Here is a 57,671-nt window from a genome sequence, read left to right on the forward strand (position 1 = left end):
AGGAAGTAGCCGCTCGGCAGCCTGAACTCGCCCTGCCGGTGCGCCAGCGCGTACGCCTGCCAGCGCTGCGCGTCCGGGGTGATGTCGAGGGTCAGCGGGACGGGCACGAGCACCCCGCCGGGAGAGACGTGGTCGCGCCACGCGCCGGAGGTGATGAACGCGGGTACCGGTTGCCGGTCGACGGTCAGCAGCGGCATCGGCGTCAGCGGGAGCAGTGCGGCGGCGAAGCCGGCGATCCACGCCGTGGTGACCGCCCGGGACCGCCCGCCACCCGCCGTGGCGGGGGCGTCCAGGGCGGGGGCGTCCGCGCCGGTGTCGACGGCCGGCTGGCGCCCGGTGAGCCGGTCGACGGTGAGGGCGAGCAGTACGGCGAAGATCGGCGCGACCGCCAGCGCCAGCCGGCTGGGCAGCGCGGCGTCGAACAGCGGTACGTCGTCCAGCAGCGCGTACGGCAGCGGGATCCCGGTGACCGTACCCATGATCTTGAGCTTGGGGCCGAGCGACAGCACGGCGAACACCCCGCCGGTGACCGCGAGGGCCCGCAGGGTGGCCCGCCGTCCGGGGTCGGCCCGCCGCCACAGCGTGACGAGGCAGACGACGGCCAGGACCAGCAGGCCGGCGCCGAGGAACGAGTTCTCCTCGGTCGGGTTGGCGGCCAGTTCGGTGTCGAGGCCGAGCACGCCGGCCAGCGACCGGATCGGGTACGCCGCGTACCCGGCGAGGTCCTCGGCGTGGATGACCGCGTCGTACCCGGTGCCGTGGAAGCGCTGCGGCCCCGCGAAGTGCAGCCACAGCGGATAGGCGAGCAGGGCCGCGGACGTCACGGCGGTGACGGCGAGCCCGCGCAGCAGGGGCGGCAGCGCGGCGCGGGCCTCGGCGCGCACGGCCCGCGACAGTGCCCAGGTGCCGAGGAAGATCCCGCAGGCGATGGCGGTGAAGAAGAGGGCCTCGGCGGCGATGGAGAAGCCGGCGGCGACCAGCAGGCCGAGGACGACACCGTTGCGCAGCCAGCGGCCGGGCTGGCGCAGCCGCAGCACCTGCCACACGATGAGCGGCACCAGCCAGCCGGCGGTCCAGTTGAGGTGCCCGTTGGCGTGCGACACCAGGCCGGGGGCGAAGCCGGCGAGCAGGCCGCCGACGGCCGCCGCGAGCCGGGACCGGACCAGGTGCCGGGAGAGCACCCAGTACCAGGCGAAGGCGCTGGCGGCCAGGTTGCCGGTGAGCACCGTGACGTAGGCGGCCGTCGCGCCGAACAACCACGTCACCGGGGCGAAAAGGATCGCGATCACGGTGATCGAGGTGTTCATCCCGAGGTTGACGCCGTACGGGACGTTGAGCAGGTCGGCGAAGAGCGGGTCCTGGCCGTGGGTGAGGGCGTACGGGCCGTAGGCGAGCAGCCATTCGAAGAACGTCTGGTCGCTGGTGCTCGCGGCGAGTGACCGCCGGCCGAGGTCGGTCCACAGGCCGCTGGTCACGAACGCGGCCAGGCCGATCGCGACGGCGGCGAAGAGCAGGTCGGCCCGCAGCCCGGCACGGCGGCCGGCGGCCGGGGCGGTCTGGTCGGGGGCCGGGCGGGCGGTGTCGTCCGGCTGGGGCGCGGTGACCGGGGTGGGAGCGATCGGCACGGGCCGCAGGTTACCAAGAAGCGCCCGACACGCCCGGTTCGTGGGTAACCTTGACCGCGTTATTGGAAATGACTATCAATTCAATTGACCGTGTATCAACGTTCCGGGAGACCCGTACCTGTGAAGATCTCGTTCGTCGGCAAGGGCGGCAGCGGCAAGACCACGCTCGCCGGCCTCTTCGCCCGCCACCTCGCCGCCCTGCCGGCCCCGCTGCTCGCCATCGACGCCGACATCAACCAGCACCTCGCCGTGGCGCTGGGCGCCAGCGACGAGGAGGCCGTCATGCTGCCCGCGCTCGGCGACCACCTCGCCGACATCAAGGAGCACCTGCGCGGCGACAACCCCCGGATCAGTTCCGCCGCCACCATGGTCAAGACCACCCCGCCCGGCGGCGGCTCCCGGCTGCTGACCGTCGCCGGCCCCAACCCCGTCTACGACGCCCTGGTGCGCGAGGTCGGCGGCGTACGCCTCGCGGTCACCGGACCGTTCGCCACCGCCGACCTCGGCGTCGCCTGCTACCACTCCAAGGTCGGCGCGGTCGAGCTGATGCTCAACCACCTCGTCGACGGCCCCGGCGAGTACGTCGTGGTCGACATGACCGCCGGCGCCGACTCGTTCGCCTCCGGCCTGTTCACCCGCTTCGACGCCACGTTCCTGGTCTGCGAGCCCACCGTGCGCAGCGTCGGCGTCTACCGGCAGTACGTCGGCCACGCCCGCGACTTCGGCGTACGCGTGCACGTGGTCGGCAACAAGGTCGACGACGAGTCCGACGTGGCGTTCCTGCGCGAACACGTCGGCGACGACCTGCTCACCTGGATCGGCCGCTCCGCCTACGTCAAGGCGGCCGAGCGCGGCGAGGTGCGCCCCGTCGACGCGCTCGAACCGGCGAACCGGCGGGCCCTGGAGGTGCTGCGGGAGACCGCCGACGCGGCCCCCAAGGACTGGGCCACCTACACCCGGCAGGCGGTGGAGTTCCACCTGCGCAACGCCAACGCCTGGGCCAACGACAAGGTCGGCGAGGACCTCGCCCGGCAGGTCGACCCGGCCTTCGTGCTCGGACCCGACCCGCTGGTCCGGGCCGCCCGCTGAACTGTCCCCGTCCGCTGGGTCTTTCCTGCCCGCTGGCCGTCCCCGGCCGCTGAACCGTCGCCGGCCGCCGGACCCGGCGCCGGCCCGTTTTCCGTCAGAAGAAGGAGTTCCCATGTCCCTCGACGTACCCGCCGCCCTGCTCTCGCGGGCCGCCACCGGTGAGGTCGACGACGCCGAGTTCGTCGACTGCGTACGCCACTCGCTGCCGTACGCGTGGACGGTGGTGTCCGACGTGGCCGCCCGCGCGACGGCCGGCACCGCCGACTTCGCCGACCACGCGGTGCCGCCGCCCGGCGAGGCCGAGCGCGGCCAGTTGCTGCGGGCGCTGGCCAGCGACGCGATCCGCGGTGGGCTGGAGCGCCACTTCGGGGTCCGGCTCGCGTTCCAGAACTGCCACCGGGTCGCCGCGTTCCGGCCGGCGGCGGTCGGCGGTGAGGTGTACCGGCGGTTCGTCTCGCCGGTCGGCCAGATCCGCAACCAGTCGCCGGAACTGCGCGACTGCTGACCGTTGCCACCGCCCGCGGACCCCGGTGCCCGCGGGCGGTCGGCCGGCGGCCCGGGGTCGCGTCCAGGCCGCCGGGCCGGCGCCCACACAGTGGTGCCGGTAAATGTGTGATCGTCGGCTATGTCATTTTTCTGACATCGACCCGTAACTTCCTGGCAATCGGGAGTGACTCAGCCCACAGTCGATTGTCAGGAGGCCGTCGTGCGCCGTCCCGCCACCGCGCCACCCCACCGGCTCGCCCGCGCCCTCACCGTCGCGCTGGTCGCCGCCGCGACCGTGCTCGCCGTCGCGACGCCGGCCCGGGCCGCCACCCTCACCCAGATCACCGGGTTCGGCTCCAACCCGGGCAACCTGTCCATGTACGCCTACCGGCCCGACGGCCTGCCCACCGGCGCGCCGCTCGTCGTCGCCCTGCACGGCTGCACCCAGAACGCCGCCGCCTACCACGCCAACTCCGGCTGGCAGAAGTACGCCGACCAGTGGGGCTTCGCCGTCGTCTACCCGCAGACCACCTCGGCCAACGCCGCCAACGCCTGCTTCAACTGGTTCCTGACCGGCGACACCGCGCGTGGCCAGGGCGAACCGCTGTCCATCAAGCAGATGGTCGACCACGCGGTCGCCAACTTCGGCAGCGACCGGGCCCGCGTCCACGTCACCGGGCTGTCCGCCGGCGGCGCGATGGCCGCCACGATGCTCGCCACCTACCCCGACGTGTTCGCGGCCGGCTCCGTCGTCGCCGGCATCCCGTACCGCTGCGCGACCTCCCAGGTCAACGCGTACACCTGCATGTACACCGCGGTCGCCAAGACCCCGCGCCAGTGGGGCGACCTGGTCCGCGCCGCCCATCCCGGCCACACCGGCGCCCGGCCGAAGGTCGCGATCTGGCACGGCCAGTCCGACGCCGTCGTCGTACCGGCCAACGGCACCGCGCTGCGCGACCAGTTCACCGACGTGCTCGGCGTACCGCAGACCCCGACCAGCACGGCCACGCTGCCCGCCGGCACCACCCTGGAAACGTACGGCGCCGACCAGGTGCGCCTCTACAAGGTCGCGGGGATGGGGCACGGCACCCCGGTCGACCCGGGCAGCGGCGCCGACCAGTGCGGCACCGCCGGGGCGTACTTCCTCGACACGATCTGCTCCGCGTACCGGGACGCGCTCTTCTTCGGCCTCGACGGCGGCGGGGGACCCGGCGGACCCGGCAACCCCGGCGCCCCGGCCGCGCCGACCGGACTCAGGGTCACCGGCACCACCGCCGCCTCGGTGTCCCTGGGCTGGACCGCGGTGGCCGGCGCCACCGGCTACCACGTCTACCGGGGCGGCACCCGGGTGACGGCGAGCCCCATCTCGGCTTCCACCTACGTCGACTCCGGCCTGGCGGCGGCCACCACCTACACGTACGCGGTCAGCGCGCTCAACGCCGGCTGCGAGGGCGCCCGCTCCGCGCCGGTGTCGGCCACCACCGGCGGTACGGCCCCGGTCTGCGTCACCGCCAGCAACTACGCGCACGTCCAGGCCGGCCGTGCCTACCACTCCGGCGGGTACGCGTACGCCCTCGGCTCCGCCCAGCGGATGGGCCTCTACAACACCTTCCACACCACCGCCCTGAAGCAGACCGCCCCCCAGACCTGGGTAATCGGCTGCTGACCCCCATGATCCGCGTGATCAGGGACCAAGTCGCGTGTGTCGTCGGCGCGGCGCGGTCAATATCCCCTGATCACGCGGATCATGGCTCGGGGAACGCGGCCCGCATCGCCTCCGGCAGCGTCCGGTGGCGGAACTCGAAGCCGGCGCCGGACAGCACCCCCGGCAACACCCGGGCACTGCTCAGCGCCTCGGTCGCGAACTCGCCCAGCACGATCCGCAGCCCGAACGCGGGAATCGGCAGGATCGCCGGCCGGTGCAGCTGGGCGGCGAAGACGTCGGTGAACTCCGCGTTGGTCACCGGTGCCGGGCCGACCAGGTTGACCGGGCCGGCGAGATCGTCACGGTCGAGCAGGAACGAGACCGCCCACAGCCAGTCGTGGAGCGAGATCCACGGCACCCACTGCCGGCCGCTGCCGAACCGGCCCCCGATACCCGCCTTGAACGGCAGCAACTGCGGCTTGATGAAACCGCCGTCGCGGTGCAGCGGATAGCCGGTACGCAGCCGGACCACCCGTACCCCGGCATTCTCCGCCGGGCCGGTGGCCGCCTCCCAGACCCGGCACACGTCGGCCAGGTAGCCCTCACCGGCCGGCGCGTCCTCCTCGACCCGCTCGTCGCCGGTGTCGCCGTACCAGCCGACGGCCGAGGCGTTGAGCAGCACCCTCGGGCGGTCGGTGGCCGGCAGGGCGGCGACCGCCCGGCTCAGCGTCGAGGTGGTGTCGACCCGGCTGGACCGGATCAGAGACTTGTACGCGTCGGTCCAGCGCCGGTCACCGACGCCGGCGCCGGCCAGGTTGACCACCGCGTCGACACCGGCGAGTACGGCCCGGTCGAGTTCCCCGGCCGACGGGTTCCAGCGGACCTCGCCCGGTCCGCGCGGCTCCCGGCGGACGAGCCGGAGCATCTCGTGCCCCTCGTCGGTGAGGTGCGCGACCAGCCGGCTGCCCAGGAAGCCGGACGAGCCGGCGATCAGAATCCGCATGCGTCCATCTTCGCGGAAACCCTAGATCCGCGTGATCAGGGAGTACGTCGAGCGTGTCATCGGCGCGTCGTGCCCGTATCTCCCTGATCACCGGGATCTTGGGAGCGTGTCGTGCGCCGACGGTGGTGAGGCGCGCCGGGGCGATGCGGACCGGGGCGGTGCGCCGGGGTGGTGCGGGTTAGGGCGGGCGGGGGCGAGTGCACCAGGGGCGGTGTGGAGTAGGGGTGGTGTGGAGCAGGGGTGGTGTGGAGCAGGCATGTGGGGCGCGCCGGGGGCGGCGGTGCGGGGCCAAGGCGAAGCACGGGCGGTACGGGAGCCGGGGCCAATCGCGGGCGGTGCACTGGTCGAGCGGCGGTCGAAGGCTCGCCGCTGGGGCTGATCCGCTGGGGCTGGCCGGGGCTGGCGGACGGCTGGCCTGTGTGCCGACCGATCACCGGCGTTCCCGTGGACTTCGTGGGGCGGCGACTCGGGAGGAGGGATGACCGGTGAACCCCACAGCGAATTCGATGTGGATACGCCGAATTCGCTGTGGACCGCGACAGCGGCATCCCGTCGACCATGGCGGAGCGGGCCGTTGGCCTTCCGCTGGGCGCCGAGCCGGCCGTTGAGTTTCCGCCCGGAGCCGAGCCGGCCACCGGCGTTGATCGTCTGCTGTTCAGGCACTCGACACGCCGTACCAGGAGCGCCTGAACAGCAGACGATCACGGCGCCGTCCCGCCGCAGGGCGCCGTCATCCCAGTGGCTTCCACGCAAGATCCGCGTGATCAGGGAGTTTGCACTCCGGCACGCCGACGACACGCTCGACGTACTCCCTGATCATGCGGATCTTGGTGGGGAAAAGGGTGGGGCGGGCCAGCATCGCTGGCCCGCCCCACCCTTGGACAAGACGCTTAGGCCAGGCCCAGTTCGGACTCGAAGTTGCCGGCCTCCAGCCGCTCCTTGATCGCGCTGAGGAAGCGGGCGGCGTCGGCGCCGTCGACCAGCCGGTGGTCGTACGACAGGGCCAGGTAGATCATCGAGCGCGGCACGATCAGCTCGCCCAGGTCGGGGTCGTCGACCACGACCGCCCGCTTCACGACCGCGCCGGTGCCGAGGATGGCGGCCTGCGGCGACGGCACGATCGGGGTGTCGAACAGGGCGCCCCGGCTGCCGGTGTTGGTCAGCGTGAAGGTGGCGCCGGAGAGCTCGTCAGGCCCGATCTTGTTGCTGCGGGTGCGCTCGGCGACATCGGCGACCCGACGCGCCAGGCCGGCCAGGTTGAGGTCACCGGCGTCGCGGATCACCGGGACCAGCAGGCCCTTCTCGGTGTCGACCGCGATGCCCAGGTGCTCGCCGTCCGGGTAGGTGATCGTCCCGGCGTCGAGGTCGAGCCGCGCGTTGACCACCGGGTACGTCCGCAGCGCCTCGATCGCGGCGAGGGCGAAGAACGGCAGGAAGGACAGCTTGACGCCGTTCTTCTGCTGGAAGTCGTTCTTGGCCTGCTGGCGCAGCTTGGCGATCTTGGTCACGTCGACCTCGACCACCGTGGTGAGCTGTGCCGACGTCTGGAGCGACTCGAACATCCGCTTGGCGATCACCGCGCGGGTCCGGCTGATCTTCTCCGTACGGCCGCGCAGCGGGCTCGGCTCGGCCTTCGGCGCCGGCTTCGCGGCGGCGGCGGCCGGCTTGGCCTCGGCCGGGGCGGGAGCCGGCTGGGCGGCGGCCGCCTTGGCCTTCTCGGCCGCGTCGAGCACGTCCTGCTTACGGATCCGGCCACCGACCCCGGTGCCGGACAGCGACGCCAGGTCGACGCCGTGCTCGGCGGCGAGCTTGCGGACCAGCGGGGTCACGTAGCCACCCTCGGCGGCACCGTTCGCCTGTGCCGGGGCAGCCTGTGCCGGCGCCGGAGCGGCCGGCTTCGGCGGCGCGGGCTGGGCGGCCTGCTCGGCCTTTGCCGGCTCCGCCGCCTTCTCCGCCTCCGGGGCGGGCGAGGCGTACGACGCACCCGCGGTCGGCTCCTCCGGCTGCGCGGCCGGCGCGCCGCCGGACGGTTCGCCGCCGGACGGGGCGGCACCGGCCGCACCGATCACGGCCAGCTCCGCGCCGACGTCGGCCGTCTCGTCCTGCGGAACCTTGATCTCCAGCAGCGTGCCCGCCGCCGGCGACGGGATCTCGGTGTCGACCTTGTCGGTCGAGACCTCGAGCAGCGGCTCGTCGGCCTCGATCTGCTCGCCGACCTCCTTCAGCCAGCGGGTCACGGTGCCCTCGGTGACGCTCTCACCGAGCGCCGGCATCCGGACGACCGTGGTCTCCCCGCCGGCCTGCGCGGCCGGCTTCTCCTCGGCGGCCGGCGCCGGCGCCGGCTTCTCCGCCTCGGTCGACGGCTGCTCGGCGGCCGGCTCCTCGGCGGCCGGCTCCTCGGCCTTCGGCTCCTGCGCGGCCGGCTGCTCCCCGGCACCGCCGGCCTCGTCCTCGCCGGCGATCACCGCGAGTTCGCTGCCGACCTCGGCGGTCTCGTCCTCGCTCACCACGATCCGGCTGAGCACGCCCGCCGCGGGGGACGGGATCTCGGTGTCGACCTTGTCGGTCGAGACCTCAAGCAGCGGCTCGTCGACCTCGACCCGGTCGCCCTCCTGCTTGAGCCAGCGGGTGACGGTGCCTTCGGTGACGCTCTCTCCCAGCCGGGGCATGGTGACCGATACCGGCATCTCTCAAGACTCCTTTGTGGCCTGGTGCGAAGGTCGCCCGGCCTGGCTGGCCGGGCGCGGGATGACGATGGTCAGGCGTGCGCGTGCAGGGGCTTGCCGGCCAGGGCGAGATGTGCCTCGCCGAGCGCCTCGCCCTGCGTGGGATGGGCGTGCACGAGCTGTGCCACCTCGGCCGGGTAGGCCTCCCAGTTGAAGATGAGCTGGGCCTCGCCGATCAGTTCGCCGACCCGCGCGCCCACCATGTGTACGCCGACGACCGGGCCGTCCTCGACCCGTACGAGCTTGACGAAGCCCGCGGTCTTGAGGATCTGGCTCTTGCCGTTGCCGCCGAGGTTGTAGTTGTAGGTCTTGACCTTGTCGGCCCCGTACTTCTCCTTGGCCTTGGCCTCGGTGAGGCCGACCGACGCCAGCTCCGGGTCGGAGTAGGTGACCCGCGGGATGCCGTCCTCGTCGATGACCGCCGGGTTCAGGCCGGCGATCTCCTCGGCGACGAAGATGCCCTGCTGGAAGCCGCGGTGGGCGAGCTGGAGACCGGGCACGATGTCGCCGACGGCGAAGATGTTGCCGACCCCGGTGCGCAGCCGCTCGTCGGTCAGCACGAACCCGCGGTCGAGGCGGACGCCCTGCTCCTCGTAGCCGAGGTTGGCGGTCGTCGGGCCGCGGCCGACCGCGACCAGCAGCAGTTCGGCCTCCAGGACCTCGCCGCCGGCGATGGTGACCTTGACACCGCTGTCGGTGTGCTCGACCTTCTCGAACGGCTTGCCGACCTTGAAGCCGATGCCGCGCTTGCGGAAGGCCCGCTCCAGCGCCTTCGACGACTCCTCGTCCTCGGCGGCCACCAGGCGGGGCAGCGCCTCGACGACGGTCACGTCGACGCCGAACGACTTCCAGGCGCTGGCGAACTCGACGCCGATGACGCCGCCGCCCAGCACGATCGCCGACGCCGGAACCCGGTCGAGTTCGAGGGCGTGCTCGCTGGTGATGACCCGCTGGCCGTCGATCTCCAACCCGGGGATCGTGCGGGAGTAGGAGCCGGTGGCCAGGATGATGTTGCGGCCGGTGTAGCGGGCGCCGTCGACCTCGATGGTGTCCGGCCCGACCAGCTTGCCGGCACCGGAGACCAGGGTGATCTTCTTGGAGCCGTTCACCAGGCCCTGCAGGCCCTTGAAGAGCCGGGAGACGACGCCGTTCTTGTAGGCGTTGACGCCGGCCATGTCGACACCGATCAGCTCCGCCTTGACGCCGAACTGCTCGGACTCGCGGGTCTGGTCGGCGACCTCACCGGCGTGCAGGAGGGCCTTGGTCGGGATGCAGCCACGGTGCAGGCAGGTGCCGCCGAGCTTGTCCTTCTCGATCAGCGCGACCGTCAGGTCAAGCTGCGCGGCCCGCAGTGCGGCCGCGTAACCGCCGCTGCCGCCGCCGAGAATGACGACGTCGAAGGTTCCGCCGTTCGGCTCACTCACAATTTACTCCCAGGTCGCGTCGCTGCTACGAGGGTCATCCGTGTAAACGGGCAGACTCGCCTCGGTCATCTTGTCACCTGCGCTGGCAGGTCGGGTAACGAGGTGCCCAAGGACACGTCGCGGGGACGTACGCTTGCCCGTGTCGTCACGCACGGCCGAAGTGAACCACACGGCGGGCGTTCGACGGGTGACGTACGCGACAGCCCTGGGGAGGAGATGTCGGGTGGCCTGGTTTCGGCGCAAGCGGGCGAGCGGTGGCGCGGGCGATCGGCCGACGACACGCGAGGACGTCTCCCACCTGGAGGAGTTCGTCCGGTCGAGGCGCGGGGTCGAGGCGTTCATCGAACCCCGTACGGTGATGACCGAGACCACCGTGATGTTGATCGCCTACGACGGCGAGTGGACCCGGCGCCGGATCGAGAGCCCCGAGGCGGCCCGCCGGCTCGCCCACAAGCTGGCGATCCCGATCTACGACGTCCGCCTGGTCGGCTATCCACAGCGGATGCGTGACTTCAACGAGCGCCGCAAGCGGCGCCCCGACGGCTGACCCGCGCACGGTACGGCCCCGCCGTCGGTGGCGACGACGGGGCCGGGTGATCCGCGTCAGCCGTTGGCGGCGATGTCGTCGATCAGTTCGAGCAGGGTACGCACCGGCACCCCGGTCCCGCCCTTGGTCCAGTAGCCGGTCGGCTCGCCCGCGTGGTAGGACGGCCCCGCGATGTCGATGTGCGCCCACGACACGTCGTCGGTCACGAACTCGCGCAGGAACACGCCGCCCTGAAGCATGTGGCCGGCCCGGTCCATCCCCGCGTTGACCTGCGAGATGTCCGCGACGTCGGAGTCCATGCCCTTGCGTACGTCGTCCGGCAGCGGCATCGGCCAGGCCGGCTCGCCGACCGCGTCACCGGCGGTGCGGACCCGCTCGCACAGCTCCGGGGTGCCCATGACCCCGGCCACCCGCTTGCCCAGCGCCACCACCTGGCCGCCGGTCAGCGTCGACGCCTCCAGCAGGTAGTCGGCGCCGTCCTCGCACGCGCGGGCCATCGCGTCGCCGAGGACCATCCGCCCCTCGGCGTCGGTGTTGAGCACCTCGACCCGCTTGCCGTTGTACATCGTCACCACGTCGCCGGGCCGGTAGGCGGTGCCGGACGGCATGTTCTCCGCCATCGGCAGGTAGGCGGTCACCGCCACCGCCGGGCGCAGCGCCGCCACGGCCAGCATCGTCGCGGCCACCGCCGCCGCACCGGCCATGTCGGACTTCATCTCCCACATGCCCTGGGCCGGCTTGATCGACACACCGCCGGTGTCGAAGGTGATGCCCTTGCCGACCAGCGCCACCCGCCGCGTCGCCCCGGCCTCCGGCGCCACGTCCGGGTCGTACGACAGCTTCACCAGTCGCGGCGGCGCCTCCGAGCCCTGGCCGACCGCGACGATGCCGCCGTAGCCGCCCTGCGCCAGCGCCTGCTCGTCGAGCACCTCGACGGTCAGCCCGGCCGCACCGGCGGCGGCCGCGACCTCGTCGGCGAACGTCGGCGGCCGCAGCTCGTTGGGGGCGGTGTTGACCCAGTCGCGGCTGCGCGCCACCGCGGCGGTGACCGCGAGCGCCCGCTCCACCTCGCCGAGCGCCACCCCGTCGGCGGCGTCGGGCACGTGCACGAGCACCGACCCGACCGGGTCCCGCCGGCCCGGCTGCGGCTTGGTCTTGTAGCCGGCGAACCGGTAGCCGCCGAGCAGCGCACCCTCGGTCACCGCGCGCAGCGCGGGCGGGGCGTCCTCGTCGTCGGGCAGCGGCAGCGCCAGCGCCACCGTGCCCGCGCCGGCCAGGGCCCGTACGGCCGCGCCGGCGGCCCGCCGCAGCGTCTCCGGTGCCGGCGCCGCGCCGCTCGGCTCGGCGCCGAGGCCGACGGCCGCGACCAGCGGAGCCGTCACCGTACCCAGGGTCGCCAGCTTGGTCACCTCACCCGGGGCACCGGTCGCCCCCAGCAGCGCGAGGGTCTCGGTGAGCCGGCCGTCGAACGCCACGGCGATGCTCTCGGCACCGGTGGCGAGCAGCAGCGCGCCGGCCGGCCCGTCCTCCGGCTCGGTCCGGCTGTGCAGGCCGATGACGATCGCGTCGACGGCGAGCTCGGCGGGATCCGTGTCGACCAGGCTGAGGGTGGTGCTGTTGGGCGATGTCACTCGGCGTCTCCGGCGGCCTGGCCGCCCGCATCGTGTGCGGCGCGGCGATGAACGTCTCCGGCGCAACCTACCCGTCTCCCGCCGGTCATGTCCCGGTACCCGTACGTCCGAACGCCGACGCACCGCCGCGACCCAGGTCAGCGGTGCGCCGCCGCCGGGACGGGCACCGCACCCCAGGCGGGCGCCGGGTAGGTTGCCCACCATGACCGACGACTCGACCGGCGCCACCACCCCCGGCGCCCCGCCGCGCCGCTCACCCCTGCACGACCGGCACACCGCGCTCGGCGCCAAGTTCGCCGCCTTCGGCGGCTGGGAGATGCCCCTGGAGTACGCCGGCGGCGGCGTGCTGAAGGAGCACGCGGCCGTACGGGAGGCGGTCGGGGTCTTCGACGTGTCGCACCTGGGCAAGGTACGGATCACCGGGCCGGGGGCGGCCGACTTCGTCAACGCCGGCCTGACCAACGACCTGCGCCGGATCGGGCCCGGCCGGGCGCAGTACACGCTGTGCTGCGACGCGGCGACCGGTGGCGTGGTCGACGACATCATCGCCTACCTGCACGCCGACGACCACGTCTTCCTCGTCCCCAACGCGGCCAACACCGCCGAGGTCGTCCGCCGGCTGGTCGCCGCCGCCCCGCCCACGCTGACCGTCACCGACGAGCACCTCGACCACGCCGTCCTCGCCGTGCAGGGGCCGCGGTCGGCCGACCTGCTGGCCGCCCTCGACCTGCCGACCGGGCACGACTACATGAGCTTCGCGGCGGCGACGCTGGCCGGGGCGGATCTCACCGTGTGCCGCACCGGCTACACCGGCGAGCACGGCTACGAACTGGTGGTGCCGGTCGGTGCCGCGGTCGCGGTGTGGGACGCGCTGTTCGACGCCGGTGCGTCGTACGACGTCCGGGCCTGCGGGCTCGGTGCCCGCGACACGCTGCGGACCGAGATGGGGTATCCGCTGCACGGCCAGGACCTCTCGTTGTCGATCACGCCGGTGCAGGCCCGGTCGGGCTGGGCGGTCGGCTGGGACAAGCCGGCGTTCTGGGGCCGGGACGCGCTGGTCGCCGAGAAGGCGGCGGGGCCGCGCCGGACCCTGTGGGGCCTGCTCGCGCTCGACCGGGGCATCCCGCGCCCGCACATGGCGGTGCACGCCGGTGACACGGTCGTCGGTGAGGTGACCAGCGGTACGTTCTCGCCGACCCGCCGGGTCGGGATCGGGCTCGCGCTGCTCGACACCGCCGCCGGGCTGGCCGAGGGCGACACGGTAGAGGTCGACGTACGCGGCCGGCGGTCGGCGATGCGGGTGGTGCGTCCGCCGTTCGTCGAGCCGTCGGTGCGCTAGCCGGCCCGCGTCCCCGCGGCGCGGGGGACCTCAGCCGAGCACCAGGCCGGCGTACGCCACCGTGGTGCCGGCCTCGACCGCCGCGCCGAGCACGTCACCGGTCACCCCACCGAGCCGGCGTACGGCGTGGGCGACCAGCAGCACCGCGACGGCCAGGGCGGCCAGCACGGCGGCCGGCCCCTGCCACGGGCGGGCGGGCACCGCGGCGACGGCGGCGAGCACGACGGCCGCCGTCGCGACGGCCAGCGCCGGCCGGCCGACGGTGCCGGCGACCAGCGCGCCCATCCCGTCCGGGCGGGCCGCCGGCACGCCCCGGCGGCAGGCCCAGGTCACCGCCAGCCGGCCGGTCGCGGTCGCCACGACCACGGCGGCCAGGGCCGCGCCCGGCGACCGCCGGGCCAGCTCCGCCAGCGCGGCGGCCTGCACCAGGAGTACGAGCACCAGCGCGGCGACGCCGAACGGGCCGACGTCCGGCTTCTTCATGATCTCCAGGGCGCCGGCCCGGTCCCGGTACGACCCCAGCCCGTCGACGGTGTCGGCCAGCCCGTCGAGGTGCAGGCCCCGGGTGAGCAGGGCGCCCAGCGCGACCACGACCGCGCCGGCGAGCAGGGCCGGGGCGGCGGCCGCCGACAGCCCGACCAGGGCCCCGCCGAGTACGACGCCGAGCAGGGCGCCGACGGCGGGTGCCACGGCCATCGCGACGCCGGCCGCGGCCCGGTCGATCCGGCCGGCCGGCACCGGCAGCACCGTGAACGTGGTGACGGCGAGCCGGATCCCGGCCCCGAGCCGCCCGTCAGCCACCGTGCGCGGGCTCCCCGGCGGTCCCGGCCCCCGACGGGGCGGCGTCGTGCCGGCCGTCGGCCTGGCCCACCGGCCGGGTGGCCTGGTCGTCCGACCGCCGCGGGGAGTCGGCGGGCGCCGCCGGGCCGTCGGCGGGCGCCGACGGCCCGGGGCCGGCCGGCTCCGGCTCGACGAACTCCCGCTCGTCGTCGTCCTGGCGCGGTTCCGGGCCGGGGGCGGTGGACCCGCCGTCGTCGTCGCCGGTGACCGGCCCGGCCGGCCGGTCCTGCGCGGGCGGGGCGGAATCGGTGTCCTCGACCGGCGGCGGCGCGGCGACGTCCTCGACCGGCGGGCTGTCGGCCGCGTCCGCCGGTCCGGCGGCCCCGGGGCGGGGCGGCAGCGTGCCGGCGAGGGTGAGCGCGGAGCGCAGCAGCGGGAGCGCGGCCAGCGCGTTCGCGCCCTCGCCGAGATCGAGCCGCAGGTCGAGCAGCGGGGTGAGGCCGAGTACGTCGGCGGCGAGCCGCACCGCCGGGTGCCGGCCGTGGTCGGCCAGCAGGCACCAGTGCCGGGCCTGGCCGGCGAGATCCCGGCTGACCAGCGCCGCCGCCACCCCGATCGGACCGTCGAGGACCACCGGCGTACGCCGCGCGGTGGCGCCGAGCAGCACGCCGGTGGCGATCGCGACGTCGCCGCCGCCGACGTCGGCGAGCATGTCCTTGGCACCCCGGGCGCCGCCGCGGACGCGGCGCAGCGCGTCGCGGACGGCCGCGCACCGCGCCATCCAGGCGTCGTCGTCGACCTGCCCGCCGGCGGTGATCACGCGGGGAAGCACGGCCGCCGGTTCGGCACCCGTGGTGACCGCCAGCACCGCCGCCGCGGCGGCGTCCGTGCCGGTGCCGCAGGAGCCGAGTACGAGCACGTCGACCCCGGCGTCGGCGGCCTCCTCGGCGAGCCGCCAGCCGTACCGCAGAGCGGTCTCGACCGCGTCGGCCGGCAGGGCCGGCCCGTCCTCGATCGGCGCGGCGGCGGGCGCCTCGACGACCTGCAGGCCGGCACCGAGTTCGGCGGCCAGCCCGGCGAGCGGGCCGAGGCCGGCCCGGGCCTGGTCGGCGCGGCGCCGCGACTCGTCCGGCCGTACGCCGGCGGCGCTGCCCCCGGCGTGGTCGCCGTGCAGCAGCAGCACGCGCACCGAGCGCCAGGGCCGGGGTACGGCGACGCCCTGGGTGGCCGCCGCGAACTTCACGACGTGTTCGAGGTTGCCGAGGCCGGTGCCGGGCAGGTCGAGTTCGGCGAGCCGGTCGAGTGCCTGCGGGCCGGCGTACTCGTCGGGCATCGGCAGTTCCATGCCGGGCTGGATGACCAGCCCGGTCGAGGCCACCGGCAGCGTCATCGTCGGCGCGGTCCAGGCGTCGGCGGGCAGCGGGGGAGCACTGTCGTCCGGCGGGGGCGGCGGCGTCAGCACCTCGGGGGAGACCGCCGCCGGCCGCGCGGCACCGCCGGCCGGCACCTTGTCGAGGGCGAGGCCGTTCGCGGCGCCGGTCCCGGCCGGAGTGGTCGGCGTCGTGGCCGTCGTCGCCGGAGCCGTGGGCGTCGCGGCCGGTGCCGCCGGCGTGGTGGCGGACGAGGCGGTGGCGGGCGTTGCGGTGGCGGGCGTCTTCAGCCAGGTCGGCTGGCCGGCGACGACCAGCGCGACCGCGTCGCTGACCGCCGCGACGGCCTGGTTGGTCGACCCGAGCGCGTCGGCGAACGCCCGCCCGATCGGGTTCGCCGGCACCAGCGACAGCCCCACCTCCGGGCTCACCAACACCAACCGGGCCGCGCAGTCGCGTACCGCGACCGCCAGTTCGTCGATGGTGGCCCGGTCGTCGGCCGGCTGGTGGACCGGGTCCAGCAGCACCGTCACCCAGCCGCCCAGGTCGTCGACGAGCAGCGTCTCGCCGGCCGGCGCGCTGCCCAGCACCCGGGCCAGCTCGGACGGGTTGCCGGCGACCTCCTCGGTCGTCCAGGACCGGGGCCGCCGCTCGTGGTGCGCCCGGATCCGGGCCGTCCACTCCGGGTCGTCGCGCAGCTCGGGCGCCGTGGCCACATAGCGGACCACCGGCGCGTCGGCGACCAGGGACTCGGCGAACTCGGACTTGCCGGACCGGATCCCGCCGAGCACGAGAACCGTGTGCAACCCGTCAACGGACATGCCCCGTACCTTAAGGCCGGAACCTGGGCCGGTGATCCCCGGACCGGCCGACGGACGTGACCGGTGCCACCGGGGCGGCGACGCCGCCCCGGGCTGACCGACGTACCCGCCGACTAGGCTGGCTGGGGCCGTCCTGGACGGACGTGAATCGGCGAGGGGAGACACGAGATGCCGTGGAGCTGGCGGTACGAGGGTACGGACGGCCAGTCGGCGGACGGGCCGGCCGAGACGTTCGGCAGCCAGGCCGACGCCGAGTCGTGGATCGGCCAGACCTGGTCCGACCTCGCCGCGGGCGGCGTCACCTCGGTCACGCTCGTCGAGGACGACCGGGTCGAATACCGGATGAGCCTGCAGCCGGCCGCCGAGTAGCGGCGGTGAGCCACGACCAGCCGGGTCGCGCGGGCTTCGTGCTCGGCGTGCCACGAGAGGCGTTCCGGCCCAGCCCGATCTTCCTGGCGCTGGTGGCGCTCTTCGTCACCAGCGGGGTGCTGGCCTGGAACGGGTTCGGCAACGTACGGCTCGACGTCTTCCTCTTCGTCGTGTCCGGCTGGCTCGTCTCGCTCTGCCTGCACGAATACGCGCACGCGATCGTCGCGTTCCGGGCCGGCGACACCGGCGTCGCGCACCGCGGCTACCTGACCCTGAACCCGCTGAAGTACAGCCATCCGGTGCTGTCCATCGTGCTGCCGGTCGTCGTCGTGCTGCTCGGCGGCATCGGTCTGCCCGGCGGCGCCGTCTGGGTCGACCGGCACCACATCCCGGGCCGGCTGAAGCACAGTCTGGTCAGCCTCGCCGGCCCGGCGACCAACGTCGTCTTCGCACTGGCGCTGGTCGTGCCGTTCGCCGTCGGCGTCGACGTCGGCGCCCGGCTGGAGTTCTGGGCCGGGGTGGCGCTGCTGGCGTTCCTCCAGCTCACCGCGAGCGTGCTCAACCTGATGCCGGTGCCGGGCCTCGACGGCGGCAACATCCTGCAGCCGTGGCTGTCGCCGAAGTGGCGGCGCGGCTACGACATCATGGCGCCGTTCGGGTTCCTGCTGCTGTTCGGTCTGCTGTGGAACCCGACGGTCAACGCCTGGTTCTTCGGCGGCGTCTTCGCCGTCGGCGACCTCATCGGCCTGCCCCAGGCGCTCTACGCCGAGGGTCTGCGCCTGATCCGTTTCTGGTCCTGACCAGGGCCGGACGGCCCGGGGCCGGTGCGGGCATCCCGCGTGGGATGCCCGCACCCGACCGTCGTCAGGGCCGCTGCGCCGGGCTGGTGGTCAGCTTCGGGTTGCGCTCGACGATCGGGTCGATGACGTCGTCGATCGCCTTGAGCAGGTCGGCGTCGAGCTTGACCCCGGCCGCCTTGACGTTGTCCACCACCTGCTCGGGCCGCGAAGCCCCGATGATGGCCGACGACACGTTCGGGTTCTGCAACACCCAGGCGACGGCGAGCTGGGCCATGCTCAGCCCGGCCTGATCGGCCAGCGGCCGCAGCCGCTGCACCGTCGAGAGCACCTCGTCGGTCATGAACCGGGCGATGAACCCGGACCCGGACTTCTCGTCGGTGGCCCGCGAACCCGCCGGCGGCGGCTGGCCCGGCTGGTACTTGCCGGTCAGCACGCCCTGCGCGATCGGCGACCAGACGATCTGGCCGATACCCAGCTCCTCGCTGGTCGGGACGACCTCGGCCTCGATGACCCGCCACAGCATCGAGTACTGCGGCTGGCTGGAGACCAGGTGGATCTTCAGCTCGCGGGCCAGCGCGTGCGCCCGCCGGATCTCGTCGGCGGTCCACTCCGAGACGCCGATGTAGTGCGCCTTGCCGGAGTGCACGACGTCGGCGAACGCCTCCATCGTCTCTTCCAGCGGGGTCGAGTGGTCGAAGCGGTGCGCCTGGTAGAGGTCGACGTAGTCGGTCTCCAGCCGGCGCAGCGAGCCGTTGATCGATTCCATGATGTGCTTGCGGGACAGGCCACGGTCGTTGCGGCCCGGACCGGTCGGCCAGTAGACCTTCGTGAAGATCTCCAGACCCTCCCGGCGCTCACCGCGCAGCGCCCGGCCCAGCACCGCCTCGGCGCGGGTGCCGGCGTAGACGTCGGCGGTGTCGAAGGTCGTGATGCCGGCGTCGAGGGCGGCCCGTACGCAGGCCAGGGCGGCTTCCTCCTCGACCTGCGAACCGTGGGTGATCCAGTTACCGTACGAGATCTCGCTGACCAGCATGCCGGAGCGACCAAGGTGTCGGAATTCCATGCCCCGACCCTAGCCCCTGGTCAACCGGGGTCAGAGCACCGGCTTGGTGTCCGCCAGCAGGCGGTCGATCTCGTCCATCACGTCGCCACGGCTGGCGTGCACCGGGTCGATCAGCGGATCGCCGCGCCGGTCCAGGGCACCCCACCGGCCGTTGCCGCCGGCGACCAGGAACGCGACCGGGTGGATGACCAGCGCCGGATGCGCCGGCGGGACGATCGTCCGCCCGGTCCGGTCGACCACACCCTTGCGCCCGTCCGCCTCGACGATCGCCAGCCCCTCGTCGGTGAACCCGTCGACGTAGCGGCCGTCGGTCAGCGCGGTGACGAACGCCGCGTACCGGGTCGGCACCACCACCCGCCCGGTCCGGTCGACGGCACCCCACCCGCCCCGGCGTACGGCGGCGACACCCCGCCGGAACGGCCGTACGTCGTCGAACCCGGCGGCGATCACCACCTCGTTCGCCTTGTCGATCGCGATCCAGCCACCGGTGCCGTCCCGTGACACCCAGGCCAGCCCGTCGGCGAACGAACCGACGCCCAGATAACCGGCGGACGCGTCGACCAGCAGTTCACCCGACTCGTCGATCAGCTCCCAGGTGTCCGCCTCCGGCCGGCGTACCCAGGCCACCCCGTCCCGGAACGGCTGCGCGTCGGCGTAGCTCGGCGCCACCGTCAGCGTGCCGTCCGGATCGGCGTACCCCCACCGCTGGACCTCGTCGCTGAACGTCGGCACCGGCGGCCGGTGCACCTGGAGGATCTCGTCCCGGCCGCGCGGGTACGGCCCCCAGCCCTTCTCGGCCACCCGGGCGAAGACCGCGTCCAGCGCCAGCTCGGTACGCGCCATCAGATCCGGATCCTTGACCTTGCGCAGGTCGAGCGCGCGCTCGAAGTGGTTGCACGCCTCGATGTAGCGCCCCTGGTCGTAGCAGGACCGGCCGGCGTGCTCGTGCATCGTCGCGCGCAACCGGTCGGGCAGCTCCGACGAGTTGGCCTCCTCGAAGAGCCGGTCGGCCTCGGCGAAGTCACCACGCCACTGGTGCACGTGGGCCAGCCGGGCCTGCGCGATCGCGATCCGGCGCAACTGCCCGGTCGCCTCGGCGTGGCCGAGAGCGAGCCTGCCGTCGGCGAGTGCCTTGCCGAGGTCGCCGAGGATCCGCGAGACGACGGCGCGCAGGCTCAGCAGCCGGGCCCGGGAGGCGTTGTCGGTCGCCGCCTCGACCTTCTCGGTGAGCCGGTCCCGGATGGCCCGCAACTCGTCCGGATCCTCGACCAGTTCCCGCAACGTCTCGTGGTGGAACCGCCACCGGTACGTCGCCAGCACCTGCTCCGGGTCGGCGCCCCGCGACTCGCGGGCCCGGTCCCGTGCGGCCGGCGCGGGCCCGGCCGGTTCCGGAGAGTCGGGTGTGACGACCGGCGCCAGCATCGTCGGCGCGCGCAGCGCGGTCGCCGCCCCGGCGGCCGCCGCCGGGGCGGGCAGCACGGTGTCCGGGCTGGCCTCGACGGTGCCCCGGTCCGGCGGGTCGGACACCGGCCGGTCGGCTGGTGGTTCGGGGCGGCCCTGACCGGCCGGCGGTGCGGAGACCGGTGCCGGACCGGTGCCGTCCGGCTCCGGTCGCGGGTCGGCACCGTTCAGCGCCGGTACGGACCGCGTCGCCGACGGCTCCGGAGTGTCTTGTGTGGACGGTGTGTCCACCGGTGGGACGGGCCGCGGGGCGGTCTCCGGCGCCGGGGCGGGCGGCGTGTGGTCGGGCCCGACCACGGCGGTGTCGGACCGGACCGGTTCGCTGTCGTCCGGCGGGGCCGGTTCGGTGCCGTCGGGCCGGGTCGGTTCGGGTCTGCGGCTCGCCGGGGCGGTGTCGTCGGTCGACCCCGCCACGTCTTCCGCCTCGTGGCCGTCCGCCGCCCCGTCGCCGTCCGTCGGCCGGGTGCCGACCATCGGTACGTCGCCGTCAGCCGCCGCGTCATGGTCCGCCGCCACGTCGTCGTCCGCCGGGTCGGTGTCGTCCGTCGGCCGTGTCGTGCCGGCCCCGGTGGGGAACGGGGCGACCGGTGACGCCGCCGGCCCGTCCTCGGGTGGCGGACCCGCCGGTGTCGGGCCACCGATCAGCTCGGTGGCGTCGTTCCCCGGCCCGGTGTGCATCGGTTTGGTCGCGTCGTTTTGCGGGGTGCGCAGCAGTTCGGTGGCGTCGTCTGGTGGTGCCCCGTGGAGCAGTTCGGTGGCGTCGTCTGGTGGGCCGGTGTGGATCGGGGTGGTGACATCTTCTGGCGGCGCGGCTTCGTCCGGTGGGGTGGCGCGGTCCGATTGCCGGGGCTGGTCGGGCTGGGCCGTGGCCGGGATGTCGGCGTCCCGACCGCTTGTCGGCCGGGTGTCGTCCGGATCGTCGTTGTCTGCCGGGTCGGCGCTGTCCTCGGCGGCACCGACCGTGCCGCCCGCCGGTGGCCGGGACGGCCCGGTCGACGGCTCGGGACCGGTGGGTGCCGAGGCCGGGTGGGGAGCAGCCGGGGTCGACTTGTCCGGTCCGCCCTCCGGCAGCCGAAGGCCATCGTCCGAAGTAGACGGATCCGGCGTCGGCACCAGGCGGTCGACATTGGACGGTGGCACTTCGGTGGAGGTGGTGTCGGGCTGCGCGAGCGCGGCCCGGGCGGTGGACGCCATCTCCCCGGCCGGGCCGGCGGAAGCCGCGTCGGCCGGACCGCCCGGCGTGGCGGGGGCCTTGCCGGCCGGACTTCCCGGGCTGGCGGGAGCGTTGTCGGCCTGGCCGAACCACGGATTGGCCTCCGCCTCAACCGCCCGCGCCTCGGCGCCGGCCGGCTTGGTACCAGCCGGCATGGCGCCAGCCGGTGTGGTACCGGCCGACATGGCGTCAGCCGGCGGCGCGCCGCTGGTCGGGGCGTCCTTGGTGGGCGTGGGCGGCTGTTCGGCCGGGTCGCGGCCAGACCCGGTGGTCGTGGCCGGGGCGGGAGGCGCCACGGGCACGAACTCGATCCTCAGGCGGGGAACCGGAGGGCCGGACACCGGACGTGTCGGCCGTTCGTCCGTTCCGTCCCGGTGGATGGGGCGGGTCGGCGGCTCCTGGCCCGCGCCGGTCGGCCAGGACCGGTCGCCGGCCAGGCCGGTGGCCCGGTCCGCCGCGGTGGGGCCCGACTCCCGCCCCGCAGGGAGCCGCTGTTCGTCCCGACCGGGAGCGGGGGACCGCTGTTCGTCCCGGGCCGGCGGCGGGGTGCGGTGGTCGTCATGGCGGGCCGGCGCCGGGCGTTGTTCATCGCGCGCCGGTGCCGGGGTGTGGTCGTCGTCGACCGGTGGCGGGGCAGTGGGCCGGGGCGCGGACGGCGCCGGGGCGCCGCGATCCGGCTGGAAACCGTCACGGGGGATCGGCCGCCGGATGCGCCGCGGCAGCTCGTCCGCCGGCCCGGCGGGCGACGTGGGCCGGCCGGCGAGGTCGGCGTCGGTCGGGGGTACGCGGCGGGCGGCGTCGGTCGGGGGCACGTCGCGGGCGGCGTCGGGTTGCTCCGGCAGCGGGGGCCGGACCCGGCCGTACGGCTCGTCGAGGGGACCGGCACCGCCGCTGACGGGTGCGGGGCGGCCGGGGCCGCGCCGCGGGTCGTGGTCCCGCTCCGGCTCGTCGGCCTCCCGGCCGAAGGGGTACGGCAGGTCGCGGTCGGGCTGGCGGACCGGCCGGCCGGGCTGACGGTGCCGGTCGGAGTCCCAGCCGTCGGGGCCGGGGTGTGGCGGGCCGCTTGCGGTCGGGCGACGGTGGTCCGGCTCGACCTGGCGGTGGTCCGGCTCGGCCGGACGGCGGTCGTCGGGCCGGGACGGGATGTCGGCGGGCGGTGGTCCGTCCCGGTGCGGCCGCGGCTCCCCGTAGAGGCGGGGGCCGCCGGCCGGGGGACTGACCGGCCCGGTGGCGTAGGGGTCCCGGTCGCGCGGGTGGCGTGGTTCGGGTTCGGGTGGGCGGGGGGTGGCGCCGCGACCGTCCCAGGAGTCGCGCCCGCGGCGGTCGCCGTGGAGGCCGTCCCATCCGTCCCGGCGGTTGTCGGGGTGCCGTGGTCCCTGCCATCCGTCCCGGCCGTCGCCGTGCGGTGCCCGCCGGCCGTCCGACTCGCGCCGGTCGGAGCCGTGCCGGTCGAGGTCACGCCGGTCGGGGCCGTGCCGTTCCGGCTCGCGCCGGTCCAGGTCACGCCGGTCGGGGCCGTGCCGTTCCGGCTCGCGCCGGTCCAGGTCGCGTCGGTCGACGCCGCGGTGGTCGAAGTCCCGTCGGTCGAACTCGCGCCGGTCGGGGTCGCGCCGGTCGAACTCGCGGTGGTCGACGTCGCGCCGGTCCGGATGGCGTGGTTCGGGGCCGTAGCCGCCGTATATCCGGCCGTCGGCCGGGTAGGCGCCGGGGCCGCGCCCGCCCGGATCACGGCGGTCGTGGTGCGGACCCCATCCGTCGACCGGCGCCCGTCCGCGCCCGTCGGTCAGCGGACCGCCGCGTCCGTCGAGCGGAACCCGTCCGCGCCTGTCGGTGTGGGAGCCGTCGCGTCCGTCGTATCCACGGTCGGAGCCCCGGCCGGCGGAATGCGGTCCCGGGCGGCGGCCGTCGCCCGGCCCGCGCCACGCGTCGTCGGGCACCCGCCGGTCGTGCTCCTCCGGACGCTGCCCACCCCGACCGTCGGCGAACCGCCGGTCGGGAAAGCCGTCCCGCCGTCCCGGACCGTCCGGCGGTCCGTCGTACCGGCGGTCCCGGGGACCGGGGCCCCCGTCGTGGCGCGGGTCGTGGTCGTGGCGCGGGTCGTGGTCGTGGCGCCGGCCGCGGGGATCGGGCTCGTGGCGCGGCGCGCGCGGGCCGGCGAAGCCGTCGTCGTACCGGGGGCCGGGTTCGTCGGTCCACCGCCCCCGGCCGTCGGTGAACGGCCCGTCCGGGTACGGCGGGCGGCGCTCGTCGGCCGCCGGCCGCCCGGATCGTGGCGGGGGTGTGCCATGGCCGTCGACGCCGGTCAGCCGGGGCGGGAACGGCCCGGGCGGGGGTGCCGGCCGCTGGCCGGACTGGTAGACCCCGGCGCGGCCGGAGGCGGTCGGGCGGCGGATCGCCCCGGCGCCGTTGCGCAGCGGTCCGGTGTCTCCCGGATAGCGCTGGCCGGGAACCTGGGGCACCCACTCCGCGGTGATCTCGACCATCCAGTCGGGATCGTTACGGGACCGGTGGAAGTCGAAGCGGTTGTCGGTCACCGGTCGGTCCTGCCGGTCGCCGGCCGTACGTCGTGGCAGCGGGTCACCGCGCCGTTCCGCTGCGCGGGCCGGGTGGGACTCCGCCGTGGGTGGGTGACCTCGTCGGCGCGTGCGGCGACCGGGGAAAAGGGATCCCGTCGCTCGCTCACGGCGATGTCACCTCGTCGCGGAAAATGTGTCGCTGGGCAGCCGCGGGCACCGGATAGAGTCACCCGGCTCGGTGCAGCGTGGTTGCGGAAGGAGGGTAGCGGCGTGGGCTCGGTGACCGCCACTACAGTAGCGGCGCGCCACTCAAACGTTGTCCTAAAGTTACGGACATTTGCCGCCATAACTGGCGCCGGATTCCGGCGATACTCTACGTACCGGCAGGCTACCGTCGCCGGGCTGTTCACCAACACCGTCTTCGGATTCCTGCGCTGCTACGTGTTGTTGGCCGTCGCCACCGGCACCGGGACGGGACTGGCCGCCGGCTACAGCCGCGAGCAGTTGGCGACCTTCGTCTGGGCCGGGCAGGGCCTGCTCGCGGTGATCGGCATCTGGGGCTGGACCGAACTCGCCGACCGGATCCGCACCGGCGACGTGGCCAGCGACCTGTTGCGCCCGGTCGACCCGGTCACCAGCTATCTCGCCGGCGATCTCGGCCGCGCCGGGTACGCCGTACTGACCCGCTTCGTCCCGCCGGTGCTGACCGGGCCGCTCTTCTTCGACGTACACGTGCCGGCCCGGTGGCAGACGGTGCCGCTGTTCGCCGTGTCGATGCTGCTCGCGGTCGTCGTCTGCTTCGGCTGCCGCTACCTGGTCAACGCCACCGCCTACTGGCTGCACGACGCGCGCGGGGTGACGACCCTGTGGACGCTCGGTTCCGGGGTGCTCGCCGGCCTCTACTTTCCACTGCGGTTCCTGCCCGACTGGCTCTGGGGCACGATCTGGCTCGCGACCCCGCTGCCGAGCGTCATGCAGGCGCCGCTGGACGTGCTCGTCGAACGCGATCCGGCACCGGTCCAGCTCGGCATCGTGGTCGTGCAACTCGGCTGGGTGGTCGCGGTGCTGGCCGGTTGCCGGGTGGTGCAGCACCGCGCCGAACGGCGCCTGGTGGTCCAGGGTGGCTGACGCCAGCAGGGTGGCGCAGGGTGGCTGACGCCGGCAGGGTGGTTGAGGGGGGTGCCGGCCGCGCCTATCTGGCGCTGCTGCGGGGACAGGTCCGCGCCCAGGCGTCGTACCGGGTCTCCTTCGTCGTCGACCTGCTCAGCAACGTCGGGGCGACGGTGTTCGACGTACTCTCCGTGCTCGTCCTCTTCCGGGTGACCCGCGACCTGGCCGGCTTTGGGCTGGCCGAGGCGATGGTCATGGTCGGCCTGTCGGCCGCCGCGTTCGCCACCGCCGACCTCGCGGTCGGCAACATCGAGCGGGTCAAGCACTACGTCCGGACCGGCCTGTTCGACGCCGTACTGGTCCGGCCGCTGGGATCGCTGCCGCAACTGCTGCTGATGGACCTGCCGCTGCGCAAGGTGTCGCGGGTGATCTTCGGCGTCGTCGTGCTGGTGGTCGCGCTGGTCGCCGCCGACGTCGACTGGACGCCCGGACGCGTCGCGCTGGCCGTGGTGGCGCCGCTGGCCGGGGCGGTGTTCTTCGGCTCGATCTTCGTGATCGGTGCCAGCGTGGCGTTCTGGTGGATCGAGTCCGGCGAGATCGCCAACGCCTTCACGTACGGCGGACGGGACTTCACGTCGTACCCGGTGACCGTCTACAGCGGATGGTTCCGGCGGCTGTTCGCGTACGGCCTGGGTTTCGCGTTCGTCGCCTACTACCCGGCGCTGGCGCTGCTCGGCCGGACCGACCCGCTGGGCCTGCCGGTCTGGGTCGGCTGGGCCGCGCCGGGCGTGGCGGTGGTCGCGGCTACGGTCGCCGCCGTGGTGTGGCGGGTCGGCGTCCGGCACTACCGGAGTACGGGCTCGTGAGTGGAGATGTCGTGATCGAGGTGTCCGGGCTGCGCAAGGACTTCACGGTACGGGTCCGCAAGGGGCGGCTGCGCCGCGAGCGGCGTACGGTGACCGCCGTCGACGGGGTCGACCTGACGGTGGCTCCCGGCGAGATGCTCGGCTACATCGGACCGAACGGGGCCGGCAAGTCGACGACGTTGAAGATGCTGACCGGGGTGCTGAGCCCGTCGGGTGGCCGGGTCCGGGTCTGCGGGTTCGAGCCGGTGCCGCAGCGGACCAGGCTGGCGCTGCGGATCGGGGTCGTCTTCGGCCAGCGGTCGCAGCTGTGGTGGGACCTGCCGCTGCGGGACTCGTTCGACCTGCTGCGGCACATCTACCGGGTGCCCCCGGCCGACCATGCGGCCCGGCTGCGCCGCTGCCGTGCCCTGCTCGACCTCGACGTCTTCCTGGACACCCCGGTCCGGCAGCTGTCGCTGGGGCAGCGGATGCGCGGGGAGCTGACCGCGGCGCTGCTGCACGGGCCGTCGGTGCTCTTCCTCGACGAGCCGACGATCGGGCTGGACGTGCTGAGCCGGCAGGCGGTCCGCGGGTTCCTCGCCGAGCTGGGGGCGGCCGGTGACACGACGCTGGTGCTGACGACCCACGACCTCGCCGACATCGAGCGGCTGTGCCGGCGGCTGGTCGTGATCGACCACGGCCGGGTGGTGCACGACGGAACGATCGAGGCGTTGCACGCCCGCTACCGGTCCCGCCGGCTGGTGGTGATCGACCTGGACGCCCCGCTGGCCGACCCGCCGCCGGTGCCCGGTGCGGTCCTGGAACGGGTCGAGGCCGACGGCCGGCGGCTGACGTACGGGCTCGACACGGCGACCGTCGGCGGCTTGATCGGCCGGCTGTCCGGGGTCGCCGAGTTGCGCGACATCTCGATCGTGGAGCCGGACATCGAGGACGTGGTGGCGAGGTTGTACTCGGCTCCGGGCCGGGAACGGCACCCTACGGGTGCTCCATGACGAGGATGCCGAACGTGCCCGGTTCCAGCGCCTCGTAGTGGTGGGGGACGTCCCCGGCGAACGTCGCGTAGTCGCCCGGTCCGAGTTCGACCGGGTCGGAGACCGGTCCGGTACGCAGCCGGCCGGCCGCGAGCAGGATGTGCTCGACACTGCCGGGGATGTGTGGTTCGGCGTGCCGCCCGCTGCCCGGTTCGACCGCCAGCCGGTAGATGTCCCGCCGGGCGTGTGGGGAGCCGGCGGCGAGCAGGGTCGCGGTCAGGTCGGCGTGTTCGGAGCGTACGGCCGGGCCTTCGCCGGCCCGCACCACCCGTACGGCCGGGCCGGGCGGCTCGACCAGGCGGCTGAACGGGATGCCGAGCGCCACCCCGAGCGACCAGAGTGTCTCCACGCTCGGGTTGCCGTTGCCGGCCTCCAGTTGGGAGAGCGTCGACTTGGCGATCCCGGCGCGGCGGGCCAGCTCGGTCAGGGAGAGGCCGGCGCGGTCCCGTTCGCGGCGCAGGGCGACCGCGATCGTGGCCAGCGGGGAGGCGTGCGAGGTCATGTTCGCTCCATCGGTCACTTCGTTCGGTTTGACGAACAGCAGGTGCCGGGTCCATTATCCGATAGTGCGTACGGTGAAGCGAACAGCCGGTCCGGCCGGCCGAACACCCGGCTCCGCTGTGCGGTCGGGGACCGGCGGGTCGGCGATGCGCCGCGACGTCGCCGCGATCGCCGCCGCCATGCTCGCCGTCGGCGCCTCGTTCGGCGCGATCGCCGTCGGCGCCGGCATCCCGGTCTGGGCCGTCGTCGCCCTGTCGTCGATCGTCTACGCCGGTGGCGCCCAGTTCATGGCCGTCGGGCTGATCGCCGCCGGCAGCCCGTTCGCCGCCGTCTTCGCCGGCCTGCTGCTCAACGCCCGGCACCTGCCGTTCGGGCTGGCGATCGGCGACGTGTTCGGCGGGCGGTGGAGCCGCCGCGTGCTCGGCAGCCACCTGATGACCGACGAGGCGACCGCGTTCAGCCTCGCCCAGCCCGAGGGGGAGGCCCGCCGCCGCGCGTTCTGGTTCGCCGGCCTCGTGCTCTTCCTCGCCTGGAACGTCGGCACGATCGTCGGCGTACTGCTCGGTGGCGCCGCCGGTGACCCGGCGGCCCTGGGCCTCGACGCCGCGTTCCCGGCCGGCCTGATCGCCCTGATCCTGCCCGCGCTGCGGGACCGGGACACCCGCCGGGTGGCCCTGCTCGGCGCGCTGGTGGCCGTGGTCACCACCCCGCTGCTGCCCGCCGGGCTGCCGGTCCTGCTCGCCCTCACCGGCCTCACCGTGCTGTTCCTGCCCCGCCGCCGCGGGCATCCGCCGGTGCCGGCGGCCGATTCCGCTTTGGAGCCGGCGGCTAACCCCGCTCCCGAGCCGGCGGCTGGTCCCGCGCCGGAGTTGGCGGCTAATCCCGGGGCCGTGCCGAGGACGGGGGGCCGGGTGGCCACCGACGCGCCCGTACCGGGTCGGGAGGAGTCGACGTGCTGATCGCGGTGATCGCGGCGCTGGCCGTGGGTACGTTCACGTTCCGCTTCGCCGGAGTGGCACTGCGCGACCGGCTCGACCTGCCCGACCGGGTACGTCAACTGCTGCCGATGGCCGCGGCGGCGCTGCTCGCCGCGCTGGCCGCCACCGCGGCGCTGACCGAGGCCGGTGCCGCCGCGGGTGTCGCCCGTCCGGCCGGGGTGCTGGTCGGGGCGGTGCTGGCGTGGCGCCGGGCGCCGTTCGTCGTGGTGGTCGTCGCCGCGGCCGCGACGGCGGCGGTCCTGCGCCTGTTCGGCGTGCCCTGACGAAATCGATCTGAGCGCGAGGAACCTTATCCGACGGGGATAAGGTTCCTCGCGCTCAGATCACGAACGTCGGTCGCCTCGTCGCGACGGCCCGCCGGTGCCGGTGAGCACCCGGCGGACCGGACCTAGATCTTGGCGCCGAGTTGCACCTGCGGCACCGGCGTACGCATCCGGCGGAACGTGATCGCCCGCATGATGGCGTAGAGGTAGACCCCGCCCAATCGCTGCGTCGAGTCGGGGAACCGCTGCTGGACCAACTTCTTGATCTTGCGGCTGATCAGCACCGAGTCGATGACGACGCCGATCGCGAGCGTGGCCCAGAGCAGGTTGGAGACCAGCCGCACGATCGGCGGCATGGCGGCCGACGAGCCGATCAGCACGATCAGCGCGCCACCGAAGAACCAGGTGCCGACCGTACGCCGGGAGTCGACCACGTCGCGGGCCAGCCGCCGCTCGGGGCCGCGGTCGCGGGGCCCGCCCTCGCGGCGGAACTCCTCGGCGGCCTCGGCGCGAAGCTGGCGACGCTTCGCGCGGGCCTCTTCCTTGGTCAGCGGCTTGGTGTCACCGGCGCCCCGGCGGCCCACGCTCGGCCGCTTCGGGGTCTCCTTGCCGAGTTCCTTCTTGCTGGGCGTGTAGCCCTTTGGACGTGCGGGAGCCGGCTCGGGCGTCTCTTCGACGACCGGCTCCTCGACGACGGCGGTTGACTTACGACGAAACAACGACGGCACCCCTAGAGGGTAACGAAGCCCCGACGGGCCGCCCACCGAGGCGGGGTCAGGGCCGTTCCACGTGGGCGCCGAGGGCGGCGAGCTTGGCCTCGAAGTCCTCGTAGCCACGGTTGATCAGGTCCACGCCGTACACCCGGGACGTGCCCTCGGCGGCCAGGGCCGCGATCAGGTGGCTGAACCCGGCGCGCAGGTCGGGGATGACCAGGTCGGCGGCGTGCAGCTTGCTCGGGCCGGCGATGACCGCGGAGTGGTTGAAGTTGCGCCGGCCGAAGCGGCACGGGGTGCCGCCGAGGCAGTCCCGGTAGACCTGGATCGTCGCGCCCATCTTGTTGAGCGCCTCGGTGTAGCCGAGCCGCTGCTCGTAGACGGTCTCGTGCACGATCGACAGGCCGCGGGCCTGGGTCAGCGCGACCACCAGCGGCTGCTGCCAGTCGGTCATGAAACCCGGGTGTACGTCGGTCTCCAGCGCGGTCGCCTTCAACTCGCCGCCTGGGTGCCAGAAGCGGATGCCGCCCTCCTGGCCGGGGTGCCCGGCCCGCGGCGCCCGCGGGTCGGTGATCTCGTACGCGCCGCCGACCGAGCGGAAGACGTTGAGGAACGTCATCATGTCGCCCTGCTCGGCGCCGAGGACCTCGACGTCGCCGCGGGTGGCCAGGGCCGCCGCCGCCCAGCTCGCCGCCTCGATCCGGTCCGGGATCGGCCGGTGCGTGTAGCCGCTGAGCCGGGGCACGCCCTGGATCTCGATCACCCGGTCGGTGTGCACCGTGATGATCGCGCCCATCTTCTGCAGGATGCAGATCAGGTCGACGATCTCCGGCTCGACGGCCGCGTTGCGCAGCTCGGTGACGCCCTCGGCCATCACCGCGGTCAGCAGCACCTGCTCGGTGGCGCCGACACTCGGGTACGGCAGCTCGAACTTGGTGCCGCGCAGGCCGTTCGGGGCGGTCAGGTGCAGCCCCTCCGGGGTCTTCTCGACGACCGCGCCGAACTCCCGGAGCGCCTGAAGGTGGAAGTCGATCGGGCGGGGACCGATGTGGCAGCCGCCCAGGTCGGGGATGAAGGCGTGGCCGAGCCGGTGCAGCAGCGGCCCGCAGAACAGGATCGGGATGCGGCTCGACCCGGCATGCACGTTGATCTCGTCGGTCGACGCCCGCTCGACGTTGGCCGGGTCGAAGACCAGTTCGCCGTCCTCGGCGCCGTCGGAGACCCGTACGCCGTGCAGTTCGAGCAGGCCCCGGACGACCTCGACGTCGCGGATGCGCGGTACGTCGAACAGGCGGCTGGGGGCGTCGCCGAGCAGTGCCGCGACCATCGCCTTGGAGACGAGGTTCTTGGCGCCACGGACCCGGATCTGACCCTGCAGGGGAGTGCCGCCGTGCACAGCCAGGACATCATTGGTCGCCAACGCAAACCTCCAGCGCGTCGATGAAGCTATCGGGGTGGCCGGCCGGGGCGGGCCGGGCGGCGCATCGCGTCGTCGCCCAGGCGGGTCGTGAGCCGAACCTTCAGTGGAACCGGGCCGCGGACCGGACCGGTGTCGCTCCGGCAGCATAGCCCTCGGTGATGGGGGATAAGTTACCCATCTGGCTTCAGGTGGCACAAAAAGGGGACGCTTCTACCCAACTGTAAATTGTTGGTCACTTACCGTGACGCTCGGACGGTTACGGAAGCGCGAGCATCTGGTCGAGCGCGACCCGGGCGTGATGCGCGGTGTCGGCATCGACCGTGATCTGGTTGGGCACCCGCCCGGCGACCAGTTCCTCCAGCGCCCAGACCAGGTGCGGCAGGTCGATGCGGTTCATCGTCGAGCAGTAGCAGACCGCCTTGTCGAGGAACATGATCTGCTTGTCCGGGTTGGCGAGCGCGAGCCGGCGTACGAGGTTGAGTTCGGTGCCCACCGCCCACGCCGAACCGGCCGGCGCGGCCTCGATCGTCCTGATGATGTATTCGGTCGAGCCGACCTGGTCGGCGGCGTTGACCACCTCGTGCCGGCACTCCGGGTGCACCAGCACGTTGACCCCGGGCACCCGCTCGCGCACCTCGTTGACGCTGTCGAGGGTGAACCGCCCGTGCACCGAGCAGTGCCCGCGCCACAGGATCATCCGGGCGTCGCGGAGCTGCTGGGCGGTCAGGCCGCCGTTGGGCTTGTGCGGGTCGTAGAGCACGCAGTCGTCGAGGGAGAAACCCATCTCCAGTACGGCCGTGTTGCGGCCCAGGTGCTGGTCGGGCAGGAAGAGAACCTTCTCACCCTGCTCGTACGCCCAGGTCAGCGCCCGCTTGGCGTTGGAGGAGGTGCAGACCACACCGCCGTTGCGGCCGACGAAGCCCTTGATGTCCGCCGACGAGTTCATGTAGGTCACCGGCACCGTCGACGCCGCCACACCCGCGTCGGCCAGCACCTCCCAGGCCGCCTCGACCTGGCCGAGCACGGCCATGTCGGCCATCGAACAGCCGGCCGCCAGATCCGGCAGCACCACCTTCTGCGCGGCGGTGGTCAGGATGTCGGCGCTCTCGGCCATGAAGTGCACACCGCAGAACACGATGAATTCGGCGTCGGGGCGGGCCGCCGCCTCCCGGGCCAGCTTGAACGAGTCGCCCGTCACGTCGGCGAACTGGATCACCTCGTCGCGCTGGTAGTGGTGCCCCAGCACGAAGACCCTGCTGCCCAGCGCCGCCTTCGCCGCGGTCGCCCGGGCCACCAGGTCGGGGTCGCTCGGTGCGGGCAGGTCGCCCGGACACTCCACGCCGCGCTCGGTGGACGGGTCGGATCCCCGCCCCAGCAGCAGCAGTGCGGTGGCGGTGTTGGACGGCTCTACCCAGGTCGCGGTCACGCGTCCAATGCTCCCACAATGGCGCCCACTGTCACCTCGAGCCGGTGTGGCCTGCCACACTGCCGAACTATGCGGATCCTCATCTGTCCGGACAAGTTCGCCGGCACGCTGTCGGCCCCCGAGGTGGCCGCCGCGGTGGAGCGGGGCTGGCATTCCGTCGTACCGGCCGACGAGACCGTCGCCCGGCCGCTCGCCGACGGCGGACCCGGCTTCGTCGAGGTGCTGGCCGGCGCGACCGGCGGCCGGCGGATCCCGGTACGCACCGTCGACCCCCTCGGCCGGCCGGCCGAGGGCGAGGTCCTGGTCGTCGGCGACACCGCCTACGTCGAGAGCGCCCAGGCGTGCGGCCTGCACCTGCTGTCGACCGCCGAGCGGGACCCGAAGACCACCACCTCGTACGGCCTCGGCCTGCTCGTCGCCGCCGCGGTCGAGACCGGCGTCCGGCGGATCGTCCTAGGGCTGGGCGGCTCGGCGACCAACGACTGCGGCGGCGGCATGCTCGCCGCGCTGGGCGCCGCCCCGGTCGACGCCGCCGGCCTCGCCCTGCCGTACGGCGGTGCCGCCCTCGCCGCCGCCGAGGGGCTCGGCGGCACCCCCCGGCTGCGCGGCGTCGAACTGGTCGCCGCCACCGACGTGGACAGCCCGCTGACCGGCCTGCACGGCGCGTCGAACGTCTTCGGACCGCAGAAGGGCGCCACCCGCGAGGACGTACTGCTCCTCGACGCCGCGCTGGAGCGGTTCGCCGACGTGCTCGCCCACGCCCTGCCCGACTGCCCGCCGGGCCTGACCGCACTGCCCGGCGCGGGGGCCGCCGGCGGGCTGGGCGCGGCCGTGCTCGCCCTCGGCGGCCGCTGCGAATCCGGCATCGCGCTGGTCACCCGCGTGATCGGGCTGGACGAGGCGCTCGACGCGGCCGACCTGGTGATCACCGGGGAGGGCTCGTTCGACCACCAGTCGCTGCGCGGCAAGGTGGTGGCCGGGGTGGCCGGCAGCGCCCGCGACCGGGGCATCCCGTGCGTGGTGGTGGCCGGCCGGGTCAGCACCGGGCGGCGGGAGGCGGCGGTGGCCGGGATCACCGAGACGTACAGCCTGGTCGACCACTTCGGGGGCGAGGAACGGGGCGGTGTCGAGGCGGCGATGACCCGCCCGGCGGACGGGCTGCGGGAGATCGCCGCCGACCTGGCCCGCCAGTGGAGCCGGTGACGCGACTCTCAGCGACGTAACATGGGTAGGTAGTCCCGACTGGGAATCCTCGCGATTGGGAATTCTCGCGATTGGGAATCATCGGCCGGCCGGTTAGCGTTGGCCAGGTCAGTACGAACATCCAGCACGGAACATCCGCGGAACGATCACCGCCATCGGCGCAGGGAGACCTTCATCGTGACCACTTCAGCGAACACCGAGTCGACCGAGGCCACGGCCCCGACCACGATTCTGCTCACCGACGTCGCGGCGCAGAAGGTCAAGGCCCTGATCGAGCAGGAAGGCCGGGACGACCTGCGGCTGCGGGTGGCGGTGCAGCCCGGCGGCTGCTCCGGCCTGCGCTACCAGCTCTTCTTCGACGAGCGGTCGCTCGACGGCGACATCGTCACCGAGTTCGACGGCGTCGAGGTCGTCGTCGACCGGATGAGCGCCCCCTACCTGGCCGGCGCCAGCATCGACTTCGCCGACCGGATCGACGCGCAGGGCTTCACCATCGACAACCCCAACGCGCAGAACTCCTGCGCCTGCGGCGACTCGTTCCACTGAGCCGTACGACGCCGACGGGGGCCACGGATCCGTGGCCCCCGTCGGCGTTTCCGGACCCGTTTTCCGGCTGACGGGTGAGGGCACCGGGTGGCGTCCGGCGGGTCGCGGGATGGCGCCGGGTGCGGGCCGCCCGGCGGGTGAACGACGGGTGGCGGGCGATCGACCGACCGGCGGACGGCCGGTAGGCTGATCGGGCGCACCGCCCCCCGTAGCCGACCCAGAGGGCCGCCATGAAGATCGCCGTTTCCGGCTCGATCGCCACCGACCACCTGATGCATTTCCCCGGCAGATTCGCCGACCAGCTCATCGCCGACCAGTTGCACAAGGTGTCGCTGTCGTTCCTCGTCGACGAGCTGGTCGTCCGCCGGGGCGGCGTCGCGGCCAACATCGCGTTCGGGATGGCCCAGCTCGGCCTGCGCCCGGTGCTGCTCGGCGCGGTCGGCGCCGACTTCGCCGACTACCGGTCCTGGCTCGAGCGGCACGGCGTCGACTGCGAGTCGGTGCACGTCAGCGAGGTGGCCCACACCGCGCGTTTCGTCTGCACCACCGACCTTGACATGTGCCAGATCGCGTCGTTCTACGCCGGCGCGATGAGCGAGGCCCGCAACGTCGAGATCGCCCCGGTCGCCGCCCGGGTCGACGGTCTCGACCTGGTCCTGGTCAGCGCCAACGACCCGGCCGCGATGCTCCGGCACTCCGAGGAGTGCCGCGACCGTGGCTACGCCTTCGCGGCCGACCCGTCGCAGCAGCTCGCCCGCATGGACGGCGCCGACGTGATCAAGCTCATCGAGGGCGCCGACTTCCTGCTCACCAACGACTACGAGAAGTCGCTGCTGGAATCCAAGACCGGCCTGACCGCTGACCAGGTCCTCGACCGCGTCAAGATCCGCGTCACCACCCTCGGCAAGGACGGGGCGGAGATCACCGGTCGCGACATCGAGCGCATCCACGTACCGATCGCCCGCGACGTCCAGGCCCAGGACCCGACCGGTGTCGGCGACGGCTTCCGGGCCGGTTTCTTCGCCGGCCTGTCCTGGGGCCTCAGCCTCGAACGGTCCGCCCAGGTCGGGTCGCTGCTGGCCGCCCTGGTGCTGGAGACCGTCGGCACCCAGGAATACGAGGTACGCCCCGACGTCTTCGTCAAGCGCCTCGGCGAGTCGTACGGCGACCACGTCGCCGAGGACGTACGCCCGCACCTGGGCGCGTGACCGGGGCGCCCGCTGCCCGGGGCGTGGCGGTGACGGCGTGACCACCCGATCCGGTGCGCCGCCCCGCCCGCTGCTCGTGGTCTTCGCCGGGCTGCCCGGCGTCGGCAAGAGCACCCTGGCGAGGCAGGTCGGGTCGGCGCTGCGGGTGCCCGTGCTCGCCGTCGACCCGGTCGACCGTGAGCTGGGCCGGCACGAGGTGACCGAACCCCGCCCCGGCCACGCCGCGTACGGCATCGTCGCCGCCCAGGCCGAGACACAGCTCGGCATGGGTGTGCCGGTGGTCGTCGACGCGGTCAACCCGGTCGCCGCGACCCGCCGGCTGTGGCAGGAGATCGCCGATCGCACCGGCGTGCCGCTGCGGGTGGTCGAGGTGTGGTGCGGCGACGAGACGGAGCACCGGCGCCGGGTCGAGAGTCGGCTGGCCGAGGAGGGCGGTGCCGGGACGCCGGACTGGGCGCAGGTGGTCGGCCGGCGGGCCGAATACGAGCCGTACGTCGGCCCGCGCCTGATCGTCGACACCGCCGTCTCCGGCGACCCGCTGCCCGGCCTGCTGGCATACCTGCGCTGAGTCGCCGCCCCCGCCCCCGCCCCGCCCCGCCCCGCACCGCCCGCCCGCCCGCCCGATCGATCGTCATGATCGTCTGCGGTTGAGGCGTTCGACACGCCGTGCGCGGAGTGCTGGAACAGCAGACGATCGAGGCCGGCGCGGGGCGGTGCGTTGATCAAGGACTTGTTGCGCGACAAGTTGGACAAAACGGCCACGACTAGTCCTTGATCAGCCCTCGGGGGCGCCGGGGCGCGTCGGCCCTCGGGGCGCGTCGGCCCTCGGGTGCGCCGAGCCCTGGCCCTGGTGCCCGGTCGGTCAGGTCGTGCGGCGGACGTCGTACGCCGGGGTGTCCCCGACGGTGGTCGGGCCGACGAACTCCTGGCTCCGCATCCGGCACCAGGCCGGGATGTCGTTGCCGGCCGCCGGGTCGTCGGCCAGCACCCGCAGCACCGTGCCCACCGGCACCTCCGGCAGCCGCCGGGCCAGCCTGATCACCGGCAGCGGGCACCGCTGCCCCCGGCAGTCGAGCACCTCCACCGCCTCCACCCCCACCTCCCCGTCCGACACCGTCTCTCCAAGATCCCCGCGATCAGGGCCGAGTCCCAAGATCCCCGTGATCAGGGGCCAGGGAGCCCGACTCACCGACGACACGCTCGACGTACTCCCTGATCACGCGGATCATGGGTCAGAGGTCGGTTACGCCGGCCTCGGCGCGCAGGGCGGCCACCACCTCGGGGAGTTCGGCGAGGAAGCGGGTCACCTCGGCCTCCGTCGTGCCGCGGTGCAGCGAGACGCGTACGTTGCCGTGCGACAGCACCCCCATCGCCTCCAGCACGTGCGACGGGCGCAGCGTCGACGACGTACAGGACGAGCCCGAAGAGACGGCGAAACCGCGCCGGTCCAGGGCGTGCAGCAGCGCCTCGCCGTCGACGTACAGGCACGAGAACGTCACCAGGTGCGGCAGCCGGTCCACCGGGTCACCGACCACCTCGACGTCCGGCACCGTCGCCGCCACCGTCGACCGGATCCGGTCGACCAGCGCCGCCAGCCGCGCCGCCTCCGCCGTCGCCTCGGCCGCCACCGCCCGCAGCGCCGCCGCCGCGGCGACCACCGCCGGCAGGTTCACCACCCCGGGCGTACGCCCCGACTCCCGCTCGTCCTCCGGATAGGGCGACTCCCACCGGGTGCCCTTGCGTACCACCAGCACGCCGACACCGGGCGGCCCACCCCACTTGTGGGCGCTGGCCGTCAGCACCGACCAGCCGTCCGGCAGCGGCACCCGGCCGACCGACTGGGCCGCGTCGACGTACAGCGGCACCCCGGCGTCGGCGCAGGCCCGCGCGGCCGCCGCCACCGGCTGGACGGTGCCGACCTCGTGGCTGGCGCTGATCAACGCGGCCAGTGCCACCCCGGGCCCGGCCACCGCCGCCGACCAGGCGTCGAGATCGAGCCGGCCGAGCCGGTCCACCGGCACCGGAACGGCCGAACCGCCGGCCGCGACGTGCCGCCCCGCGGCGTGCAGCACCGCCGAGTGCTCGACCACCGAGTGCACCAGCACCGTCCCGCTCCGGCGGCGCCCGGCCAGCCCGCCCAGCACCGCGGCGTGCGCCGCGGTCGTACCGCTGGCGGTGAACGACACCTCGTCGGGGCGTACCCCGAGGGTTTCGGCGGTCGCGGCCCGGGCCGCGTCGAGCAACTGGCGGGCCCGGCGGGCCCGCGTGTAGAGCCGGGCCGGATCGGCCCAGCCGTCCGCCAGGGCCGCCAGCAACGCCTCGCGGGCCACCGGGTGCGGCGGTGCCGCCGTCGCCGCGTCGAGGTAAACGCCTGTCACGCCCACCCGTAGGACGGTAGTCCCCCTCGTGGTCAGGTCCGCCATTCGCCCACCCCAAGGCCGTCCGGCCGGGCATGGTCGAGTAATCTGCGACCGTCGGTGACGCCCTTGCCGCCGGTGCTGACGAACCAACACCCACCGCGGCGCTCCCAGGGAGGCAGGACAAGGTGCTCGCAAGGCGCTCGGAATCAGGACCCACGGCCGCCAGGCGCAGTTCGCGCAGCCGCGTTGGACGGCTGGCCGGGCTCGGTGCCGGTGGTGCGGTGTCGCTGATCACGCTCACCGGCTGTGACGTCGGTGCCGCGTTCGGCGGGTTCGGGTGGCCGCAGGGCGGCATCACCCCCGAGGCCAACCGGATGTACGACCTGTGGATCGGCTCCACCATCGCGGCCCTGGCCGTCGGCTTCTTCACCTGGGGCCTGATCTTCTGGTGCATCATCCGCTACCGCAAGCGTGGCGACGAGTTGCCCGTCCAGACCCGGTTCAACATGCCGATGGAGTTCCTCTACACCATCGCGCCGATCCTGATCGTCGCCGTGCTCTTCTACTACACGGCGATCGTGCAGACCGACGTCGACAAGACCTCCCGCAACCCCGACATCACCGTCGAGGTCGTGGCGTTCAAGTGGAACTGGCAGTTCAACTACCGGGACGGCGTCGGCCCCGACGCCAACACGACCGCGTCGGTGCTCGGTTCGGACGACATCATCCCGGTCCTGGTCCTGCCCACCGGGCGGTCCGTCCGCTTCGAGGAGACCAGCAAGGACGTCATCCACTCCTTCTGGGTGCCGGAGATGCTCTTCAAGCGCGACGTCTTCCCGGGCAACGTCCGCAACGCCTTCCAGGTCACCAGCATCGACTCCGAGGGAGCCTTCGTCGGCCGCTGCGCCGAACTGTGCGGCACCTACCACTCGATGATGAACTTCGAGCTGCGGGTCGTCTCGCCGGAGCGGTACGACCAGTACCTCGCCGCGCTGCAGGGCGGCAGCACGCCGCAGCAGGCGCTCACCGCGATCGGTGAGGAGCCGTTCGCGGTCACGACGGTGCCGTTCGACACCAAGCGCACCGCGCAGAATTTCGGCAACGACGGCGCCAGCGGCGCGGGAAGCTGAGGACCGGGGCATGAAGACCGAGTGGCGCCTATTCCTCATCATCGCCGGGTTCCTTCTCTTCGCGACCTTCGTCTACGGCTTCTGGACCGACGGTCAGCTCGGCCACGTCGAGTGGATCGGTACGGTGGCCCTGGCCCTGTCGTTCCTGCTCTGCACGATGTGCGGCGGCTTCTTCTGGTTCGTGTCGCGGCGCATCGACCTGCGGCCGGAGGACCGGCCGGATGCCGAGATCAGCGACGGTGCCGGTGAGATCGGCTTCTTCAGCCCCGGTAGCTACTGGCCCTTCGGCATCGCCCTGGCGGCCACGGTCGCCGGTCTCGGCCTGGTGTTCTGGCAGCTCTGGCTGGTGGCCGTCGGCATGGTCGCGGTCATCCTGACCGCGTGCGGCCTGCTGTTCGAGTACTACACCGGCACCCGGCGCACCGCCGAGCACTGAGTAGCGGAATCTGTTCGTGACCCACGGGTCGGTGCGGCTCCCTCGTCGGGAGCCGTGCCGGCCCGTTGTCGTTCGAGCGCCCCGTACCGGCGGTTGGAAACCCGCCCGCACCGGCTGTTGGAGAATTGTCCCCGCCGGGTGAACCGAACGTCGCGGTCGATGCGATGAAGGGGTGTGGAACCACTGTCGGGTGCAGCACCAAGCGACGCGCAACTGCTGAGCTTGATCGCCGCCAACGACCGGGCGGCGTTCGAGCTGTTCTACCAGCGTTACGCCGCCTGGTTGGCGCTGCGGCTGCGCTACCGGTGTTCGGACCCGTCGCTCGTCGATGACGTGGTGCAGGAGACGTTCCTTGCCGTCTGGCGTGGCAAGGCGCGATACGGCGAGCAGCCGGGCGGCGACGTCGCCGGCTGGTTGTGGCGGATCGGGTCCCGCCGACTGATCGACTCGTTGCGTGGGGACAGCCGCCGGGAACGGCTGGGCCGGCTGCTGGCCCGCTATCGGATGCGCGAGGCGCCCTCCGCGGAGGAACAGGTGTTGCTCGGCATCGAGCACGGTGACGTCGCCGGAGCGCTCGACCGGCTTTCGCCCGAACTGCGGGCCGTCCTGCAGGCCACCGTCCTCGACGGCCTGACGACCGCGGAGGCGGCGGTACTGCTCGGGATCCCGTCGGGGACCGTGAAGACGAGGGCCTTGCGAGCCCGCCGGCAACTGCGCCAGGAGTTGGCGTGAACCGCTGGAGGAAGCCATGAGTGCCGAATGGCACGTGCCGGACGGGGACCTGCGGCGGTACGCCGGCGGGGAGTCGACGCCGCCGATGCTCTGGTCGACCGAGGCGCACCTCGCGGCATGTGCCGACTGTCGCGCCAGGCTGACGGCGGTGACGGACCCGGAGATTCTGGAACTCGGCTGGGCCCGGCTGGACGCCGAACTCGACGCACCGGTTCCCGGGCCGATCGAACGGCTTCTCCTCCGTTGCGGGGTGGCCGATCACACGGCCCGGCTGTTGGTCGCGACCCCGGTGCTGCGGATCTCCTGGCTGATCGCGGTCGCCTCGACCCTGGCGCTCACCATCGCCCTGGCCAACCTGGTGCAGCCCGTGGTCTTCCTGGCCGTCGCTCCGCTGTTGCCGCTGGCCGGCGTGGCCGCGTCGTATGGGCGGGGCGTCGATCCGACGTACGAGGTCGCCATCGTCGCGCCGCTGCACACCTTCCGGCTGCTGCTGCTGCGTACCGCCGCGGTGTTGACCACCACGACGGTGCTGAGCGTGATCGCCAGTATCGGGCTTCCGGAAGAGGGCCTTCGGGCGTTGGGCTGGTTTCTGCCTGCGTTGGCGCTGACCCTGCTCAGCCTCGCACTGACTCCCGCGTTCGGACCCGTCGGCGCGGCGGTGGTCGTCGGCCTGGCCTGGGCGATGCTGGTGATCGGCCTGGGAGCCGGGAGCTTCCTCCTCGGCCCAGGCGGCCAGTCGATGGTCGCCGTCGCCGCGCTGCTGGCGGCAACCATGCTCGTACGGCTCAGGCCGGCGTTCGACCTGCCGCGCGACGGTGGGCGCTCGTCGCGCCTGGTCCTGTGGAGGAGACGGTGAGCACCTCGGTCGGCGGTTACTCGGTCAGCGCCTCCGGGCTGACCCTGCGGTATGGTCCTGTCACCGCGTTGGCGGGGGTGTCGCTCGGCCTGCGTCGCGGGGTCACCGGGTTGCTTGGACCCAATGGCGCGGGCAAGACCACGCTGCTACGGACGCTGGCCACCGGGCTCGTACCGGACTCCGGTGACCTGACCGTGCTGGGTCACGATCCACGGACCGCCTCCGGTCGGCTCGCCATCCGGCGCCGGGTCGGCTACCTTCCGCAGAACTCCGGACTCCACCCGAACTTCACGGTGTTCGAGTTCGTCGACTACGTGGCGATCCTCAAGGAGTTCGACGATCGCCGGCGGCGGCACGCGGAGGTGCGCAGGGTCCTGGCCACCGTGGGGCTCGACGACCAGCGCGGAAAGAAGATCAAATCGCTGTCCGGGGGGACCCGCCAGCGGGTGGCGGTGGCGATGGCCCTGGTCGGGGATCCGGATCTGCTGATTCTGGACGAACCGACCGTGGGCCTCGACCCGGAGCAGCGGCTGCGGTTCCGTGAGCTGATCGCCGAACTGGGTGAGGGCAGGGCCGTCCTGGTCTCGACCCACCAGATCGAGGACGTACTGATGCTCTGCCAGCACGTCCTCGTGCTCGAGCGTGGTCAGGTCAGGTTCGAGGGACGACCGGCGGAGTTGGCGGCGGTTGCCGCCGGCCGAGTCTGGACGAGCACCAGCCGGACCGCTGGCGCGTTGGCGTCGTGGCGTACCGCGACTGGTCGTTACCGGCACATCGGTGATCCGCCGGCCGACGCGGAACTTGCCGAGCCGAGCGTCGAAGACGGCTACCTTCTGCTCGTCGAGCAGATGTCGAATGGTCGGGCGGAACGATGACGGGCAACTCGGTGCCGTCTCGGGACCGGGTGGCCGAGAAACTGGTCGCGCGACGCGGGCGCAGCATGCTGGCGCTAGGCCGGCTGGAGGCACGGTTGGCCGTACGTCATCCGGTCACGATCGTCGCGGTCCTGTCGTTCGTCGGCCTCTGCGCGTATGCGCTGCTGATCGGGGGCGCGAACAGCTATCCGGTGCTTCAGGACGAGGACAGGTGGATCCAGTACCCCGTCATGGTCCTGCTGGGTGGCGCTGCCCTGGTCGTCGGCAACCTGGCCGTGCTGCGTGGGCACCGGCACGGGACGACCGCCGCGCAGGGCGTGCTGGTCCTGCCGGTGCCCTGGCGCGTCGGTGCCCACCTGCTGGCCGTGCTGCTGTTCGGCGGCCTCGCCACCGTGCTGGTGCTGATCTGGGCGGTCGTGATGTCCACGGCTCCGGGTGCGGCCGGTCGGATGAACCCCTACGAGTTGATGTCCGGGCCGATGGTGGTCGTCCTTCTCGGTGCACTCGGCGTTCTCCTCGGTCAACTGTTCCGGTCGCCGTTCGTGGCTCCGCTCACGCTGCTCGGTCTCGCCGTCGCCACGGGCGCGTACAGTTCTCCCGATGCCCCGGGCAACCCCTGGCTGGGATGGTTCCTGCCCGTTGCCGCGCAGCGGGACCCGATGCCGCTGCCGACCCATCTGCTCGCCCGTCCGGCCGCCTGGCATCTGGGTTATCTGGCCGGTGTGCTGGTGCTGGTGATCGTCGCGGCCCTGTTCCGGGCGGGGGGCCGAAGGGTCGGCGCGGCGGCCGTCGTGGGTCTGCTGCTGGCGGTGGGCGGGGGAGTAGGGCAGGTCACCGCCCCGGGGGACGAGGTTGTGGCCGATCGGATCCTGGCGAGTCGGGACCCGGCCCGCCAGCAGACCTGTGTCGCCGTCGACCAGGTCAGGTACTGCGTGTTCCCCGACTTCGTCGCCTGGGTCGATGGATGGGACGCGGTGCTCCGGGCGGTATTGCTCCGGGTGCCGCCGGCCGAGGCGCGCCGGCCGATGGCCGTTCGGCAACGGGTCTGGGCGCACGGCTATCTGCACGGCGGCAGCGTCGTCACGCCGCGGCAACAGCAGCTCCGGGCCGCCACCTGGCGGGCCGGTGACCTCGCGGCGGGAACTCCGAACACGGTCACCGTCGGGACCCGGTGGGGGGAGGGGGAGTACGAGCTCGGCCTCGCCGCGCTTGTCGCGTACGAGGTTCTCGCCCGTGAGGGGGCAGGGGTGTTCGGCACGCTCTGTGGTGCCCGGGCAGTCCTGGTCGGTTGGCTGGCCGGCCAGGCGTCTCCGGGGGCGGCGACCGCCCTACGCGAGATGCAGGCCCGCAACGTCGAAGGCGCCCATCTCGGCGAACCCAGCTTCGGGTCCGGCGTCACCCTGCCGGCCCAGGAACTCGCGCTCGTGGTCTCCCTCCTGGACCGGCCGGTCGAGGTCGTCGCGGCGGCGGTCCTGCGATCCTGGGCCGAGTTGAGCAGGATCGACACCGTGACCGGGCGGGCCGGCGAGATCCTGGGAGTTCCGGTGCCGTCGGCGCCAGCGGATGCCGGGTGCCTCGCATGACAGTCGGCGAGCCGGCCGTGGTCGCAGCGGGAGGACCCTCGGTGCCGGCACCGGGTTGATATCGGGCCTACCGATTTGGTTGGTTGTCGGAGAGGAGTGCGGCAGCGGGATGTAATTGATCTACGACGATTTCGTCCGTTCATTTCACGGTTGTAATCGGATGTTTCCTCCGTTAGTCTGGACCAGTTCGTGGCCCAGTTGCACGGGGGTGACAGTGGCTGCTCCGAGGAACGCGCGTGCTCCGCCGTCCCGATCGGGAAGAATTATCGAGGTCCTCATCTGCGGGTCCGTGCGTCGTTGCCGGATCGCCTGTTAGTCGACCGGATGAGATCCGCTTTCGCGATCGGTCGTATCGGGTGGAGCGGCGAATCGTGGTGTGTTCGCCTCGGTTCTGGCGTGACGGAAAGATCGTGGCACGCCCCGGCTGATTCAACTTTGATGAATGGAGTATTTCGTGAAACGTATTCTGGTCACCGCGGCGTTGGGGCTCCTCGCCGCTGGCGGATTCACGCTCGCCGCACTGCCGGCGCAGGCCGGCAGTGTCTCCTGCGACAGCAGCGGCTTCAGCGGCTCCAACGGCGGTCGGGCCTGGGCCAACGGCTGTGACCACAGTGGCGACCACGGGGTCAGGCTGTGGGGCGACTGCGAGTTGTCGCCTTCCACTGTCTACTCGCCGTGGCAGTACGGAAGCTTCACGAACTACAACTTCCAGACGTCGACCTGCACGTTCGGCGTGAACGCCTCCGGGTTCCAGCACTAGTCGTCAGCCGATGTAGGAGCTGATCGACCGAGAGAGATCGGGATGGGTTGCCGGGCTGAGAGAAGCAGCCCGGCAACCACTCGGACGATTATCCTCTCGCTGGGCCTGGATTGCCAGGAGAGGACAAGAGAATGCTCGTGTTGGAAAACGTGACGAGGCAGTACCGGGCCGGAGAGGTGCGGGTCGCGGCGGTCCGTGGGGTCAGCCTCGCGACGACGCCGGGAACGATGACCGCGGTGATGGGGCCGAGCGGGTGCGGCAAATCGACCCTGCTGACAATTGCCGGTGGTCTCCAGCCGGCGGATTCCGGTACGGTCACCGTGGCCGGCGTCCGAATCGACCAACTCTCCGAGAATGATCTTTACCGACACCGTCGGCGGCATATCGGGTACGTCTTCCAGGACTACAATCTCGTACAGATCCTGACCGTTCTGGAAAATGTCATGCTGCCCGCCGAGTTGGATGGCTTACCGCGTCGAAAGATGCGCGACCGGGCGCTTGGCGCTCTGGCGATGGTAGGGATGGCCGACTACTCGGACAGATACCCCGACACTCTTTCCGGCGGCCAGCAGCAGCGGGTTGCACTGGCCCGCGCCATCTGTGGCGACCGGCGGCTCATCCTGGCCGACGAGCCCACCGGAGCGCTGGATTCCGATAACGCGGCACAGGTGCTCGATGCGCTGCGGACGCTGGTCCGCGCCGGCGCCACCTGCGTCGTGGTGACGCACGACGGCTCGGTCGCGGCCCAGGCCGACCGGGTCCTGCACATGCGGGACGGGTTGCTCGACGGCGACCTCGTCGAGCCCTCCGGCGCGCGCCGGGCCGACGCGTGAGCGCCCGGCGGGTCGCGCTGCGGCTGGCGGTACGTGGGATGCGGCGCGACCGCCGCCGCACGTTCATCCTGTTGGCCGCCCTGGTGGTTCCGCTGGCGGTGGCCGCGGCCCTCTCCACGGTCCGGGCCACCAGCATCCTCTCGCCGGAAACCCGTGTGGAAGCCCTGATCGGGCAGTCGCAGAGCGTGGTCAACAACGGAGCGTTCGTTCGTGAACAGGGCGTCGAGCGTGCCCTGGCCACGGGGTCGGCGGAGCTGTCGAGGGCGGCGGGGCACTCGGTCGAGTCGTACGTCGAGGTCAACGGCTACCTTCCGGCGGCCGCGAACGGAAGGCAGGTGGACTCTTTCGGGTACGGGGTGGACCTCGACGCGGCGATCCACCGGGGGCGCTTCCATCTGCTGGACGGGCGAACGCCGCGCGGCGACCGGGAGGTCGCCCTGTCGCAGAGCGTGGCCGAACGGCTCGGGGTCGGCATCGGCGACGAGGTCGGCCTGGGCCCGGACGCCGCGCCGGCGACGGTGACCGGAGTCGTCGCGATCGTCACCGACACGCTGCGCAAGTTCGTCGTCACCACTCCGCTGGCCGCCGTCCGGAACACCCCCGGAGCCGCCAGCGCCGGCGGGCAGCAGGAACTGCTGCCAGGCCGGAACAGCACGGTACTGACGTGGCACGTGCCGGTACGGCTCGATTCCGAGGCACTGCGCGCGCGGGGGTGGAGCGTCAGCGACCGTCAGCGGGCGTTCCTGCTTTCCGACAACGAGTCGATGGTTCCCGGCGACCAGGTCAACGCGTGGATCCTGGGGATCACCGTCCTGGTCGTCGCCGAGATCGGTCTCGTGCTCGGCGCGGTCTACGCCATCGTGGTGCGCGGTAACCGCCGGGAACTCGGCCTGTTGGCGTCGGCCGGAGCCGGGCCCGGGGTGCGCCGCGCGGTCATCTCCTACCAGGGGCTGCTGGCCGGGGTGGCCGGCGTCGTCATCGCGATCATCCTCGGGATCGCGGCCGCGTTCCTGATCGCGCCCCTGGCCGCTGCCCGCAGCTTCGAGATCTGGGGACCGGTCCGCCCTGATCTGGGCGCGCTGGCCGTGCTCGCCGTACTCGGGATCGCCACTCCGGCCGTATCGGCGCTGGTGGCGGCCCGGGGGGTCGCACTGGACGTGGTGGCGGCCCTGCGCGATCAGCCGGAGCCGGTCCGGCGCAGCCGCCGGCGTGGCCTCCTGGTGATCGCCGGGGTGGCGCCGATGGGAATCTTCCTGCTCGCCAGCGGCGCGATCCTCAACACGCCGATGCTGGTCCTGGTTGGTGCCCTCAGCCTGGTCTGTGGCGTGGGCTACCTCCTGCGTGGGCTGCTGCCCGCGTTGGGGGAGCGGGCCGGAGGGCTGCCGCTGCTGCACCGGATCGGCCTGCGTGCCGCCGCCCGATCCGCACCCCGGGCCGCCGCCCTGGGTACGGTGATCGCCAGCTTGACGCTGCTGGCCGGACTGGTGCTCGGGGCGATGGGCGGGCTGACCGCCGAGGTGAACCGCACGTACATCGCCAACAGCCCGGATGGGACGGCCTTCATCTACACCACGAGGATGCCGTCGCCCGCGGCCGTGAACGCGATGACCGACGCCTTCGAGGTCGACCGGGTTGTCGGACTCGGCCTGGCCAGCCCGCCACCACCCAAGGACCTGGCCGACGACGGCAGCAACTTCACCTTCTGGGGAGACTTCCAGGCCCGGAACCCGGTCAGCGAGTGCATGTCGGCCGGCGGTTCGCTGTCGGACGGATCACCGCGGACACCGGAGCAGTGCGTCGCCGAAACCGGCTTTCCCACCCAGAGCACCCCGTTGATGGTGATCGCGCCCGACGACCTGTCCGTCCTGCTCAATAGGGCCGCGACGCAGGCCGAGTTGGCCGCGCTGGCGCAGCACAAGGTCCTCGTCCTCGACCGGCGGTTGGCTCCGGACGGGACCGTCACCGTGGACGCGCCGAAGCCGGACGCGGCCCAGGGGCAGGGCGGCACCATCTCGGTCCGGCTGCCCGCGCTGGTGGTCCAGGAACGGACGACGTACCGCAATCTTCCGGCGGTCCTCGTGACGGAGGACGCACTCGACGGTATCGGCGCCGTCGTGCAGCCGAACTCGGCGTACTTCTACGTGCCGGCCCCGGCCGGCGCGATCAGCCCGGAGCAGGAGGACCGGGCGCGGGGTTCGCTGTCGTCGGACATCGGTACCGGATTCTTCAGCCTCGAGGTCGAGCGCGGACCGACCGCGGGCAAGGTCCTGCGCAGCACCACGGTGGCGAGCATCGCGCTGTTGGTCCTGGCCGCAGCGACCCTTGCGTTCGTGACCGTGTCGCTGGCGACGCAGGACATGCGGCCCGACCTGTCGGCGCTGGCCGCGGCCGGTGCCAACCGCCGCTTCCGGTCGCTGCTCAGCGCTTCACACGCCGGGCAGGTCACATTACTGGGAGTGTTCGTCGGAAGCCTCGGCGCCGTGGTCGCCATGCCGGCACTGCTCGCCGCGATGGACGTCGGATGGTCGTTCTGGCCCTGGCTCGGACTCTTCGCCTGCGGGCTCGGCGCCGTCGCTGCCGCCGGTCTGGCCGGCTGGTTCAGCGGTGCCGGCGTGAAGACGTTGCTCAGACGCGCGTACTGAACCCGTCGGTGTCGCGGGTCGGCCGGACCATACGCCCGGCCGACCCGCTGTCGCTTCGCGACCCGGCCGCCGGTGCGGTTCGCGTACCGAGGTACGGCATCCGGCGGCGGACCGGTGGGTCGGTCAATGCTGCGAGATGGACTCGACCAGGTCACCGACCGGCCGGTCGGGCAGCGCCCGGGCGACGTCCGCCACGGCGACGATGCCGATCAGCTCGTGCCCGTCGATGACCGGCAGCCGGCGTACCTGGTATTCGCTCATGGTCTCCAGGATCTCCTCGGCGTCGTCGTCCGCACCGATGGTCACCGGCTTGCCCTCGGCCAGTTCGCCGGCGGTGACGCCGCGCGGGTCGCGGCCGGCCGCAATGACCTTCACCACGATGTCGCGGTCGGTCAGCATCCCCTTGAGCTGGTTGTCCTCGCCGCAGATGGGCAGCGAGCCGACGTCCAGTTCCATCATCTGGCGGGCGGCGGTCTGCAGATCGTCCTTCGCCCCGATGCAGGTGACGCCCGGCGTCATGATGTCTCGTGCGCTTCGCATGGTCCGTACCTCCGTCGTTCCCGGTCCGCGTCGAGTACCCACCCCGGTGGGGCCGATTCCTCCGTCACGGCCGGCAGCCGGGCACCGTCCGTATCGGGATGAACCGTCGCAGTCAGGTCGACAACGGGCGGTACATTCCGCCGCATGACGGAACCCCTCACCCTCGACGACCTGGTCAACGATGCCGCCTTCTACTCCTGGGAACACCAGGAGCACCTGATCGACCTGACCGAACAACTCGGCGAGCACCGCTTCCAGGTCGATCTCAACGCCCGGCGGCTGGACCTCCTCGGCGCGGGTACGTTGAGCACCACGCTCGGCATGCTCGGGTCGACCTCCGAGCGGCTGGGCACCTGGCTGTGGGGGTGGGCCAACCCGTCCGGCTTCGCACCCGAGGTCACCGCCATGTCGCTGCGGGTGGCCGAGTTCGGCCGGCAGCACGGCATCCGGGAACTGACCGACGCCGAGATCCCGCTCACCCCGGACCTCGCCCCCCGGCTCACCGAGGCGGCGAAGGTGGTCACCCGGTGCTGGACCGGCTACTCGTTCGCGGCCGGGCCGGGCACCCGCGTGCACCTGCTGATCGACGGGCCGGAGTTGGCCCTTCCCGCGCCGAACCTGCCCCGGACGGTCCGGGTCATCGGCGAGGCGCTCACCAACGGCCTCGTACGCGACCACCGCCGGGCACTGCTGTCGTACGCGCACCTGCGCCGGCTGCGGACGAAGGCCGACGGCTCGACGGTACGGCTGCGGCTGCCCGAGGGCGTGCTGACGGTGACGTTCGACAGTCTCGGCCGGATCGGTGGGATGTCCGGCGAGATGGTGGGGCGCGGCGCCGCCTGACGAGGCGGCCCCACCGGCCCGGAAACCGCCCCAGGGCCGCCGTGGCGGCCCGGAAACGAACGTGGCGCCCACCTCCAGGGTGGGCGCCACGTTTCGTCAGGTGACGGTGGTCAGCGCTTGCCGCTGATCTCCTTCTCCTCGGTGCGGGCCGAGACCGGGGGGTGCCCCGGCGAGACCGGCGCCTCGACCGGCTTCTCGATCGGCACGAAGAAGCCCTTGATGGCCGGGCCCAGCGCCCCGAGCCGGTTCATCTTCTTCGGTACGACCCAACCCGCGTACTCCAGTTCGCCGTGGCCGTGCTCGTCCGTCCCGCCGAGCGGCTGGTGCACCTCGACGAAGCGGCCGTCCGGCAGCCGGCGGATGATGCCGGTCTCCACGCCGTGTGCCAGCACCTCCCGGTCGTGCTGCTGGAGCCCCAGGCAGATCCGGTACGTGATGTAGTAGGCGATCGGCGGCAGCAGGATCAGACCGATCCGGCCGGCCCAGGTCATCGCGTTGAGGCTGATGTGGAACTTGTCGGCGATGACGTCGTTGCCGCCGGACAGGGTCAGCACCAGGTAGAACGCGATGGCCATGGCGCCCAGGCCGGTCCGGTTCGGGACGTCCCGGGGCCGCTGGAGCAGGTTGTGGTGCCGGTTGTCCTTGTTGCGCCGCGCCTCGATGAACGGATAGAAGATCGGCAGCATGGTCAGGACCCCGGGCAGGGCCACCGTCGGCCAGAACAGCGGTGGGATGACGTACCCGTTGCCGATGGGGATGTGGATCTCCCAGCCCGGCATGAGTCGGGTCGAGCCGTCGAGGAACATGACGTACCAGTCGGGCTGGCTCGCCGCCGACACCACCGCGGCCTCGTACGGGCCGAAGAGCCAGACCGGGTTGATCTGGAACAGACCGCCCAACAGCGCGATCACGCCGAAGACGATCATGAAGAAGCCGCCCTGCTTGATCGCGTAGCGGGGGAACATCCGCTCGCCGACCACGTTGTCGTTCGTCCGGCCCGGCCCCGGCCACTGGGTGTGCTTCTGCTTGAAGACCAGGCCCAGGTGGGCGCTGATCAGCGCGAGCAGGAGACCAGGGATGAGCAGCACGTGGGCGATGAAGAAGCGGCCCATGATGACCTCGCCCGGGAACTCCCCGCCGAAGATCGACGAGGTGAGCCAGGAACCGACCACCGGGATCGACAGCATGATGGCGGAGGCGATCCGCAGACCGGTGCCGGACAGGCCGTCGTCGGGCAGCGAGTAGCCGGTGAAGCCGGCCAGGAAGCCGACCCAGAAGAGCAGGCTACCGATGATCCAGTTGAGCTCACGCGGCTTGCGGAACGCGCCGGTGAAGAACACCCGCAGCATGTGCACCACGATCGACGCCATGAACAGCAGCGCCCCCCAGTGGTGCATCTGCCGCATGATCAGGCCACCGCGCACGTCGAACGAGATGTCCAGCGTGGTCGCGTAGGCCGCGGTCATCGACTGGCCGCGCAGCGGGGCGTAACTGCCGTCGTAGACCACGTGCGACAGCGACGGGTCGTAGAAGAACGTCAGGAACACGCCGGTGAGCAGCACGACCACGAACGAGAAGAGCGCGATCTCGCCGAGCAGGAACGACCAGTGGTCGGGGAAGACCTTGTTGAGCAGAGCCCGCAGTGGGGTCGCCACCTGGAGCCGGTCGTCGACCTCGCCTCCGGCCTTGCCGGGCAGCGCGGCTACGTCAATCTTCTTCCGGCGCTTCACGGCCGCTCCCAGAAGTCTGGCCCGACGGTCTCCTTGAAGTCGGACGTCGCCACGAAGAAGCCCTCCTCGTCGACCGAGATCGGTAGCTGAGGCAGTCTGCGGCTGGCGGGCCCGAAGATCGGCTGGGCGTTGTCGGTGATCAGGAACTGTGACTGGTGGCACGGGCACAGCAGGCGGTTGGTCTGCTGCTCGTACAGGCTGGCCGGGCAACCGGCGTGGGTGCAGATCTTCGAGTACGCGATGTAGTTGCCCCACATGTAGTCCGCCTTGTCCTCGCGCGCGTTGTTCTCCGCGGCGAGCTGGGCGTCGTCGGCCCGCAGGTGGATCAGCAGGGTGGGGGAGTCGGCGTGCTTGTTGGTCGCGCCACCGGGAATGCCGGGGAACACCGTGATCTGGCCGCCGACGCTGACGTCCTCGGGCCGGATCGGGGTGCCGTCGGAGTGGGTGAGCCGGATCAGGTGGGTCGTGCCACCCTCCTCGACCGGCGCCCAACCCGTGGTGAACATCTGGTTGTTCGTGTGCGGGTTCTTGATCAGACCGCCGACCAGCGGCGCCGCGGCGACGGCGGCGACCGGCGCCAGCCCGGCGAGCAGCGAGATGCCGAGCAGCGGCCGACGCTTCACGCCCAGCTCGTCGACCATGTACGTCAACGTGCTACCGGTGATCTTGCGGTCGTCCGCCGGCGAGCCGCCGTCGTGCCGGCCCTGGATCGCGACCTCGTGCGGGATCAGCTTCTTGCCCCAGGTCAGGATGCCGAACCCGATGCCGAGCAGGGCGATGCCCAGGGTCAGCCCGAGCAGCGGCGTGTAGAACTTGTCGGCGCCGTTGCCGGCCTCGTGCTCCCACGGCCACCAGATGTAGACCGCCAGGAACGCGGTCGCGGCCAGGCCGGTGATCAGGAAGAACCCGGCGACGACCCGGACGAGGCGCCGCTCCGCCTTGGTGCCGGGCACCGGGAACGGCGGCTCGTAGTGCACGATCTCGATGTCGTCCCGCCGGGCACCCTCGCGCAGGACGTCCCAGTTGGTCAGGCGCGGATCGTGTACGTCGATCGGCTCCTGTTCGGCGCTGTGCGCCTTGGTCTCGGTGTGCGTGCTCACGACTTCCCCGCAATCCACAGACTGGCGAAGATCAGGGCGACCATGCCGACAAGGAAGACCGCCACGCCCTCGGTGACCGGGCCGTAGCGTCCGAGGTTGAAGAACCCGCCCGGGTCGCCGTCGGTCTTCAGCGACTCCTGGACGTACGCGATGATGTCGGCCTTCTGCTCCGGCGTGAGCTGGTTGTCGCCGAACACCGGCATGTTCTGCGGGCCGGTGAGCATCGCGGCGTAGATCTGCCGGTCGGTCGAATCGTTCAGCGACGGGGCGTACTTGCCGGACGAGAGGGCGCCGCCGCCGCCGCTGAAGGCGTGGCAGGACGAGCAGTTGACCCGGAAGAGGTGGCCGCCGTTGGCGACGTCACCGCCGGCCTTCAGGTCGCCGTCCGGGATCTGCGGCCCGCCGCCGAGTTCCTGGATGTACTGGCCGAGCTGGCGGATCTCCTCGTCGGTGAAGACCGGGGGCTTGCGCGGCGCCTGGGCCTCCTGCCGGGCCATCGGCATCCGGCCGGTGCCGACCTGGAACTCCACCGATGCCGCGCCGACGCCGATGAGGCTCGGGCCACGCCCGTCGACACCCTGCGCGTTGCGACCGTGGCAGGTCACGCAGCTCACGTCGAACAGCGCCCGGCCGTCCTCGGCGGCGCTGGTGAGCTGGGGGGTGTCCTCGGCGTTCAGGCCGGGCGCGAAGACGGTGTACGCGCCACCGGCCAGCAACAGCGCGGCGAGCAGGCGGAACGCGGCGCCCACACGCCGGCGGCCCCGGCTGCGGGGTGTCGACCGCCCGCGGCGGAGCCGCGCGAGCAGGCCGCGCTCGCGGTCGCCGCGCCGGTCGGCGGGGGTGTCAGAAGTCATGGCCTGTGTCCTTAACGGTTTCTCGACCTTGTCCTAGGGACGGGGCGGCAGCGCGGAATGTGACAGCGCGGTTCGCCAAGATCACTGAAGCCAGTAGATCATGGCGAAAAGGGCGATCCACACGACATCGACGAAGTGCCAGTAGTAGGACACCACGATCGCCGAGGTCGCCTGCGCCGGTGTGAACCGGCCCATGGTGGTGCGGATCATGAAGATGATGAAGGCCACCAGGCCGCCGGCCACGTGGAGACCGTGGAAGCCGGTGGTCAGGTAGAACATCGAGCCGTACCCGTCGGTGTTGATCTTGATGCCGTGGTGCACCAGCTCGCGGTACTCGTTGAGCTGTCCGAGAATGAAGATCAACCCCATGATGAAGGTGATCGTGAACCAGCGTCGCAACGCGTGCACGTCACCCCGCTCCGCCGCGAACACGCCGATCTGGCAGGTGATCGAGGACAGCACCAGGATCACCGTGAAGGTCGTCGCGTACGGGATGTTGAGCACCGGCGTGTGCTTCTCCCACATGCTGTAGTCCGCAGCGCGGATGGAGAAGTACATCGCGAACAGCGCCGCGAAGAACATGAGCTCGCTCGAGAGCCACACGATCGTCCCGACGCTGACCATGTTCGGGCGCGTCAGAGAGTGGATCCGGCTCTTGTCAATGGCTGGGGCCGCAGTCACGCGGTCATTATTGCCCCCGACCAGGTTCGCCGATCGCCGGGGTCACCAAACTGGGGTGAATCACGGGTCGGCTGACCTCGCCCGCTTCGGCTGGCCTAGCCTCGGCAACGTGCTCCAGGTCGATCCGATCACCACCGTAACCCCGGCCCAGCTCCTGGCGGTCGCGGCGCAGGGCGAGGCCCTGCCGCCGCCGTTCACCGTCGCCGCCCTCTTCACCCAGGCCCGGCTCGACAACTGGCTCGCCCTCGGCCTGGTCCTGGCCGCCGGGCTCTACCTCTACGGCGTGCACCGGCTGAAGCTGCGCGGCGACCGCTGGCCGGTCGCCCGTACCCTGCTGTTCCTCGGACCCGGCCTCGGCGGCATCGCCGCCGTGACGCTCAGCGGCCTGCACGCGTACGACACCACGCTGCTCTCGGTGCACATGGTGCAGCACATGGTGCTTTCCATGATCGCGCCGATCTTCCTCGCCCTCGGTGCCCCGGTGACGCTGGCGCTGCGCACCCTGGGGGCCGCCCCGCGCCGCCGGCTGCTCGCCGTCGTGCACAGCCGGTTCGCCCGGGTCGTGGCGCACCCGCTCTTCGCGTTCGGGCTCTTCGTCGTCAACCCGTTCGTGCTCTACTTCACCGGCCTCTACCGGCTCACCCTGGAGAACGCGTTCGCCCACGAGGTGGTCCACGTCCACTTCATCCTCACCGGCTGCCTGTTCTTCTGGCCGCTGATCGGGCTCGACCCGCTGCCCGGCCGCTGGCCCTACCCGGGGCGGGCCCTGCTCATGGTGCTGTCGGTGCCGTTCCACACCGTGCTCGGGCTCACGATCATGCAGAGCAGCACGCTGTTCGGCGGCGACTGGTACCCGTCGCTCCAGCTCGCCTGGGCCGACCCGTGGACCGACCAGAAGATCGCCGGCGGCATCCTGTGGGCCGGTGGCGAGTTCGTCAGCGTCACCATGCTCGCCGTACTCGTCGTGCAGTGGATGCGGCAGTCCGAGCGGGAGGCCCGCCGGATGGACCGCGAACTCGACCGGCAGGAGGCCCGCGAGCTGGCCCGGCAGGCGTCCGGCCCGGCCGGCCCGGTCGGCGACGCCCGCCCGGCCGGCGGGGCGGCGGACCCGGACGGCGGTGCCCGCCCGGCGGGTGGGGCGGCGGACCCGGACGGTGGGGCGGTCGTGCCGCGGCCGGCGTCGGGGACGGCGGACGGTGACCCGGCCGACGGGCTCGCGGGGCGCGAGCCGGTCGCCGGGACGCCCGGCTGACCTCGACCCGGGCGGCGGGTCCGGCCCGGCCGGACCCGACCGGTAGGATCGGCGGGCAGCTACGACGTGGGAGCCTTGCCAGCGATGAGCGATCGTCTTTACACCGTCCTGCTCTACAGCGACGACCCGCAGGTCCGTGACCGGATGCGGCTCGCCGTCGGCCCCCGGCCGGCGAGCGACCTCCGGGTGGAGTTCCTCGACGCGTCGAGCTACGCGGAATGCCTCCGGCACGTCGACGACTACGAGATCGACCTGCTGCTCCTCGACGGCGAGGCGACCCCCGCCGGCGGCATCGGCATCGCCCGCCAGATCCGCGACGAGCGGTCCGACACCCCACCCGTCTGCGTGGTGATCGCCCGGGCCGCCGACAAGTGGCTCGCCGCGTTCGCCGAGGTCGACGCCACCCTCGTGCACCCCCTCGACCCGGTGACGACCGGGCAGACCGTCGCCCGCCTGCTGCGTTCCGGCGCAAAGGGCGGCACGGTGGCGACGGCCTAGTCAGCGCCGCCCGGGTCGCCGCCGCACTCCGACCCCCACCCCCGCTCGGGAGGCCCATCATGGGCGAACGGACCTGGCCCAGCCTGCTGTCCACGCTGCTGCGCGACGAAGAACTCTCCACCGCCGACACCGCCTGGGCCATGGGCGAGATCATGTCGGGTACGGCGACACCGGCGCAGATCGCCGGCTTCGCGATGGCCCTGCGCGCCAAGGGGGAGACCTCGGCCGAACTGGCCGGGCTCGTCGAGGCGATGCTCGCCCAGGCCGTGCCTGTCGAGCTTCCCGACGACCTGCGGTCGCGTGCCGTCGACATCGTCGGCACCGGTGGCGACCGGGCACACACCGTCAACATCTCGACCATGGCCGCGATCGTGGTCGCCGCCGCCGGCGTACCCGTGGTCAAGCACGGCAACCGGGCCGCGTCGTCGTCGTGCGGCGCGGCCGACCTGCTGGAGTTCTTCGGCGTCCCGCTCGACCTGAGCCCCGAGGGCGTGGCGCGCTGCGTCACCGAGGCCGGCATCGGATTCTGCTTCGCCGGCCGGTTCCACCCCGGCTTCCGGCACGCGTCCGTCCCGCGGCGCGAGATCGGTGTGCCGACCGCGTTCAACTTCCTCGGCCCGCTGACCAACCCGGCCCGGCCGCGGGGCGCGGCCGTCGGCTGCTTCGACGCCCGGATGGCCCCGGTCATGGCCGGCGTCTTCGCCGCCCGCGGCGACTCGGTGCTGGTGATGCGCGGCGAGGACGGGCTCGACGAGTTCAGCACCGCGGCGCCGACCCGGGTGTGGGTGGCGCACGGCGGCACCGTCACCGCCACCGTGGCCGACGCCGCAGACCTCGGCGTCGCCCGGTCGCAGCCGGGCGACCTGCGTGGCGGCGACGCGGCCTTCAACGCCGACGCGGCGCGCCGGATGTTCGCCGGCGAGCCCGGTCCGGTGCGTGACGCGGTGCTGGTCAACGCGGCGGCGGCGCTCGCCGCCCAGGCCGGGCTCGGCGACGACCTGCTGACCGGGATGCGTGCCGGCCTCGACCGGGCCGCCGCGGCCGTCGACTCCGGCGCCGCCACGCGCCTTCTCGACCACTGGGTCGAGGTGGCCCGCACCGCCGCCTAGCCCCCCTGTTCCCCGCGATCTTGCGGTTGTCTCCTCCATTCGCCCGTTCTGTCCGGCGACAAATGCAAGATCGCGGGGATGTTTGGCGGGGGGAGAGGTCAGGGGAGGGTTTTGGCGAAGGTCGCTATGCGGGCCGCCAGTGGGGCGCTGGCGCGTACCCAGACGAAGTGGTCCAGCCGGCCGCCGGCCCGCGCCACGGTGTAACGCTCGCGCTCCACGGGCGCCGAGTCGAACTTGGCGCACAGGTGGTCGAGCGTCCCGTGCGGGGTGAACTGGTCGTCGTCCATGCTGACCGCGAGCACCGGGGTGGTGATCCCGCGGACGGCGGCCTCCGCGTCGACGCCGCGGATCGCCGGGAACCGTCCGGTCCGTGCGGTGTGCCCCCAGTCCCGGATCACCCCGCGCGCCTGCCGGCCGCCGAACCCCCACCCCGGCCACACCCGCAGCAGGGCGGACGTGGCGACGATGCCCTGCGTGTACGGCAGCACGCCGTAGCGCCGGCCGCCCTGGTACAGCCGCCAGTACGGCATCCCGACCGCGACCAGCACCAGCCCGTCGACGGTCGCGTCCCGGGTGAGCGCCAGGTGCAGCACGGCCGCCTGGCCACCGAGCGAGTGGCCGAGCAGCAGCCGGCGCCGCCCGGCGAACCGCGGCTTGAGGGTGTCGAGCACGACCCCGATGTCGTCGACGAGTTCGGCGTAGCCGTACGTCGAGGCGCGGCTCGGCGGGGGAGTGCTCGTACCGGTGCCGCGCAGGTCGGCGACGACGACGGCGAGGCCGGCGGCGCGTAGTTCGGCCGCGAAGGGGCGGTAGTAGTGCGCCCGTACGCCCATCGCCGGGAAGATCACCACGACGGGTGCGTCGACGACGCCCTCGGGCTCCGGATAGGTCTGGAGCCCGATCCGGTCGGTGCCGCGGTCGAGATGCTCCTGCGTGTATTCGAGCGTCACCGGGTCAGCCTACGAGCGCGATGTTACCGCTGGGTAGCGTGTTCCGGATCACGAGCCCGGGCGACGTGCCCGCTCAGTCGGCGTCGGCGAGCCCGATCGCGAACGCCTCCTCCAGGTCGTGCCGCGAGTAGGCACGGAAGGCGATGTGCGTCTGCGTGTCGAGCACGCCCGCGACCTTGGAGATCCCGCCGGCGATGACCTCGGCGATCTGGTCGAACTCGCGTACCCGGACCATCGCGACCAGGTCGACACCACCGGCGACCGAGTAGACCTCGCTGACCCCCGGCAGGTCGGCCAGCCTTGCGGCCACCTCCGGGATCGAGTCGGTCTCGCAGTCAACCAGGACTATCGCCGTGATCACCGGATCCACCTCTCCACGCCAGTTACCTCGCCGTACATCCTAGATCCGTGACCCGGCCCGCGCCGCGCGCTCCCTGATCACGGTGATCAGGGACGGTGCGCCCGACACGCCGACGACGCGCCCGACCCGGTCCCTGATCACGCGGATCAGGAGACGGTGAGGTCGCGGCCGACCCGGATCGCGTCGCTCAGCGTCTCGCCGGCCGCCACCACCGCGCCGGGCCAGACGACCGCCCGCCGGACCGTCCCCGCCACGTCGGCGTCCGCGCCGACCACCGCCTGCCGCACCGTTCCGCTGACCCGGGCCCGCGGGTGCACCAGTTCGCCGCCACCGGCCGCGTGCAGGTTCGCGGC

Annotated in this window: 51 protein-coding genes and 2 pseudogenes (2 of these 53 running past the window's edge); 29 read left to right on the plus strand and 24 right to left on the minus strand. The window is 72.8% G+C overall.

Annotated features, from left to right (window positions below; all coding sequences use genetic code 11):
* A protein-coding gene (locus AB0M79_RS08680) for a DUF2079 domain-containing protein (RefSeq protein ID WP_364209936.1) crosses the window boundary here: on the minus strand, positions 1 to 1,526 show its 5' portion. It extends 295 nt beyond the left edge of the window; only the first 1,526 of its 1,821 coding nucleotides appear in the window; its start codon is at positions 1,524 to 1,526; its stop codon lies beyond the left edge, outside the window.
* Between the two features lie 219 nt (positions 1,527 to 1,745).
* Here AB0M79_RS08680 and AB0M79_RS08685 point away from each other — a divergent pair, with 219 nt between their 5' ends.
* The 3 genes from AB0M79_RS08685 to AB0M79_RS08695 all read left to right on the plus strand — a co-directional run bounded on the left by AB0M79_RS08685 (position 1,746) and on the right by AB0M79_RS08695 (position 4,866).
* A complete protein-coding gene (locus AB0M79_RS08685) occupies positions 1,746 to 2,714 on the plus strand; it encodes an ATP-binding protein (protein WP_364209670.1) in 969 nt (322 codons plus the stop codon).
* Between the two features lie 112 nt (positions 2,715 to 2,826).
* Entirely contained in the window at positions 2,827 to 3,219 is a 393-nt protein-coding gene (locus AB0M79_RS08690; RefSeq protein ID WP_364209672.1) for an SCO5389 family protein, read from the plus strand.
* 201 nt (positions 3,220 to 3,420) lie between these two features.
* Positions 3,421 to 4,866, plus strand: a complete 1,446-nt coding sequence (locus AB0M79_RS08695; RefSeq protein ID WP_364209674.1) for a PHB depolymerase family esterase — start codon at positions 3,421 to 3,423, stop codon at positions 4,864 to 4,866.
* Between the two features lie 79 nt (positions 4,867 to 4,945).
* Here the strand turns inward: AB0M79_RS08695 and AB0M79_RS08700 are convergent, their stop codons facing one another.
* The 3 genes from AB0M79_RS08700 to lpdA form a co-directional block, all read right to left on the minus strand.
* Positions 4,946 to 5,848, minus strand: coding sequence for a TIGR01777 family oxidoreductase (locus tag AB0M79_RS08700; RefSeq protein ID WP_364209677.1), 903 nt, complete (start codon positions 5,846 to 5,848; stop codon positions 4,946 to 4,948).
* 890 nt (positions 5,849 to 6,738) lie between these two features.
* Positions 6,739 to 8,535: a 2-oxoglutarate dehydrogenase, E2 component, dihydrolipoamide succinyltransferase gene (sucB, locus tag AB0M79_RS08705; RefSeq protein ID WP_364209680.1), complete on the minus strand. Its 1,797-nt coding sequence runs from the start codon at positions 8,533 to 8,535 to the stop codon at positions 6,739 to 6,741.
* A gap of 71 nt (positions 8,536 to 8,606) precedes the next feature.
* Positions 8,607 to 9,998, minus strand: a complete 1,392-nt coding sequence (lpdA, locus tag AB0M79_RS08710) for a dihydrolipoyl dehydrogenase (RefSeq protein ID WP_364209683.1) — start codon at positions 9,996 to 9,998, stop codon at positions 8,607 to 8,609.
* 223 nt (positions 9,999 to 10,221) lie between these two features.
* Here lpdA and AB0M79_RS08715 point away from each other — a divergent pair, with 223 nt between their 5' ends.
* Positions 10,222 to 10,545 (plus strand): hypothetical protein, encoded by a 324-nt coding sequence (locus tag AB0M79_RS08715; protein ID WP_364209686.1) that lies wholly within the window; start codon positions 10,222 to 10,224, stop codon positions 10,543 to 10,545.
* Positions 10,546 to 10,601: 56 nt separating this feature from the next.
* Here the strand turns inward: AB0M79_RS08715 and AB0M79_RS08720 are convergent, their stop codons facing one another.
* Positions 10,602 to 12,176, minus strand: coding sequence for a leucyl aminopeptidase (locus tag AB0M79_RS08720; protein WP_364209689.1), 1,575 nt, complete (start codon positions 12,174 to 12,176; stop codon positions 10,602 to 10,604).
* A 202-nt stretch (positions 12,177 to 12,378) separates the two neighbouring features.
* Here AB0M79_RS08720 and gcvT point away from each other — a divergent pair, with 202 nt between their 5' ends.
* Entirely contained in the window at positions 12,379 to 13,515 is a 1,137-nt protein-coding gene (gene gcvT / locus AB0M79_RS08725; protein WP_364209692.1) for a glycine cleavage system aminomethyltransferase GcvT, read from the plus strand.
* 30 nt (positions 13,516 to 13,545) lie between these two features.
* On the opposite strand, the gene cobS is transcribed toward gcvT, so the two are convergent.
* A complete protein-coding gene (gene cobS, locus AB0M79_RS08730) occupies positions 13,546 to 14,316 on the minus strand; it encodes an adenosylcobinamide-GDP ribazoletransferase (RefSeq protein WP_364209695.1) in 771 nt (256 codons plus the stop codon).
* Positions 14,317 to 14,452: 136 nt separating this feature from the next.
* Positions 14,453 to 16,486 (minus strand): annotated as a pseudogene (locus AB0M79_RS08735) (bifunctional adenosylcobinamide kinase/adenosylcobinamide-phosphate guanylyltransferase); the annotation flags it as partial.
* Between the two features lie 168 nt (positions 16,487 to 16,654).
* On the opposite strand from AB0M79_RS08735, the gene AB0M79_RS08740 reads away from it, so the two are divergent.
* Complete coding sequence (locus AB0M79_RS08740; protein WP_364209698.1) at positions 16,655 to 16,855, plus strand: hypothetical protein; 201 nt, start codon at positions 16,655 to 16,657, stop codon at positions 16,853 to 16,855.
* 5 nt (positions 16,856 to 16,860) lie between these two features.
* The gene (locus AB0M79_RS08745; RefSeq protein ID WP_364209701.1) at positions 16,861 to 17,655 is read left to right on the plus strand and encodes a site-2 protease family protein; all 795 of its coding nucleotides are present in this window, start codon (positions 16,861 to 16,863) and stop codon (positions 17,653 to 17,655) included.
* Positions 17,656 to 17,719: 64 nt separating this feature from the next.
* Here the strand turns inward: AB0M79_RS08745 and AB0M79_RS08750 are convergent, their stop codons facing one another.
* Genes AB0M79_RS08750 through AB0M79_RS08760 form a run of 3 tightly spaced genes read right to left on the minus strand, consistent with a single transcriptional unit; the run spans position 17,720 to position 24,075 of the window.
* Positions 17,720 to 18,718 (minus strand): aldo/keto reductase family protein, encoded by a 999-nt coding sequence (locus AB0M79_RS08750; protein ID WP_364209704.1) that lies wholly within the window; start codon positions 18,716 to 18,718, stop codon positions 17,720 to 17,722.
* A gap of 30 nt (positions 18,719 to 18,748) precedes the next feature.
* Positions 18,749 to 23,926, minus strand: coding sequence for a WG repeat-containing protein (locus AB0M79_RS08755; protein WP_364209707.1), 5,178 nt, complete (start codon positions 23,924 to 23,926; stop codon positions 18,749 to 18,751).
* Complete coding sequence (locus tag AB0M79_RS08760) at positions 23,923 to 24,075, minus strand: hypothetical protein (RefSeq protein WP_364209710.1); 153 nt, start codon at positions 24,073 to 24,075, stop codon at positions 23,923 to 23,925. Before AB0M79_RS08760 ends, AB0M79_RS08755 begins: the two co-directional genes overlap by 4 nt.
* 274 nt (positions 24,076 to 24,349) lie before the next feature.
* Here AB0M79_RS08760 and AB0M79_RS08765 point away from each other — a divergent pair, with 274 nt between their 5' ends.
* Genes AB0M79_RS08765 through AB0M79_RS08775 form a run of 3 tightly spaced genes read left to right on the plus strand, consistent with a single transcriptional unit; the run spans position 24,350 to position 26,876 of the window.
* On the plus strand, positions 24,350 to 25,036 hold the full coding sequence (locus tag AB0M79_RS08765; RefSeq protein WP_364209713.1) for an ABC-2 family transporter protein: 687 nt from the start codon (positions 24,350 to 24,352) through the stop codon (positions 25,034 to 25,036).
* Positions 25,037 to 25,074: 38 nt separating this feature from the next.
* Complete coding sequence (locus AB0M79_RS08770) at positions 25,075 to 25,884, plus strand: ABC-2 family transporter protein (protein WP_364209716.1); 810 nt, start codon at positions 25,075 to 25,077, stop codon at positions 25,882 to 25,884.
* 11 nt (positions 25,885 to 25,895) lie between these two features.
* Positions 25,896 to 26,876, plus strand: coding sequence for an ATP-binding cassette domain-containing protein (locus AB0M79_RS08775; protein WP_364209719.1), 981 nt, complete (start codon positions 25,896 to 25,898; stop codon positions 26,874 to 26,876).
* Here AB0M79_RS08775 and AB0M79_RS08780 read toward each other — a convergent pair.
* Positions 26,860 to 27,417: an XRE family transcriptional regulator gene (locus AB0M79_RS08780; protein WP_357537691.1), complete on the minus strand. Its 558-nt coding sequence runs from the start codon at positions 27,415 to 27,417 to the stop codon at positions 26,860 to 26,862. The genes AB0M79_RS08775 and AB0M79_RS08780 overlap by 17 nt on opposite strands.
* A 73-nt stretch (positions 27,418 to 27,490) precedes the next feature.
* On the opposite strand from AB0M79_RS08780, the gene AB0M79_RS08785 reads away from it, so the two are divergent.
* Positions 27,491 to 28,375: an AzlC family ABC transporter permease gene (locus tag AB0M79_RS08785; protein ID WP_364209723.1), complete on the plus strand. Its 885-nt coding sequence runs from the start codon at positions 27,491 to 27,493 to the stop codon at positions 28,373 to 28,375.
* Positions 28,369 to 28,677, plus strand: coding sequence for an AzlD domain-containing protein (locus tag AB0M79_RS08790; protein WP_364209726.1), 309 nt, complete (start codon positions 28,369 to 28,371; stop codon positions 28,675 to 28,677). Before AB0M79_RS08785 ends, AB0M79_RS08790 begins: the two co-directional genes overlap by 7 nt.
* Positions 28,678 to 28,802: 125 nt before the next feature.
* Here AB0M79_RS08790 and AB0M79_RS08795 read toward each other — a convergent pair whose 3' ends face one another.
* From AB0M79_RS08795 to nadA, 3 genes are all read right to left on the minus strand, one after another.
* Complete coding sequence (locus tag AB0M79_RS08795) at positions 28,803 to 29,405, minus strand: DUF3043 domain-containing protein (protein ID WP_364209729.1); 603 nt, start codon at positions 29,403 to 29,405, stop codon at positions 28,803 to 28,805.
* Positions 29,406 to 29,451: 46 nt separating this feature from the next.
* Positions 29,452 to 30,810, minus strand: coding sequence for a UDP-N-acetylglucosamine 1-carboxyvinyltransferase (gene murA / locus AB0M79_RS08800; protein WP_364209732.1), 1,359 nt, complete (start codon positions 30,808 to 30,810; stop codon positions 29,452 to 29,454).
* A 256-nt stretch (positions 30,811 to 31,066) separates the two neighbouring features.
* A complete protein-coding gene (gene nadA, locus AB0M79_RS08805; protein ID WP_364209735.1) occupies positions 31,067 to 32,236 on the minus strand; it encodes a quinolinate synthase NadA in 1,170 nt (389 codons plus the stop codon).
* Positions 32,237 to 32,305: 69 nt separating this feature from the next.
* Between nadA and AB0M79_RS08810 the strand changes: the two genes are divergently transcribed.
* The 4 genes from AB0M79_RS08810 (at position 32,306) to AB0M79_RS08825 (ending at position 35,761) form a co-directional block, all read left to right on the plus strand.
* On the plus strand, positions 32,306 to 33,439 hold the full coding sequence (locus AB0M79_RS08810; RefSeq protein ID WP_364209738.1) for a glycerate kinase: 1,134 nt from the start codon (positions 32,306 to 32,308) through the stop codon (positions 33,437 to 33,439).
* 177 nt (positions 33,440 to 33,616) lie between these two features.
* The gene (gene erpA, locus AB0M79_RS08815) at positions 33,617 to 33,985 is read left to right on the plus strand and encodes an iron-sulfur cluster insertion protein ErpA (protein ID WP_212821156.1); all 369 of its coding nucleotides are present in this window, start codon (positions 33,617 to 33,619) and stop codon (positions 33,983 to 33,985) included.
* Between the two features lie 230 nt (positions 33,986 to 34,215).
* Positions 34,216 to 35,193, plus strand: a complete 978-nt coding sequence (locus AB0M79_RS08820; protein WP_364209741.1) for a carbohydrate kinase family protein — start codon at positions 34,216 to 34,218, stop codon at positions 35,191 to 35,193.
* Positions 35,194 to 35,230: 37 nt separating this feature from the next.
* On the plus strand, positions 35,231 to 35,761 hold the full coding sequence (locus tag AB0M79_RS08825; protein ID WP_364209744.1) for an ATP-binding protein: 531 nt from the start codon (positions 35,231 to 35,233) through the stop codon (positions 35,759 to 35,761).
* A gap of 294 nt (positions 35,762 to 36,055) precedes the next feature.
* On the opposite strand, the gene AB0M79_RS08830 is transcribed toward AB0M79_RS08825, so the two are convergent.
* A complete protein-coding gene (locus tag AB0M79_RS08830) occupies positions 36,056 to 36,286 on the minus strand; it encodes a sulfurtransferase TusA family protein (RefSeq protein ID WP_364209939.1) in 231 nt (76 codons plus the stop codon).
* A 139-nt stretch (positions 36,287 to 36,425) separates the two neighbouring features.
* Positions 36,426 to 37,577 carry an aminotransferase class V-fold PLP-dependent enzyme gene (locus AB0M79_RS08835; RefSeq protein ID WP_364209747.1) on the minus strand — a complete coding sequence of 384 codons (1,152 nt, stop codon included), beginning with the start codon at positions 37,575 to 37,577 and terminating at the stop codon, positions 36,426 to 36,428.
* A 161-nt stretch (positions 37,578 to 37,738) separates the two neighbouring features.
* Here AB0M79_RS08835 and coxB point away from each other — a divergent pair, with 161 nt between their 5' ends.
* The 9 genes from coxB to AB0M79_RS08880 all read left to right on the plus strand — a co-directional run bounded on the left by coxB (position 37,739) and on the right by AB0M79_RS08880 (position 47,400).
* Positions 37,739 to 38,683: a cytochrome c oxidase subunit II gene (coxB, locus tag AB0M79_RS08840; protein WP_357537671.1), complete on the plus strand. Its 945-nt coding sequence runs from the start codon at positions 37,739 to 37,741 to the stop codon at positions 38,681 to 38,683.
* Between the two features lie 10 nt (positions 38,684 to 38,693).
* Positions 38,694 to 39,119 (plus strand): cytochrome c oxidase subunit 4, encoded by a 426-nt coding sequence (locus AB0M79_RS08845; protein WP_364209750.1) that lies wholly within the window; start codon positions 38,694 to 38,696, stop codon positions 39,117 to 39,119.
* Positions 39,120 to 39,293: 174 nt separating this feature from the next.
* On the plus strand, positions 39,294 to 39,851 hold the full coding sequence (locus tag AB0M79_RS08850; RefSeq protein WP_364209753.1) for an RNA polymerase sigma factor: 558 nt from the start codon (positions 39,294 to 39,296) through the stop codon (positions 39,849 to 39,851).
* A gap of 16 nt (positions 39,852 to 39,867) precedes the next feature.
* A complete protein-coding gene (locus AB0M79_RS08855) occupies positions 39,868 to 40,707 on the plus strand; it encodes a hypothetical protein (RefSeq protein ID WP_364209756.1) in 840 nt (279 codons plus the stop codon).
* Positions 40,704 to 41,582, plus strand: coding sequence for an ATP-binding cassette domain-containing protein (locus AB0M79_RS08860; protein WP_364209759.1), 879 nt, complete (start codon positions 40,704 to 40,706; stop codon positions 41,580 to 41,582). Before AB0M79_RS08855 ends, AB0M79_RS08860 begins: the two co-directional genes overlap by 4 nt.
* Complete coding sequence (locus AB0M79_RS08865) at positions 41,579 to 43,165, plus strand: hypothetical protein (protein WP_364209762.1); 1,587 nt, start codon at positions 41,579 to 41,581, stop codon at positions 43,163 to 43,165. The genes AB0M79_RS08860 and AB0M79_RS08865 overlap by 4 nt, the downstream gene beginning before the upstream one ends.
* A 454-nt stretch (positions 43,166 to 43,619) precedes the next feature.
* Complete coding sequence (locus AB0M79_RS08870) at positions 43,620 to 43,925, plus strand: hypothetical protein (protein WP_364209765.1); 306 nt, start codon at positions 43,620 to 43,622, stop codon at positions 43,923 to 43,925.
* Positions 43,926 to 44,056: 131 nt separating this feature from the next.
* Positions 44,057 to 44,758 (plus strand): ABC transporter ATP-binding protein, encoded by a 702-nt coding sequence (locus AB0M79_RS08875; protein WP_364209768.1) that lies wholly within the window; start codon positions 44,057 to 44,059, stop codon positions 44,756 to 44,758.
* Positions 44,755 to 47,400: a hypothetical protein gene (locus tag AB0M79_RS08880; protein WP_364209771.1), complete on the plus strand. Its 2,646-nt coding sequence runs from the start codon at positions 44,755 to 44,757 to the stop codon at positions 47,398 to 47,400. The genes AB0M79_RS08875 and AB0M79_RS08880 overlap by 4 nt, the downstream gene beginning before the upstream one ends.
* Positions 47,401 to 47,523: 123 nt before the next feature.
* On the opposite strand, the gene AB0M79_RS08885 is transcribed toward AB0M79_RS08880, so the two are convergent.
* The gene (locus AB0M79_RS08885; protein WP_364209774.1) at positions 47,524 to 47,940 is read right to left on the minus strand and encodes a CBS domain-containing protein; all 417 of its coding nucleotides are present in this window, start codon (positions 47,938 to 47,940) and stop codon (positions 47,524 to 47,526) included.
* Positions 47,941 to 48,084: 144 nt separating this feature from the next.
* Between AB0M79_RS08885 and AB0M79_RS08890 the strand changes: the two genes are divergently transcribed.
* The gene (locus AB0M79_RS08890) at positions 48,085 to 48,783 is read left to right on the plus strand and encodes a DUF6882 domain-containing protein (protein ID WP_364209777.1); all 699 of its coding nucleotides are present in this window, start codon (positions 48,085 to 48,087) and stop codon (positions 48,781 to 48,783) included.
* A 110-nt stretch (positions 48,784 to 48,893) separates the two neighbouring features.
* On the opposite strand, the gene AB0M79_RS08895 is transcribed toward AB0M79_RS08890, so the two are convergent.
* The 4 genes from AB0M79_RS08895 to AB0M79_RS08910 form a co-directional block, all read right to left on the minus strand.
* A complete protein-coding gene (locus tag AB0M79_RS08895; RefSeq protein WP_364209779.1) occupies positions 48,894 to 50,513 on the minus strand; it encodes a cytochrome bc complex cytochrome b subunit in 1,620 nt (539 codons plus the stop codon).
* Positions 50,510 to 51,613 (minus strand): Rieske 2Fe-2S domain-containing protein, encoded by a 1,104-nt coding sequence (locus AB0M79_RS08900; protein ID WP_364209782.1) that lies wholly within the window; start codon positions 51,611 to 51,613, stop codon positions 50,510 to 50,512. The genes AB0M79_RS08895 and AB0M79_RS08900 overlap by 4 nt, the downstream gene beginning before the upstream one ends.
* Complete coding sequence (locus tag AB0M79_RS08905; RefSeq protein WP_364209785.1) at positions 51,610 to 52,467, minus strand: cytochrome c; 858 nt, start codon at positions 52,465 to 52,467, stop codon at positions 51,610 to 51,612. Before AB0M79_RS08905 ends, AB0M79_RS08900 begins: the two co-directional genes overlap by 4 nt.
* Before the next feature lie 81 nt (positions 52,468 to 52,548).
* Positions 52,549 to 53,148, minus strand: coding sequence for a heme-copper oxidase subunit III (locus AB0M79_RS08910; protein ID WP_212821133.1), 600 nt, complete (start codon positions 53,146 to 53,148; stop codon positions 52,549 to 52,551).
* A 127-nt stretch (positions 53,149 to 53,275) separates the two neighbouring features.
* Here AB0M79_RS08910 and AB0M79_RS08915 point away from each other — a divergent pair.
* The 3 genes and pseudogenes from AB0M79_RS08915 to trpD all read left to right on the plus strand — a co-directional run.
* Positions 53,276 to 54,208: pseudogene (locus AB0M79_RS08915) on the plus strand (cytochrome c oxidase assembly protein); the annotation flags it as partial.
* A gap of 276 nt (positions 54,209 to 54,484) precedes the next feature.
* Entirely contained in the window at positions 54,485 to 54,898 is a 414-nt protein-coding gene (locus AB0M79_RS08920) for a hypothetical protein (protein WP_357537656.1), read from the plus strand.
* A 59-nt stretch (positions 54,899 to 54,957) separates the two neighbouring features.
* Positions 54,958 to 56,007, plus strand: a complete 1,050-nt coding sequence (trpD, locus tag AB0M79_RS08925; RefSeq protein WP_364209789.1) for an anthranilate phosphoribosyltransferase — start codon at positions 54,958 to 54,960, stop codon at positions 56,005 to 56,007.
* 98 nt (positions 56,008 to 56,105) lie between these two features.
* Here the strand turns inward: trpD and AB0M79_RS08930 are convergent, their stop codons facing one another.
* The 3 genes from AB0M79_RS08930 to AB0M79_RS08940 form a co-directional block, all read right to left on the minus strand.
* Positions 56,106 to 56,957: an alpha/beta fold hydrolase gene (locus AB0M79_RS08930; RefSeq protein WP_364209792.1), complete on the minus strand. Its 852-nt coding sequence runs from the start codon at positions 56,955 to 56,957 to the stop codon at positions 56,106 to 56,108.
* 73 nt (positions 56,958 to 57,030) lie between these two features.
* Positions 57,031 to 57,318: an Lrp/AsnC ligand binding domain-containing protein gene (locus tag AB0M79_RS08935; protein ID WP_357537650.1), complete on the minus strand. Its 288-nt coding sequence runs from the start codon at positions 57,316 to 57,318 to the stop codon at positions 57,031 to 57,033.
* A 146-nt stretch (positions 57,319 to 57,464) separates the two neighbouring features.
* Positions 57,465 to 57,671, minus strand: partial view of a sugar phosphate nucleotidyltransferase gene (locus AB0M79_RS08940; protein ID WP_364209795.1) — the 3' end only. 636 nt of this gene lie beyond the right edge of the window; the window shows 207 of its 843 coding nt (coding positions 637–843); the start codon falls outside the window, past its right edge — the gene reads right to left on this strand; its stop codon occupies positions 57,465 to 57,467.

This window comes from Polymorphospora sp. NPDC051019 (genome assembly GCF_040683055.1).
GTDB lineage: Bacteria > Actinomycetota > Actinomycetes > Mycobacteriales > Micromonosporaceae > Polymorphospora > Polymorphospora lycopeni.

Bases quoted from the DNA above. Each gene is read 5' to 3' on its own strand.
- AB0M79_RS08690 (WP_364209672.1), top strand. From the start codon at position 2,827: ATGTCCCTCGACGTACCCGCCGCCCTGCTCTCGCGGGCCGCCACCGGT.
- AB0M79_RS08700 (WP_364209677.1), bottom strand. From the start codon at position 5,848: ATGCGGATTCTGATCGCCGGCTCGTCCGGCTTCCTGGGCAGCCGGCTG.
- sucB (WP_364209680.1), bottom strand. From the start codon at position 8,535: ATGCCGGTATCGGTCACCATGCCCCGGCTGGGAGAGAGCGTCACCGAA.
- gcvT (WP_364209692.1), top strand. From the start codon at position 12,379: ATGACCGACGACTCGACCGGCGCCACCACCCCCGGCGCCCCGCCGCGC.
- AB0M79_RS08740 (WP_364209698.1), top strand. From the start codon at position 16,655: ATGCCGTGGAGCTGGCGGTACGAGGGTACGGACGGCCAGTCGGCGGAC.
- AB0M79_RS08750 (WP_364209704.1), bottom strand. From the start codon at position 18,718: ATGGAATTCCGACACCTTGGTCGCTCCGGCATGCTGGTCAGCGAGATC.
- AB0M79_RS08780 (WP_357537691.1), bottom strand. From the start codon at position 27,417: ATGACCTCGCACGCCTCCCCGCTGGCCACGATCGCGGTCGCCCTGCGC.
- AB0M79_RS08810 (WP_364209738.1), top strand. From the start codon at position 32,306: ATGCGGATCCTCATCTGTCCGGACAAGTTCGCCGGCACGCTGTCGGCC.
- AB0M79_RS08820 (WP_364209741.1), top strand. From the start codon at position 34,216: ATGAAGATCGCCGTTTCCGGCTCGATCGCCACCGACCACCTGATGCAT.
- AB0M79_RS08845 (WP_364209750.1), top strand. From the start codon at position 38,694: ATGAAGACCGAGTGGCGCCTATTCCTCATCATCGCCGGGTTCCTTCTC.
- AB0M79_RS08855 (WP_364209756.1), top strand. From the start codon at position 39,868: ATGAGTGCCGAATGGCACGTGCCGGACGGGGACCTGCGGCGGTACGCC.
- AB0M79_RS08865 (WP_364209762.1), top strand. From the start codon at position 41,579: ATGACGGGCAACTCGGTGCCGTCTCGGGACCGGGTGGCCGAGAAACTG.
- AB0M79_RS08875 (WP_364209768.1), top strand. From the start codon at position 44,057: ATGCTCGTGTTGGAAAACGTGACGAGGCAGTACCGGGCCGGAGAGGTG.
- AB0M79_RS08885 (WP_364209774.1), bottom strand. From the start codon at position 47,940: ATGCGAAGCGCACGAGACATCATGACGCCGGGCGTCACCTGCATCGGG.
- AB0M79_RS08890 (WP_364209777.1), top strand. From the start codon at position 48,085: ATGACGGAACCCCTCACCCTCGACGACCTGGTCAACGATGCCGCCTTC.
- AB0M79_RS08905 (WP_364209785.1), bottom strand. From the start codon at position 52,467: ATGACTTCTGACACCCCCGCCGACCGGCGCGGCGACCGCGAGCGCGGC.
- AB0M79_RS08920 (WP_357537656.1), top strand. From the start codon at position 54,485: ATGAGCGATCGTCTTTACACCGTCCTGCTCTACAGCGACGACCCGCAG.
- trpD (WP_364209789.1), top strand. From the start codon at position 54,958: ATGGGCGAACGGACCTGGCCCAGCCTGCTGTCCACGCTGCTGCGCGAC.